Source organism: Modicisalibacter luteus DSM 23508, from assembly GCF_000378505.1.
In the GTDB taxonomy this organism is placed as follows: domain Bacteria; phylum Pseudomonadota; class Gammaproteobacteria; order Pseudomonadales; family Halomonadaceae; genus Modicisalibacter; species Modicisalibacter luteus.
Genome location: NZ_KB899998.1, coordinates 57071 through 114545 on the forward strand (window position 1 = coordinate 57071; position 57475 = coordinate 114545).

Annotated in this window: 54 protein-coding genes (2 of these 54 cut by a window edge); 37 read left to right on the top strand and 17 right to left on the bottom strand. The window is 60.5% G+C overall.

Annotated elements, in window-relative coordinates; all coding sequences use genetic code 11:
* Positions 1–151, top strand: partial view of a permease-like cell division protein FtsX gene (gene ftsX / locus F568_RS0114985; RefSeq protein WP_019019565.1) — the 3' end only. It extends 857 nt beyond the left edge of the window; the window shows 151 of its 1008 coding nt (coding positions 858–1008); its start codon lies beyond the left edge, outside the window; it ends in the stop codon at positions 149–151.
* 159 nt (positions 152–310) lie between these two features.
* Entirely contained in the window at positions 311–1177 is an 867-nt protein-coding gene (gene rpoH, locus F568_RS0114990; RefSeq protein ID WP_019019566.1) for an RNA polymerase sigma factor RpoH, read from the top strand.
* Positions 1178–1270: 93 nt separating this feature from the next.
* Here rpoH and slmA read toward each other — a convergent pair whose 3' ends face one another.
* From slmA to coaBC, 5 genes are all read right to left on the bottom strand, one after another.
* Positions 1271–1888 carry a nucleoid occlusion factor SlmA gene (gene slmA, locus F568_RS0114995; RefSeq protein WP_019019567.1) on the bottom strand — a complete coding sequence of 206 codons (618 nt, stop codon included), beginning with the start codon at positions 1886–1888 and terminating at the stop codon, positions 1271–1273.
* A 125-nt stretch (positions 1889–2013) separates the two neighbouring features.
* Positions 2014–2925 carry an acetylglutamate kinase gene (argB, locus tag F568_RS0115000; RefSeq protein WP_019019568.1) on the bottom strand — a complete coding sequence of 304 codons (912 nt, stop codon included), beginning with the start codon at positions 2923–2925 and terminating at the stop codon, positions 2014–2016.
* Between the two features lie 108 nt (positions 2926–3033).
* Positions 3034–4416, bottom strand: a complete 1383-nt coding sequence (locus tag F568_RS0115005) for a phosphomannomutase/phosphoglucomutase (protein ID WP_019019569.1) — start codon at positions 4414–4416, stop codon at positions 3034–3036.
* Positions 4417–4510: 94 nt separating this feature from the next.
* Entirely contained in the window at positions 4511–4999 is a 489-nt protein-coding gene (gene dut / locus F568_RS0115010; protein ID WP_019019570.1) for a dUTP diphosphatase, read from the bottom strand.
* Complete coding sequence (gene coaBC / locus F568_RS0115015) at positions 4996–6318, bottom strand: bifunctional phosphopantothenoylcysteine decarboxylase/phosphopantothenate--cysteine ligase CoaBC (protein ID WP_019019571.1); 1323 nt, start codon at positions 6316–6318, stop codon at positions 4996–4998. Before coaBC ends, dut begins: the two co-directional genes overlap by 4 nt.
* Positions 6319–6509: 191 nt before the next feature.
* Here coaBC and radC point away from each other — a divergent pair, with 191 nt between their 5' ends.
* From radC to F568_RS0115065, 10 genes are all read left to right on the top strand, one after another.
* Positions 6510–7184: a RadC family protein gene (gene radC, locus F568_RS0115020; protein ID WP_019019572.1), complete on the top strand. Its 675-nt coding sequence runs from the start codon at positions 6510–6512 to the stop codon at positions 7182–7184.
* A 295-nt stretch (positions 7185–7479) separates the two neighbouring features.
* Positions 7480–7716 carry a 50S ribosomal protein L28 gene (gene rpmB / locus F568_RS0115025; protein ID WP_019019573.1) on the top strand — a complete coding sequence of 79 codons (237 nt, stop codon included), beginning with the start codon at positions 7480–7482 and terminating at the stop codon, positions 7714–7716.
* 12 nt (positions 7717–7728) lie between these two features.
* Complete coding sequence (gene rpmG, locus F568_RS0115030) at positions 7729–7884, top strand: 50S ribosomal protein L33 (protein ID WP_019019574.1); 156 nt, start codon at positions 7729–7731, stop codon at positions 7882–7884.
* A gap of 111 nt (positions 7885–7995) precedes the next feature.
* On the top strand, positions 7996–8826 hold the full coding sequence (gene mutM, locus F568_RS0115035; protein ID WP_019019575.1) for a bifunctional DNA-formamidopyrimidine glycosylase/DNA-(apurinic or apyrimidinic site) lyase: 831 nt from the start codon (positions 7996–7998) through the stop codon (positions 8824–8826).
* 130 nt (positions 8827–8956) lie between these two features.
* Positions 8957–10147 carry a class I SAM-dependent rRNA methyltransferase gene (locus F568_RS0115040; protein WP_019019576.1) on the top strand — a complete coding sequence of 397 codons (1191 nt, stop codon included), beginning with the start codon at positions 8957–8959 and terminating at the stop codon, positions 10145–10147.
* A gap of 10 nt (positions 10148–10157) precedes the next feature.
* Positions 10158–10487 (top strand): putative signal transducing protein, encoded by a 330-nt coding sequence (locus F568_RS0115045; RefSeq protein WP_019019577.1) that lies wholly within the window; start codon positions 10158–10160, stop codon positions 10485–10487.
* Between the two features lie 53 nt (positions 10488–10540).
* Positions 10541–10981: an acyl-CoA thioesterase gene (locus F568_RS0115050; RefSeq protein ID WP_019019578.1), complete on the top strand. Its 441-nt coding sequence runs from the start codon at positions 10541–10543 to the stop codon at positions 10979–10981.
* Between the two features lie 165 nt (positions 10982–11146).
* Positions 11147–12262 (top strand): alanine dehydrogenase, encoded by a 1116-nt coding sequence (ald, locus tag F568_RS0115055; protein ID WP_019019579.1) that lies wholly within the window; start codon positions 11147–11149, stop codon positions 12260–12262.
* Between the two features lie 96 nt (positions 12263–12358).
* Entirely contained in the window at positions 12359–13372 is a 1014-nt protein-coding gene (locus tag F568_RS0115060; protein WP_019019580.1) for a tryptophan--tRNA ligase, read from the top strand.
* Between the two features lie 170 nt (positions 13373–13542).
* The gene (locus F568_RS0115065) at positions 13543–14745 is read left to right on the top strand and encodes a YeeE/YedE family protein (RefSeq protein WP_019019581.1); all 1203 of its coding nucleotides are present in this window, start codon (positions 13543–13545) and stop codon (positions 14743–14745) included.
* Positions 14746–14798: 53 nt separating this feature from the next.
* Here F568_RS0115065 and F568_RS0115070 read toward each other — a convergent pair whose 3' ends face one another.
* Complete coding sequence (locus tag F568_RS0115070) at positions 14799–15806, bottom strand: histone deacetylase family protein (protein ID WP_019019582.1); 1008 nt, start codon at positions 15804–15806, stop codon at positions 14799–14801.
* 212 nt (positions 15807–16018) lie between these two features.
* Here F568_RS0115070 and F568_RS0115075 point away from each other — a divergent pair, with 212 nt between their 5' ends.
* Positions 16019–17698: an NAD-dependent malic enzyme gene (locus F568_RS0115075; RefSeq protein WP_019019583.1), complete on the top strand. Its 1680-nt coding sequence runs from the start codon at positions 16019–16021 to the stop codon at positions 17696–17698.
* 228 nt (positions 17699–17926) lie between these two features.
* On the opposite strand, the gene acnA is transcribed toward F568_RS0115075, so the two are convergent.
* The gene (gene acnA / locus F568_RS0115080) at positions 17927–20665 is read right to left on the bottom strand and encodes an aconitate hydratase AcnA (protein ID WP_019019584.1); all 2739 of its coding nucleotides are present in this window, start codon (positions 20663–20665) and stop codon (positions 17927–17929) included.
* A 327-nt stretch (positions 20666–20992) separates the two neighbouring features.
* Between acnA and F568_RS0115085 the strand changes: the two genes are divergently transcribed.
* The 3 genes from F568_RS0115085 to trxB all read left to right on the top strand — a co-directional run bounded on the left by F568_RS0115085 (position 20993) and on the right by trxB (position 23143).
* Complete coding sequence (locus F568_RS0115085; protein ID WP_019019586.1) at positions 20993–21202, top strand: zinc ribbon domain-containing protein; 210 nt, start codon at positions 20993–20995, stop codon at positions 21200–21202.
* A gap of 196 nt (positions 21203–21398) precedes the next feature.
* Complete coding sequence (locus F568_RS0115090) at positions 21399–22001, top strand: peroxiredoxin (protein ID WP_019019587.1); 603 nt, start codon at positions 21399–21401, stop codon at positions 21999–22001.
* 170 nt (positions 22002–22171) lie between these two features.
* Positions 22172–23143, top strand: coding sequence for a thioredoxin-disulfide reductase (trxB, locus tag F568_RS0115095; RefSeq protein WP_019019588.1), 972 nt, complete (start codon positions 22172–22174; stop codon positions 23141–23143).
* A gap of 62 nt (positions 23144–23205) precedes the next feature.
* On the opposite strand, the gene F568_RS0115100 is transcribed toward trxB, so the two are convergent.
* Positions 23206–23496 (bottom strand): SlyX family protein, encoded by a 291-nt coding sequence (locus tag F568_RS0115100; protein ID WP_019019589.1) that lies wholly within the window; start codon positions 23494–23496, stop codon positions 23206–23208.
* An 80-nt stretch (positions 23497–23576) separates the two neighbouring features.
* Here F568_RS0115100 and F568_RS26100 point away from each other — a divergent pair, with 80 nt between their 5' ends.
* Positions 23577–24029: a cold-shock protein gene (locus F568_RS26100; RefSeq protein WP_019019590.1), complete on the top strand. Its 453-nt coding sequence runs from the start codon at positions 23577–23579 to the stop codon at positions 24027–24029.
* Between the two features lie 92 nt (positions 24030–24121).
* On the opposite strand, the gene F568_RS0115110 is transcribed toward F568_RS26100, so the two are convergent.
* From F568_RS0115110 to map, 7 genes are all read right to left on the bottom strand, one after another.
* Positions 24122–24508 (bottom strand): hypothetical protein, encoded by a 387-nt coding sequence (locus F568_RS0115110; RefSeq protein ID WP_019019591.1) that lies wholly within the window; start codon positions 24506–24508, stop codon positions 24122–24124.
* Positions 24509–24510: 2 nt separating this feature from the next.
* Positions 24511–25683: a succinyl-diaminopimelate desuccinylase gene (gene dapE, locus F568_RS22985; RefSeq protein ID WP_019019592.1), complete on the bottom strand. Its 1173-nt coding sequence runs from the start codon at positions 25681–25683 to the stop codon at positions 24511–24513.
* Positions 25684–25732: 49 nt separating this feature from the next.
* Entirely contained in the window at positions 25733–26758 is a 1026-nt protein-coding gene (dapD, locus tag F568_RS0115130; protein WP_019019593.1) for a 2,3,4,5-tetrahydropyridine-2,6-dicarboxylate N-succinyltransferase, read from the bottom strand.
* 37 nt (positions 26759–26795) lie between these two features.
* Positions 26796–27146: an arsenate reductase gene (locus F568_RS0115135; RefSeq protein WP_019019594.1), complete on the bottom strand. Its 351-nt coding sequence runs from the start codon at positions 27144–27146 to the stop codon at positions 26796–26798.
* Between the two features lie 18 nt (positions 27147–27164).
* Entirely contained in the window at positions 27165–28379 is a 1215-nt protein-coding gene (gene dapC / locus F568_RS0115140; RefSeq protein ID WP_019019595.1) for a succinyldiaminopimelate transaminase, read from the bottom strand.
* A gap of 109 nt (positions 28380–28488) precedes the next feature.
* Positions 28489–31164, bottom strand: coding sequence for a [protein-PII] uridylyltransferase (locus F568_RS0115145; protein WP_019019596.1), 2676 nt, complete (start codon positions 31162–31164; stop codon positions 28489–28491).
* Positions 31165–31282: 118 nt separating this feature from the next.
* Positions 31283–32074, bottom strand: a complete 792-nt coding sequence (map, locus tag F568_RS0115150; RefSeq protein ID WP_019019597.1) for a type I methionyl aminopeptidase — start codon at positions 32072–32074, stop codon at positions 31283–31285.
* Between the two features lie 308 nt (positions 32075–32382).
* Here map and rpsB point away from each other — a divergent pair, with 308 nt between their 5' ends.
* The 18 genes from rpsB to tilS all read left to right on the top strand — a co-directional run bounded on the left by rpsB (position 32383) and on the right by tilS (position 52966).
* Positions 32383–33114 carry a 30S ribosomal protein S2 gene (rpsB, locus tag F568_RS0115155; RefSeq protein WP_019019598.1) on the top strand — a complete coding sequence of 244 codons (732 nt, stop codon included), beginning with the start codon at positions 32383–32385 and terminating at the stop codon, positions 33112–33114.
* 169 nt (positions 33115–33283) lie between these two features.
* Entirely contained in the window at positions 33284–34153 is an 870-nt protein-coding gene (tsf, locus tag F568_RS0115165) for a translation elongation factor Ts (protein ID WP_019019600.1), read from the top strand.
* Positions 34154–34259: 106 nt separating this feature from the next.
* The gene (gene pyrH, locus F568_RS0115170; protein WP_019019601.1) at positions 34260–35000 is read left to right on the top strand and encodes a UMP kinase; all 741 of its coding nucleotides are present in this window, start codon (positions 34260–34262) and stop codon (positions 34998–35000) included.
* A 4-nt stretch (positions 35001–35004) separates the two neighbouring features.
* On the top strand, positions 35005–35562 hold the full coding sequence (gene frr, locus F568_RS0115175; RefSeq protein ID WP_019019602.1) for a ribosome recycling factor: 558 nt from the start codon (positions 35005–35007) through the stop codon (positions 35560–35562).
* 55 nt (positions 35563–35617) lie between these two features.
* Positions 35618–36361, top strand: coding sequence for a polyprenyl diphosphate synthase (gene uppS / locus F568_RS0115180; protein ID WP_019019603.1), 744 nt, complete (start codon positions 35618–35620; stop codon positions 36359–36361).
* Positions 36354–37151, top strand: coding sequence for a phosphatidate cytidylyltransferase (locus F568_RS0115185; RefSeq protein WP_019019604.1), 798 nt, complete (start codon positions 36354–36356; stop codon positions 37149–37151). Before uppS ends, F568_RS0115185 begins: the two co-directional genes overlap by 8 nt.
* Positions 37152–37161: 10 nt before the next feature.
* Positions 37162–38361, top strand: a complete 1200-nt coding sequence (gene ispC / locus F568_RS0115190; RefSeq protein WP_019019605.1) for a 1-deoxy-D-xylulose-5-phosphate reductoisomerase — start codon at positions 37162–37164, stop codon at positions 38359–38361.
* Positions 38362–38378: 17 nt separating this feature from the next.
* Positions 38379–39731 carry a sigma E protease regulator RseP gene (rseP, locus tag F568_RS0115195; RefSeq protein WP_019019606.1) on the top strand — a complete coding sequence of 451 codons (1353 nt, stop codon included), beginning with the start codon at positions 38379–38381 and terminating at the stop codon, positions 39729–39731.
* Between the two features lie 158 nt (positions 39732–39889).
* Positions 39890–42223: an outer membrane protein assembly factor BamA gene (bamA, locus tag F568_RS0115200; protein ID WP_019019607.1), complete on the top strand. Its 2334-nt coding sequence runs from the start codon at positions 39890–39892 to the stop codon at positions 42221–42223.
* Between the two features lie 34 nt (positions 42224–42257).
* The gene (locus F568_RS0115205; protein ID WP_019019608.1) at positions 42258–42752 is read left to right on the top strand and encodes an OmpH/Skp family outer membrane protein; all 495 of its coding nucleotides are present in this window, start codon (positions 42258–42260) and stop codon (positions 42750–42752) included.
* Between the two features lie 44 nt (positions 42753–42796).
* Positions 42797–43828: a UDP-3-O-(3-hydroxymyristoyl)glucosamine N-acyltransferase gene (gene lpxD / locus F568_RS0115210; protein ID WP_371827863.1), complete on the top strand. Its 1032-nt coding sequence runs from the start codon at positions 42797–42799 to the stop codon at positions 43826–43828.
* Positions 43829–43945: 117 nt separating this feature from the next.
* Positions 43946–44389 carry a 3-hydroxyacyl-ACP dehydratase FabZ gene (fabZ, locus tag F568_RS0115215; protein WP_040476423.1) on the top strand — a complete coding sequence of 148 codons (444 nt, stop codon included), beginning with the start codon at positions 43946–43948 and terminating at the stop codon, positions 44387–44389.
* Positions 44386–45156 (top strand): acyl-ACP--UDP-N-acetylglucosamine O-acyltransferase, encoded by a 771-nt coding sequence (gene lpxA / locus F568_RS0115220; protein WP_019019611.1) that lies wholly within the window; start codon positions 44386–44388, stop codon positions 45154–45156. Before fabZ ends, lpxA begins: the two co-directional genes overlap by 4 nt.
* A gap of 13 nt (positions 45157–45169) precedes the next feature.
* Complete coding sequence (gene lpxB, locus F568_RS0115225; protein WP_019019612.1) at positions 45170–46348, top strand: lipid-A-disaccharide synthase; 1179 nt, start codon at positions 45170–45172, stop codon at positions 46346–46348.
* Positions 46345–47019 carry a ribonuclease HII gene (gene rnhB, locus F568_RS0115230; protein ID WP_019019613.1) on the top strand — a complete coding sequence of 225 codons (675 nt, stop codon included), beginning with the start codon at positions 46345–46347 and terminating at the stop codon, positions 47017–47019. The genes lpxB and rnhB overlap by 4 nt, the downstream gene beginning before the upstream one ends.
* A gap of 90 nt (positions 47020–47109) precedes the next feature.
* On the top strand, positions 47110–50613 hold the full coding sequence (gene dnaE / locus F568_RS0115235) for a DNA polymerase III subunit alpha (RefSeq protein WP_019019614.1): 3504 nt from the start codon (positions 47110–47112) through the stop codon (positions 50611–50613).
* A gap of 138 nt (positions 50614–50751) precedes the next feature.
* Positions 50752–51705 (top strand): acetyl-CoA carboxylase carboxyl transferase subunit alpha, encoded by a 954-nt coding sequence (gene accA, locus F568_RS0115240; RefSeq protein WP_026300579.1) that lies wholly within the window; start codon positions 50752–50754, stop codon positions 51703–51705.
* On the top strand, positions 51689–52966 hold the full coding sequence (tilS, locus tag F568_RS0115245; protein WP_019019616.1) for a tRNA lysidine(34) synthetase TilS: 1278 nt from the start codon (positions 51689–51691) through the stop codon (positions 52964–52966). The genes accA and tilS overlap by 17 nt, the downstream gene beginning before the upstream one ends.
* A 2-nt stretch (positions 52967–52968) precedes the next feature.
* Here the strand turns inward: tilS and ppx are convergent, their stop codons facing one another.
* Entirely contained in the window at positions 52969–54495 is a 1527-nt protein-coding gene (ppx, locus tag F568_RS0115250; RefSeq protein WP_019019617.1) for an exopolyphosphatase, read from the bottom strand.
* Between the two features lie 107 nt (positions 54496–54602).
* Between ppx and F568_RS0115255 the strand changes: the two genes are divergently transcribed.
* Positions 54603–54929 carry a thioredoxin family protein gene (locus F568_RS0115255; protein WP_019019618.1) on the top strand — a complete coding sequence of 109 codons (327 nt, stop codon included), beginning with the start codon at positions 54603–54605 and terminating at the stop codon, positions 54927–54929.
* A gap of 379 nt (positions 54930–55308) precedes the next feature.
* Complete coding sequence (gene rho / locus F568_RS0115260) at positions 55309–56568, top strand: transcription termination factor Rho (RefSeq protein WP_019019619.1); 1260 nt, start codon at positions 55309–55311, stop codon at positions 56566–56568.
* 119 nt (positions 56569–56687) lie between these two features.
* Here rho and F568_RS0115265 read toward each other — a convergent pair whose 3' ends face one another.
* Positions 56688–57475, bottom strand: partial view of an alkaline phosphatase D family protein gene (locus F568_RS0115265; RefSeq protein ID WP_019019620.1) — the end only. The gene runs 964 nt beyond the window's last position; only the last 788 of its 1752 coding nucleotides appear in the window; the start codon falls outside the window, past its right edge; it ends in the stop codon at positions 56688–56690.

Sequence of the window (57475 nt, forward strand, 5' to 3'; positions counted from 1 at the left end):
GGCGCTGGCACAGAGTTATGGGGCGACCTTTGTCATGCCGTCGCTGGGGCTGGAGGGTTCGGCAATCCTGCTGGTTTCTAGTACACTACTAGGCTGGTTGGGCAGCTGGATGGCGGTGAGTCGTCATCTAAAGGACATACGGCCCCGCTAAGATGAAAAGGCAGAGTGGGTGTTCGCCGGTTTTGGTTTGCGGAACTTCACGCTGTAGTTGCGGTCCTATGGGTCGCGCAGTTATGTTAGGCGTCTAATTATTGTCGGGTCGAGCCGTTGCATGGCTCCCCGCTTCGTGGGCAACATGGAGACATCCTGCATGAGCACCAGTCTTCAGCCTATTGGCCAGCTTTCGCCGGGCCATGATCTGAATGGCTACATTCAGGCAGTCAACAGCATTGCCGTGCTGACTGTCGAGGAAGAGCGCGAACTGGCCTTTCGCCTGCATGATCATAATGATCTGGAGGCTGCACGCCGCTTGGTCATGTCACATTTGCGCTTCGTCGTGCATATAGCACGCAGCTATTCTGGGTATGGGCTGCCACAGGCTGACCTGATCCAGGAGGGCAACGTCGGCCTGATGAAGGCGGTCAAGCGCTTCGACCCGAACCAGGGCGTGCGACTGGTATCCTTCGCCGTGCATTGGATCAAGGCGGAGATTCACGAGTTCGTGTTACGCAACTGGCGCATCGTCAAGATTGCGACCACCAAGGCTCAGCGTAAGCTGTTCTTCAACCTGCGCAGCGCCAAGAAGCGTCTGGCCTGGTTGAACAATGATGAAGTCGACGCCATTGCCAAGGATCTCGACGTTAAACCCGAGGTGGTTCGCGAGATGGAGGGGCGTCTTTCGGCGTTCGATGCCGGCTTTGATGCCTCGCCTTCCGATGATGACGACCAGGCTTATCAGGCCCCGGTGCACTTTCTCGAGGACAGTCGCTACGACCCGGCAGTTCAGCTCGAGGACAGCGACTGGGAGGAAGATTCAACCCGTCGCCTCCAGGATGCCTTGGCCAGCCTCGACGAACGCTCTCGTCACATCCTGCAAAGCCGCTGGCTGGCAGAGAACAAGGCGACACTGCACGAGTTGGCCGATGTCTACGGCGTTTCCGCCGAACGTATCCGGCAGCTCGAAAAGAACGCCATGAAGAAGATTCGCCAGCAATTGGGTGAAGCGATGGCTGCCTGACGGAGAAGCCCAAGTGGCCAGCCCTTCGCCCTGATGAAAGCGCCCGGCAAGAGATTGCCGGGCGCTTTTGCATTTCAGTGCAGCGCTGTCAGGTCAGGCGCGGGCTATGGTAGGAATCGGTGCAAGGAGCTGACTGGACAGCAGTGACCATTGTTCGCTCCAGTAATCCGTTGGTAGCCGCTTGAAGTCGCTGCGGACATACTGACCGATTCGACCCTCGGCGTAAGCCAGCAGCAGGTTGGCTGCCGAAGAGACCGGTAAGGTGGTGCGCAATCCATCGTGCAGCTCGGCCTCGCGCAAGACCTGCTTGAGCTGAGTTTCCAGACGTTCGAAAAGCTGCCCCATGCGTATCCGCAATCGGGCGGTCTCTCCGGTTAACGCGTCGCCGTTGAGCAGCCGGCACAGGCCGGGGTTCTTTTCGGCGAAGCCCAGCAGCAGCATGAGGATATGCTGGCAGCGGGAAGGCGCGTCGGTCGTTTCGTCGAGGATGCGTCGGATACGCTCGAACAGGCTTTCCTCGATGAACTCGATCAACCCTTCGAACATGCGCGCCTTGCTCGGAAAATGGCGATAGAGTGCGGCTTCCGAAACGCCGACCTGACGAGCCAGCGAAGCGGTGGTGATGCGTTTTCCGCTATCTTCTTCGAGCATCAGCGCAAGCGCCTGGAGAATCTGCTCCCGGCGACTCTGCTTGGTAGTAGCCTGCGTCATGGCGTTCTTCTAGTAATATTTTATGGTCTCGCTAATCGTACTTGGGGGGGCGAGCCAGGGCAAACGGCAACATTCAATGGCGAGACAACGCACTGCACCGGCGTGCAGTGCGTGAGTGGGATGGCTCAGTCGGCGTGCTGGGCGGTGTCGGTAATCAGGGTGCCAACACCGGCATTGGTGAAGATTTCCAGCAGGGTGGCGTGCGGGACTCGGCCGTCGATGATGTGCGAGCTGGCCACGCCGCCCTTGACAGCCTCCAGGGCACAGCGAATCTTGGGCAGCATGCCGCCGTGGATTGTGCCGTCGGCGATCAACGCGTCGACCTGTTGGGTCGACAGACCTGTCATGACCTCGCCTTCGGCGTTCATCAGGCCGGCAACATTGGTCAATAGCATGAGCTTCTCGGCGCGCAGTGCCTCGGCGACCTTGCCGGCGACCAGGTCGGCATTGATATTGTAGCTATTGCCCTTGGCGTCGACGCCGATCGGCGCGATCACTGGAATGAAGTCGCGGGCGGTGAGCATTTCGATCAATTCGGTGGAAACATGCTCGACCTCGCCGACGTGGCCGATATCGATAATCTCGGGCACGGTCATCTCGGGGCTCTTGTGTTCCACCTTGAGCTGGCGTGCGCGAATCTGACCGCCATCCTTTCCTGTCAGGCCGATTGCCTTGCCGCCACACTGGTTGATCTGGTTGACGATGCTCTTGTTGACCAGCCCGCCGAGAACCATCTCTACCACGTCCATGGTTTCGGCATCGGTGACCCGCATGCCATTGACGAACCGCGACTCGATCTTGAGCTTGCCGAGCAACTCGCCGATCTGCGGGCCGCCGCCATGCACGACTACCGGATTGATGCCCACTTCCTTCATCAGCACCATGTCGCGGGCGAAGGAGTCGACCAGCGCCTCCTCGGTCATGGCATTGCCGCCGTACTTGACCACCACGGTCTTGCCAGAGAAGCGCTGGATATAGGGCAGGGCTTCGGACAGGACTTCGACTACCAGGCGGGGGTCGCGGGGTTGTTCGCTCATCGGCGATCAGTCTCCTCAGTATCAAACGAGTCGCCGGCCCGCAGGCCGACGACAATACGTTCAGAATATGTCTGAAAGCCGCTCTGTACAGGCGCTTCCAGGCATGGCTTAGAACGGAAGCTCGGCATCCGGTGCTACCTGCTTGAGCGCATCGCGGAAGCAGGCCTGGATGCGGTCGAGTGCCTCTTGGCTCTTGCCCTCGAAGCGCAGCACCAGCACCGGTGTGGTGTTGGAAGCGCGGCACAGGCCCCAGCCGTCGGGATAATCGACGCGGATACCATCCAGTGTCGTTTTCACGCCATCGTTACCGAAGTCGCCTTCCTTGGCCAGTTTCTCGACGATATCGAACTTGTTGTCGTCGGTGACCTTGACGTTGAGTTCGGGCGTGCCGAGATCCTGCGGGAAACGATGGAAGAAGGTGTCGGCATCGTCATCCTGCTTGGAGAGGATTTCGAGCAGGCGCGCAGCACCGTAGATGCCATCATCGAAGCCATACCAGCGCTCCTGGAAGAAGATATGGCCACTCATCTCGCCGGCCAGCTGGGCGCCGGTTTCCTTCATGCGTGCCTTGATCAGGGAATGACCGGTACGCCACATTTCCGGGGTGCCGCCGGCCTTCTCGATGACCTGCGCCAGGTTGCTGGTGCATTTGACGTCGAAGATGACGCGGGCGCCGGGGTTGCGGGTGAGCATGTCCTCGGAGAAGGCCATCATCAGGCGGTCAGGGTAGATCACCTCTCCCTTGGGCGTGACCACGCCCAGGCGGTCGCCGTCGCCGTCGAAGGCCAGGCCGATGTCGGCGCCGGTTTCCTTCACCTTGGTGATGACATCCTTGAGATTCTCGAGCTTGCCGGGATCGGGGTGGTGATTGGGGAAGTTGCCGTCGATGTCGTCGAACAGGGGAATTGTTTCCACGCCCAAGCGCTCGATGAGCTTGGGACCCAGTTCGCCGGTCACGCCATTACCGCAATCGACCACGGCCTTGATCGGGCGGCTCAGCTTGACGTCGCCGAGGATGCGCTCCAGGTAGGCATCGCGAATGTCGTGTTCACGTACCGAACCTTCGCCGCTTTCCAGATCGTCGTTCTTGATCCGCTCATAGAGCGCGGTGATGGCATCGCCGGACAGCGTTTCGCCGCCCAGGACAATCTTGAAGCCATTGTAGTCCGGCGGGTTGTGGCTACCGGTGACCATGACGCCCGAGGCGGTGCCGTCGAGTACGTAAGTGGCAAAATAGAGTACCGGCGTCGGTACCATGCCAATGTCGATGACGTTGCGTCCGGCCGCGTTGAGGCCGCGTGTCAAGGCGTCCTTGAAGCGCATCCCCGACAGGCGCCCGTCCCGGGCAACTACCACGGTGGACTCGCCGCGCTTGGCGGCTTCGCTGCCGATGGCACGTCCGATCAGCTCGACGCTGTCATCGGTCAGGGTATCGTCCACGATGCCGCGGATGTCATAGGCGCGGAAAATGGATGGGGTTATCTGGGGCATGATCCCTCCTTGGTGTCGACGGGTGTCGTTATGTCTCCCGGCACGATGCCGGGTGCTTCCTGAAAAGCCTCGCGCAATGCGGGCATACCTTTTATCAATGCCGGCCGGAGTGGCCAAAACCGCCTTCGCCGCGCAAACTGACGTCGAAATCCTCGACGACGTCGAGTTCGGCCTGCACTACAGGCACGAGTACGTATTGCGCCAGGCGTTCGCCGGGCTCCAGCGTGAACGCCTGCTGGCCCCGGTTCCAGACGGAAATCATCAGTTCGCCCTGGTAATCCGAATCAATTAGGCCGACCAGGTTGCCCAGCACGATGCCATGCTTATGACCCAGGCCCGAGCGTGGCAGGATCAGGCCGGCAAGGCCGGGGTCAGCGATATGCACGGCTAGTCCGGTGCGCACCAGTTCACTGTCGCCGGGAGCGAGTTCCAGTGGTGCGTCGAGTAGCGCGCGCAGATCCATGCCGGCACTGCCTTGCGTCGCATAGTGCGGCAATGGATATTGATGGACCCGCTCGTCGAGGATCTTGACGGAAAGTCGGGCGCCGCCGCGGGCGGCGGCGGGTGTTGTAGCGTTACTCATGGGGTGTCCTGTTGGGGCGTCTGCAGCGCCTCGCGTTGCTTGGCGTGAAAGCGCTCCATGACGGTGGTAATGATCGCATCGGCCAAGGTGGCCTTGCTCTGGGGTGGCAGTTCGAGACGGCCCGACTCGCTGGTGGTGTCGCGCCACAGGAGCAGGGCGGCGTTCTCGTCGGCACCAAAACCCAGGCCGGCCTGACTGACATCGTTGGCGACGATCATGTCGAGATTCTTGCGCACCAGCTTGTCGCGGGCATAGGACTCGACATCGCGCGTCTCGGCAGCGAAACCGACCACGAACGGGCGTGGTTCGGCAACGGCTATTGCGGCAACGATGTCGGGATTCTTGACCAGGCGCAGTTCCAGTGCCTCATCTCCCGATGTCTTCTTGATCTTGTGCTCGCTGAATCGCTCTGCCCGGTAGTCGGCAACGGCGGCACAGCCGATAAAGATGTCGCTGTCGATGGCGGACTGCCGTGCCGCCTCATACATTTCATTGGTCGACTCGACGTCGATACGCTCGACGCCAGCCGGCGTGGGCAGGTTGACCGGGCCGCTGATCAGGCGAACTCGGGCGCCCCGTCGGGCGGCGGCGGCTGCCAGGGCGTAGCCCATCTTCCCCGAGCTGTGGTTGGTCAGGTAACGCACCGGATCCAGCGGCTCGCGTGTCGGCCCGGCGGTCAGCGTAATGGCCAGTCCCAGGGCATCGAGCGAAACAGTATCGTCCGGTGCGGAATCGATAGAGGCACTGGCAGAGGCCGACTCAAGAGGGAGGTTGTCTGCCGGTGCGAACAGCATTGCGACGATGGCTTCGGGCTCCAGCATGCGACCTGGGCCGATGTCTCCACAGGCCTGGTCTCCTGCATCGGGTCCGAGCAGACGCCAGCCATACTCCGTGAGGCGGGTGACGTTGTCCTGAGTGGCCGGGTGGCGCCACATGGCCTGATTCATGGCCGGCGCCATCATGCAGTCGGCTTGCGTGGCTAGGCACAAGGTGGTGAGCAGATCGTCGGCATGGCCATGGGCGAGGCGTGCCATCAGGTCCGCCGTGGCCGGAGCAATCAGTACTATGTCGGCCCAGCGGGCCATCTCGATATGCCCCATGCCGGCTTCCGCCTCCGGGTCGAGCAGTGAGGTGCGCACCGCCTCGCCGGTCAGGGCCTGCAACGTCAACGGCGTAATGAACGCCTGGGCTCCCTCGGTCATCACTACGCGGACCTCGGCCCCGGCCTTCTTCAACAGCCGCGCCAGGTGAGCGCTCTTATAAGCAGCGATGCCGGCGCTGATGCCCAGCAAAATGCGCTTTCCGGCCAGATGCGACATGGCAAGCAATCCTAGTGATCCCGGTGGGTTACCTTACCATTACGTGCACGCTTTTGCGTAGCGCAACCGTTTGCCAGGCGGCGTGGCGCTGTCAGTAATGGCGTACATGAAAAGAGTAGGTTGCCGATTCAGACTAGCTGCGAATGTCGCGTAATGTAAGTCCCGGTGCGTCTATGTAACGAGGAGAGGGGATGGGGATCCGGGACTGGCCCGAGGGCGAGCGACCGCGTGAAAAGCTGTTGTCGTTGGGGGCGGCGGCATTGTCGGATGCGGAACTGCTGGCGATCTTTCTGCGCGTGGGCGTGAAGGGTCGCTCGGCGGTGGATCTGGCGCGGGATCTCTTGAGTGGCTTTGGCGGGCTACGCCAGTTGCTGGAAGCTGACCGTACGCTTTTCTGTGCTGAGCATGGGCTGGGGGAGGCCAAGTTCGTGCAGCTACAGGCGGTGCTGGAACTCTCCCGCCGTCACCTGGCCAGCCAGATCGAACGTGGTGGCGCGCTCACCTCGCCCGCCCTGGTCCGTGCCTTTCTGTCATCGCACCTGCGTCACCTCGGTCACGAGGAGTTCGCTGCGCTGTTTTTGGATACCCAGCATCACGTGATTCGCTTCGAATCGATGTTTCGTGGCACGCTGGACAGTGCCTCGGTCTACCCACGGGAGGTGGCCCGGCGCGCGCTGGAGTTGGGCGCTGGTGCGGTGATCTTCGCTCACAATCATCCATCGGGCGTTGCCGAGCCCAGCGGGGCCGACCGGCGTATCACCGAGCGGCTCAGGGAGGCGCTGGGCCTGTTCGATATTCGGGTGCTGGACCATTTCGTGGTGGGTGATGGTGAAGTGGTGTCGTTTGCGGAACGCGGCTGGCTATAAAGCGCAACTGGATGCACTCAGTCAGGCGGGGGTAAAAATCGAATTGCGATGCGTGTTTGCACCGGCAAACCCCGCTCACGCGTCGATTCAGCCTGGCCTGACTATTGTTCGCTCAGTTCCCTGGCACAGGGTTTGTTGAAGTAGAAAACGTTGCCGTGGCGGCATGTCTCTGGTATAAAGTACGCCCTTTGACTTCCTTGGGTTAATTAAGGGGCGGAAGGCGGTTACCTGCCATTCTCTCTTCCCGGTTTGCCCGACAGGTTTTGAACAACTCGCCCAGCGGTTGGAGGCTCTCATGTCCAAAGTATGTCAGGTTACCGGCAAGCGTCCGGTGACTGGTAATAACGTATCACACTCCCAGCGCAAGACGCGTCGTCGTTTCGTGCCCAATCTGCATACCCATCGGTTCTGGGTAGAGTCCGAGAAGCGCTTCGTCAAGCTGCGCATCTCATCCAAGGGCATGCGCATCATCGATAAGAAGGGCATCGAAGAGGTGCTTGTAGACATCCGCAAGCGCGGCGAGCAGATCTAAGGGAGTTGCATCATGCGTGACAAGATCAAGTTGGTGTCCAGCGCCGGTACCGGCCACTTCTACACCACAGCAAAGAACAAGCGTAATACGCCGGACAAGCTTGAATTCAAGAAGTACGATCCGGTGGTTCGTAAGCACGTGATTTACCGGGAAGCCAAGATCAAGTGATCTGAGAGCCTCCGTGGCAGATCGGGTTTTATAGACCCGGCCCGCCGAGAAAGACCCGGCCAAGGCCGGGTCTTTTTGTATCTGCATCAGACGTTGTAAGTGGAGTTTCTCATGCCCGAGCTACCCGAAGTCGAAACCACACGTCGCGGCATTGCACCGCACATCGTGGGTCGCGAGATTACCGAGGTAGTGGTCCGAGAGCGGCGGCTGCGTACTCCGGTTCCCGAGGACCTGATCGATCGTCTGATTGGTCAACGTATCGGTGAGCTGGGACGACGTGCCAAGTACCTGTTGCTTCCGGTGCAGTCGCCGGAGGGCAATGAGCGTACGCTAGTCTGGCATTTGGGAATGTCGGGGAGCCTGCGTATCGCCCGGGTTGGAGATCTCCCCAAGAAGCATGACCATGTCGATGTAGTCGTCGAGGATGGCAGTGTCCTGCGCTATCACGACCCCCGCCGCTTCGGCTTCGTCGATTGGCTGCAGGGCGACCTCGACAGCGATTCTCGCTTCCGCCGACTGGGGCCAGAGCCGCTGTCACCGGACTTCACCGGGGAGCGGCTGTACACGATGTCACGCGGGAAGCGTCTGGCGGTCAAGCCGTTTCTGATGGATAACGCGATTGTCGTAGGTGTAGGCAATATCTACGCTACCGAAGCCTTGTATATGGCAGGCATTGATCCGCGTCGGGCGGCGGGGAGAATCTCGCGTGAACGTTACCTACGCTTGGCCGAAGCAGTGCGTGACGTGCTAGCCGCCGCCATCACCCAAGGTGGCACCACCCTGCGTGACTTTGTCAGTGGTACCGGCGAGCCGGGCTATTTCGCCCAGCGTCTCAATGTCTATGGTCGGGCTGGTCAGGCTTGCCGGCAGTGTGGCGATGAGCTGCGACTGATTACGTTGGGTCAGAGGGCGAGTGTCTATTGTGCTCACTGCCAAACCTGACACACCACGGGCTGGCCATTGCACGTCGACATCCAGACAAGCCGAACGTCATATATCGATACGCATTTTCCTTCCTGTCATCCTTGCGCGTTAGAATACGCGCAGTCCTTTCATTCTGACGGAGAGTTCCGTGTCCGAACGCCTGCGCCTCAAGAAGAATGCCGACCGTCGTCTCAAGGCGGGGCATCTTTGGCTCTATTCCAACGAGATCGATATCGAGGCGACGCCGCTCAAGGGAGTCGAGCCCGGTGCCCAAGCCATTATCGAGGCTGCCAACGGCAAGCCGCTGGGGGTGGCCTACGTCAATCCGCATTCACTCATCTGTGCTCGGGTGGTCTCGCGTGACGCCAACGTACGCCTCGACCGCTCATTGCTGGTGCATCGCTTCAATCAGGCGCTGGCGCTGCGTCAGCGGTTGTTTGCCAAGCCGTTCTATCGACTGATTCATGGTGAGGGCGACCTGTTGCCTGGCCTGATAGTCGATCGCTTCGACGACGTGCTGGTCGTCCAACTCAACACGTTGGGTATGGAGCATCTGGGCGATGAGATCGTTGCCGCATTGGATAAGGTACTGTCGCCGCGGGCCATCGTGTTCAAGAACGACTCTTCCGGGCGACGCCAGGAGCAGCTTGAGCGTCAGGTCGAGGTGGTCTTTGGCGAATTGCCGGAGCAGGTCCTGCTGGAAGAGAACGGCGTACGCTTCGTCGCACCGGTGATCGATGGCCAGAAAACTGGCTGGTTCTACGATCATCGCGCCAATCGCGCCTGGCTCAATGGACTTGTGGCCGGCAAGCGTGTGCTCGACGTGTTCAGTTACGTTGGCGGTTGGGGCGTACAGGCGGCCGCCCATGGGGCGACGGAAGTACTGTGCATCGATAGTTCCGCCGAGGCGCTGGAGCGTGTCGCCGAGAATGCGGCGCTCAATGGACTTGCCGAGCAGGTAGCCATCGGCGAGGGCGATGCCTTTGAGGCGCTGGCCGCGCTCAAGGCCGAAGGCGAGCAGTTCGACGTGATCGTGCTCGATCCGCCGGCTTTCATCAAGAAGCGCAAGGATATTCCTAACGGCGAGCGAGCCTATTCGCGTCTCAACCGCGAGGCTATGCGCCTTCTGGGGCGCGACGGCCTGCTGCTGAGTGCTTCATGCTCGATGCACTTGGCGCCTGAGCGACTGGTCGAATGCGTGCGTGGCGCGGTACGTCACCAGGACCGGCATGGCCAGATCATCTACCAGGGTGGTCAGGGCTCGGACCATCCGGTGCATCCATCGATTCCCGAGACGGCCTACCTCAAGGCGCTGGGCGTACGCGTCTTCCGCGACTAGGGGAAGTTCCGTGACGGCCTCGGGTGAACTTTGCCTGTTTGCGCATTCCAATGCGCTGTTGGTCAGTCATGTACGGAATGTGCTCCAGGCAGCCGGCGTTGACTGCGAACTGCGCAACATGGCGCTGGGTGGTGGGGCTGGTGAGCTACCACTCAGTGAGTGCGAGCCGGAGATCTGGGTCGCGGCGCGTCATTACGGACAGGCCATGGCCCTGTTGCACGAAGCCCTGCATGGGCCGGATGATGTGCCGTCTTCCTGGTATTGCCGACAATGCGGCGAGACGCTCGATGGCGTGTTTGACGCCTGCTGGCAATGCAGCACGCCCCGTAACAAGGAATGATGAGAAGGGGCAGCGCTGGTCTGCCTTTTCGCAACGCTGTTCAGGGAGTCCGTATGAGCTGGGACCTGCCCGATCCCTTCGTCCTCGAAATTACGGTCGCCGAAGCGGCCATTGACGTCTATGGTCATGCCAATAATGCCGAGTACCTACGCTGGGTAGAGCGAGTGAGCTGGGCGCACTCCCACGATTTGGGCCTGAGTATCGATGACTATCGCCAGCACGACCGAGCCATGGCAGTGCATCGTCACGAACTCGACTATCTGGCCCCGGCGCATGCCGGTGACCGACTGGCGATGGCAACCTGGATCGTCGCCTGTGACGGGCGCATGACCCTGACGCGCCGTTTCCAGCTCCAGCGGCCGGATGATGGCGCGACATTGTTGCGGGCGCGCACCCGCTTTGCGTGCATCGCTCTCTCAACGGGTAGGCCGCGACGCCTACCGGCGGCCTATATCGATATCTACGGCGGGGCGCTGGTCGATGAGGAGAACTAACGTCGAATATTGTTCTGTCATTGCTTGATTGGGTAAATAAATCGGCTTTTCCTTCCTTTGTTTAAAGAATGATGTTTCGTTCTGTGCCGTTGTTTTAACGCAATTGACGCCTTGTGCTGTACTTAGTGAGTAACCTGATTTACTCCATCGTGTGCAGGAGGGGTCATGAAGATCGCTGTTCCCAAGGAAATCAAGAACCATGAATATCGCGTCGCCCTGACACCCACCGGTGTACGCGAATTGGTCGAGTGTGGTCATCAAGTGACCGTGGAGGCTTCGGCTGGCGAGGGATCGGGCTTTCCCGATGGCGACTACCAGGCCGCTGGCGCCGATATCGAACAGGATATCGACACGCTCTGGCGTAGCGCCGAACTGATCGTCAAGGTCAAGGAGCCGCAGCCCGATGAAGTTGCCAGGCTTGGAGAAGGCCAGACCCTATTTACCTATCTGCACTTGGCCGCCGAGGAAAACCTGACTCGTGGGCTCATGGAGTCCGGCGCGACTTGCATCGCTTACGAGACCATCACCGATCGTGACGGCGGCTTGCCGTTACTGGCTCCGATGAGCCGGGTGGCGGGGCGCATGGCCGTGCAGGCTGGTGCACATAGCCTGGAAAAGGCTCAGGGTGGTTCGGGTGTGCTATTACCCGGCGTTCCGGGGGTAGCACCGGCCAGCGTTACCGTCATCGGTGGCGGCGTGGTCGGTGAGAATGCCGCGCGTATGGCATTGGGGCTAGGGGCCGAGGTTTCGGTACTCGACAAGTCACTGGCACGCCTGGAAGTGCTTGACCATCGCTACCAGGGCCGGCTTCGTACCGTGTATTCGACATCAGACGCCCTGGACGAAGCGATCCACCGTTCCGATTTGATTATCGGTGCAGTATTAGTGCCCGGTGCCGCTGCGCCCAAGCTGATCACCCGGGGACAACTTGGCGAGATGCGTCCCGGTAGCGTGCTCGTCGACGTAGCCATCGACCAGGGCGGCTGCTTCGAGACCAGCAAGGCCACGACCCACGCCGAACCCACCTATGTTGTCGATGGCATCGTGCATTACTGCGTGGCCAACATGCCCGGGGCGGTGGCACGCACCTCCACCCAGGCATTGACCAATGCCACCCTGCCGTTTGTCATCGCTCTGGCGCAGAAGGGCTGGAAGCAGGCGCTGGCCGATGATCCTCACTTCCTGGCTGGTCTCAACGTGCACGCCGGTAAGATTGCTCATCCGGCGGTGGCCGAGGCCTTCGGCCTGGAAAATGTTGATCCGCGTAGCGAGATAGAGTGAGCCATTCCGCCGGCCTGTGGCCGGCGGTCGCTTTAAAAAGCGCCAACGTTGTACACTAGGCGTAATTTACCCTCGCTTACGTAGATACGCCTACTCATGGAAAAAACTCGCGTTCTTACCGGTATCACGACTACCGGCACGCCGCACCTCGGCAACTACGTCGGTGCCATCAAACCGGCGATCGACGCCAGCCAGGACCCCAATGTCCAGTCCTACTACTTCCTCGCGGATTTACATGCGCTAATCAAGTGCCAGGATCCCAAGCGCGTTCAGGAGTCACGCCTGGAGATAGCTGCCACCTGGCTGGCGCTGGGTCTGGATACCGACAATGCTATCTTCTATCGCCAGTCGGACATTCCCGAGATTCCCGAGCTGACCTGGATGCTTTCCTGCGTCTGCGCCAAGGGGCTGATGAACCGGGCGCACGCCTATAAGGCCGCTGTGGCCGATAATGAGGCCGCGGGCCAGCAGGATTTGGACAAGGGCGTGACCATGGGCCTGTTCAGCTATCCGGTACTGATGGCCGCCGACATTCTCATGTTCAATGCCAACAAGGTGCCGGTGGGACGCGACCAGATCCAGCACATCGAGATGGCACGTGACATGGGCGGCCGCTTCAACCACCTCTTCAAGGGACAGTACTTTTCGTTGCCCGAGGCGGTGGTCGACGAAAAGGTCGAGGTGTTGGGTGGGCTTGATGGGCGCAAGATGTCCAAGAGTTACAACAACACCATTCCGCTGTTTGTTTCCGAGAAGAAGCTGCTCAAGCTGGTGCGCAAGATCAAGACCAACTCGTTGGAGCCCGGCGAGCCGAAGGATCCCGACTCCTGTACGCTATTCCAGATCTACTCGGCCTTCGCCACGGCGGAAGATACAGAGGCCATGCGTCAGCGCTATCGCGACGGCATTGGTTGGGGCGACGCCAAAAACGAACTCTTCGAGTATCTGAATGCCCATCTGCGCGAGCCGCGCGAGCGCTACCAGGCACTCTTGGAGGACCCCGGCCATATCGAGGATGTGTTGCTCAAGGGCGCTGAGCGTGCCCGTGCCGAAGCAGCGCCGTTCATGGACAAACTGCGCCACGCGGTGGGTCTGGGGCGCTTCATCTAACGATTGTCATGTACTGCCAAAGGCGCCTTCGGGCGCCTTTTTCGTATGAGTGCTACTTATTCATTTTGGGAATCAATACGATTGTTCTTATGCATTTCTCTATGCCTGAGTAAAAAGGTAGGCTTTGGCCAATCTGGCTCAGGCGAGCCAGCTTGCATAGGAGGGTCTGCATGACTGACATGACATTGACGCCTCGCCGTCCAGCATCTGCTGCGTTGCTGGGTGTCGGCGTACTGTTGGTAGGTGTTGTTGCGCTGGGGGCCGCCTTTGGCCCACGACTGGCTGCACTCATGCTGGTAGGCGGGGCTTTCGGTATGGTGCTGTATCATGCCGCGTTCGGCTTTACCGGTGCTTGGCGAGTTTTTATCAGTGAACGTCGAGGGCGAGGGCTGCGTGCACAGATGGTCATGCTGGCTGTCGCTGTCGTGCTGTTTTTCCCTGCATTGGCGGCGGGCACGCTGTTCGGTACTCCGGTGTCGGGCTACGTCGCACCAATTGGTGTGTCGGTAATGGTAGGAGCGTTCCTGTTTGGCCTGGGGATGCAGCTAGGGGGCGGTTGCGCTTCCGGCACGCTGTTTACGGTCGGCGGTGGAAATGCCCGCATGCTCATCACGCTGGCCTTCTTTATCGTCGGATCGTTGGTCGGTACGGCGCACTTTACCTGGTGGCAGAGCCTACCGGCCTTTCAGCCGACATCGCTGGTCGAGGTGTTCGGTGCTGGTGGCGGTATCGCTGTCAGTTTGGTGATATTCGCCTTGATTGCCATCGCCACCGTGATCATGGAACGGCGTCGCCATGGCCAGCTGGAATCGGCACTTAAAGTGGAGAACAACCGCTCACGTTGGCTACGAGGCCCATGGCCGTTGCTGTTCGGGGCGGTCGCGTTGGCGCTGCTCAACTTCATCACTCTGGCGCTGGCCGGTCGCCCGTGGGGTATCACATCGGCTTTCGCCCTCTGGGGAGCCAAGGGCTTCGAGGCGCTGGGCGGTGATGTCAACGGCTGGGGTTACTGGCAGTCACCCGGCAATGCTGCTGCGCTAGAGGCAAGTATCTGGACCGATATCACAACTGTCATGAATGTAGGCATCATTCTGGGCGCGTTGATTGCAGCCTCGCTGGCAGGCAGGTTCGCTCCGAAATTCAACATCCCGCTACGTTCGGCCATTGCTGCGGTCATTGGCGGGTTGTTGCTCGGGTACGGTGCTCGGTTGGCATTCGGCTGCAATATCGGCGCTTACTTCGGAGGTATCGCATCGGGCAGCCTGCATGGCTGGTTGTGGCTGGTGGCGGCCTTTGCCGGAAACATTCTGGGCGTCAAGCTGCGGCCATGGTTCTTCAATCGTCCTGCACAGCCCCTGGCGCGCAGCAATTGAGCATACGTCACTCGGCTCTGGACGCCCTGGCTCTTTGCCGGGGCGTCGTCGCTTCAGGCGAGCAGGCTGCGGAAGAACGCCTGTGCGTTCGTTTCTAGGCTGTCCACCGCGTAGCCACCTTCCTGAATCACCAAGGTCGGTAGCGCAAGCTCGGCGATGATCTGGCCGAGTTGGGCGAAACCTTCCGTAGTGACGCTGACCTTGGCCTGAGGATCATCGGTATAGATATCGAATCCCAGAGCCAGAACCAGAGCGTCCGGGGCATACAGGGCAATGGCGCGGCAGGCCTCATCAAGCCGGGCAAAGAACTCCATTTCCGAGGCGCCATGAGGCATTGGCAGGTTGAGGTTGTAGCCATAGCCGGGCCCTTGGCCGCGCTCGTCCTCGAACCCGCAGACAGCGGGGTAGAAGTTGGTCGGGTCACCGTGAATCGAAACGTAGAGCACATCATCACGGGAGTAGAAAATCTCCTGGATACCCTGGCCGTGGTGCATGTCGGTATCGAGAATCGCGATGCGCGAATGATGATGGCTCAACCGCTGGGCGGCGATGGCTGCGTTGTTGAGGTAGCAGAACCCGCCCGCTGCATCGGCGCGTGCATGGTGGCCCGGCGGACGGCACAGTGCATAGGCCTGTCGCTCGCCTCGGGCCAGAACATCAGCGGCAGCAACGGCGCTCTGTGCCGAAGCGTAAGCGGCCTGCCAGGTATGCTTGCCTAGCGGCGCGCTGCCATCGGCCAGGTAGCGGCCGGCTTCGGCGAGTACGCCGCGTAGAGCGTTGGGCTCGCGTACGAAGACGTTGGACATGACCTCGTCGCCCCAATCCTCGGGCCATCGGCGATGAGCGCTTTCCAGAAAACGCAGGTAGGGCTGGGTATGCACCTCAGCGATGGGGCCCATCCCGGTATCGCCGGGTGTCTCGGCTGAAATGCCCAAGGATGCCACGGCCGCCAGCAACGGATCGATGCGTGCCGGTACCTCTTGCGGTGTACGCATCTTGCCGCGCGAGAAGTAGCTGTGCGGATGATGCAGGGCCTGATCGTTATGGTAGAACGTACGCATGCCGGCTCCTGAAAGGCGGTTGACTCTTCGCTGACCGTAATCGTTAACCATAGCGACCGAGGCCCGAGCTTGGAAGCTGGGTGCACGCTGCGCTCATCATCGGCAAGCATGTTAATCTAGTCGCAGAATACATCGTTCGACGCCTGGAGCGTATCCACGCACCGTTGGTTCGGCAGTCACCCATTCACCTTCGCACCATTACGAGCCGAGACATGAGCGAGCAAGCCAAACGTCCCCTGTATATTCCCTATGCCGGTCCGTCACTGTTGGAAATGCCGCTGCTCAACAAGGGCAGTGCCTTTTCGCTGAAAGAGCGCATTGAATTCAACCTGGTCGGGCTTCTGCCACAGAATGTCGAGACCATCGAAGAGCAGGTCGAGCGGGCCTATCGCCAGTATCGGCAGAACACCACTAACCTCGACAAGCACATCTATCTGCGCTCGATCCAGGATGACAACGAGACGCTATTCTTCCGCTTGATCGAGGAACATCTCGAAGAGATGATGCCGATCATCTACACGCCGACTGTAGGGGAGGCATGCGAGGAATTTTCGAATATTTACCGCAATCACCGCGGTATCTTCGTCTCCTATCCCGACCGTGAACACATGGACGACATTCTGCGTAGTGCGACCAAGGATAAGGTCAAGGTCATTGTCGTGACCGATGGCGAGCGCATCCTGGGGCTGGGCGATCAGGGGATAGGCGGTATGGGAATTCCCATCGGCAAGCTATCGCTATATACCGCCTGTGGTGGGGTCAGCCCAGCCTATACGCTGCCCATCATGCTCGACGTGGGTACCAACAACCAGGCCTTGCTTGACGATCCGATGTACATGGGCTGGCGCCATCCGCGCGTCAGTGACGAAGAGTACGCTGAATTCATCGACATGTTCATGCAAGCAGTGAAGCGTCGCTGGCCGAATGTGCTGCTGCAGTTCGAGGATTTCGCCCAGACTAACGCTATGCCGTTGCTCGAGCGCTATCGCGACGAGTTGTGCTGCTTCAATGACGACATTCAGGGTACCGCGGCGGTTTGTGTGGGCACGTTGCTGGCCGCTTGCAAGGCGCGTGGCGTCAAGGTCAGCGATCAGCGCGTTGCTTTTCTGGGTGCCGGTTCGGCCGGTTGTGGCATTGCCGAACAGATCATTGTGGCCATGACCGAGGAAGGTATCAGCGAAGAAGAGGCGCGTCGTCGAATCTACATGGTCGATCGTCATGGCCTGCTCACCGACGACATGCAGGGGCTCTACGACTTCCAGCAGCGCCTGGCCCATACGCGGAGCGAAGTCGACGACTGGCCGGGAACGACCTTGCTGGATGTGGTGCGTAATGCCCATCCCACTGTGCTGATCGGTGTGTCGGGCCAGCCTGGCCTGTTCACCGAGTCGGTCATCCGGGCCATGCATGAGAACTGTCCTAACCCGGTGGTCATGCCGCTGTCCAACCCGACCTCACGCGTCGAGGCTAAGCCGCAGGACATCCTCGATTGGACCAACGGCGAAGCGCTCGTCGCTACCGGTAGCCCGTTCCCGCCGGCACAGGTTGGCGATCGCAGTATCCCTATTGCCCAGTGTAACAACGCCTATATCTTCCCTGGCATTGGTCTCGGTGTGGTAGCGGCTAACGCCACGCGGGTAACGGATGCCATGCTAATGGCGGCCTCCAATGCACTGGCCAACGGGGCGCCCATTGTCAAAAACGGTGAGGGCGCACTGTTACCGGCGCTGGGAGACATTCGCGAGATCAGCAAGGCCATTGCCTTCGCTGTGGCCAAGCAGGCCCAGGAGGAGGGCGTGGCGCTGCGCTCCAGTGACGAAGTACTGTGGGAGGCGATCGAGCGGAACTTCTGGTATCCGCGGTATCGGGGGTATCGCCGCCGCGCCTTCTAGGGTGTAGGAATCGACTACGTTCGACCATACGGTATTGAAGCCAGACTCGGACTGCTCATTGAATAAAGTAAACTCCGCACCCTCGTCTGGCGTCGCCTTGTCTGGTCATCGCTCGTAACGATTATTCGGCTCTAACGGAAACGAAGACACCCCACCGCAAATTCGCGGTGAGGTGTCTTTTTTAGGATGAGCTGAATGCGCCGGGGGGGATACCCGGCGCTCTCACGCTTACAGCATGCTGCGCAGCACGTAATGCAGAATGCCGCCGTGACGGTAGTATTCCATTTCGTTGACGGTATCGATGCGGCAGGTGGCGTCAATGGCTTTCTCGCCCTTATCGGACTTGATCACCACGCGGACGGTGCCGCCCGGATCGAGCTCGCCAAGCCCTTCGATGGAGAAGGTCTCGTCACCGGTCAGGCCTAACGACTTACGATCCTCGCCTTCGGGAAACTGCAGCGGCAACACACCCATGCCGATCAGGTTGGAGCGGTGGATACGCTCGTAGGATTCGGCGATGACTGCACGCACGCCGAGCAGGCGTGTGCCTTTGGCCGCCCAGTCGCGTGATGAACCGGTGCCATATTCCTTGCCAGCGACTACGACGAGCGGCGTGTTGTCCTCGGCGTATTTCATGGCGGCATCGTAGATAGCCATCTGCTCCCCGGTCACCACGTGGCGGGTGTAGCCGCCCTCGACGCCGTCGAGCATCTCGTTGCGGATACGCACGTTGGCGAAGGTGCCGCGCATCATGACTTCGTGGTTGCCGCGCCGTGAGCCATAGGAGTTGAAGTCCTTTGGCTGCACGCCGTGTTCCTGCAGGTAGCGACCGGCAGGGCTGTCTGGCTTGATCGAGCCGGCCGGCGAGATATGGTCGGTGGTCACCGAATCGCCGAGCATGGCCAGCACGCGGGCATCCTTGATGTCTTCGACCGGTTCCGGCTCCTTGCCCATGCCATCGAAGAATGGCGGGTGCTGGATATAGGTGGAATCCTTGGACCACTCGTAGACCTTGCTTTCCGGCACCTTGATCGATTGCCAGGTCTCGTCGCCATTGAAGACTTCGGCGTACTCCTTGCGGAACATGTCGGTCTTGACCTGTTCCACGGCTTCGGCGATCTCTGCCTGGGATGGCCAGATATCCTTGAGGTAGACCGGGTTGCCATCCTTGCCGTTGCCGAGCGGCTCTTTCGTTAGGTCCAGGCGCACATTGCCGGCCAGCGCATAGGCTACCACCAGCGGCGGCGAGGCCAGCCAGTTGGTCTTGACTAGCGGATGGACACGGCCCTCGAAGTTGCGGTTACCGGACAGTACCGAGGCGACCGTAAGGTCACCCGCATCGATGGCCTTTTCGACCTGCTCGGGCAGCGGACCGGAGTTGCCGATACAGGTTGTACAGCCATAACCCACCAGGTTGAAGCCGAGCTTGTTGAGATCCTCCTGTACGCCGCCTGCGGCCAGGTAATCGGTCACTACCTTGGAGCCAGGCGCCAACGAGGTCTTGACCCACGGCTTGGTGGACAGGCCCTTTTCGGTGGCCTTGCGCGCCAGCAGACCGGCCGCCAGCATCACGCTGGGGTTGGACGTGTTGGTGCAAGACGTGATGGCAGCGATGACCACCGCGCCAGGGTTGAGCTTGAACGATTCGCCGTTCATCTCGCAGACCTGGCTGTCGTTGTTTTCGAAATGGCTGTGCTGATCGTAGTCCGCCGGCTGGCCGCCTTCCGATTGCCAGCGGGCCTGGGCCTGGGCCGAAGCATCAGAAGCTTCACCGTCCATGAGTTTTTCGAAGGTCAGCTTCATATCGGTCAGGGCGACGCGATCCTGAGGACGCTTGGGACCGGCCAGGCTGGCTTCGACCTCGCCCATATCGAGCTGCAGGGTGTCGGTGTAGATCGGCTCGTGGCCGGGTTCGCGCCATAGTCCTTGCGCCTTGGCATAGGCCTCGACCAGCGCGATCTGATCATCATCGCGACCGGTCAGGCGCATGTAATCCAGCGTCTGCTCATCGATCGGGAAGAAACCGCACGTTGCGCCATACTCCGGCGCCATGTTGGCAATGGTCGCTCGATCTGCGACCGGCATGTCCTTGAGGCCATCCCCGTAGAACTCGACGAACTTGCCGACCACTCCCTTCTTGCGCAGCATCTGGGTAACGGTGAGCACCAGGTCGGTGGCGGTAATGCCTTCGCGCAACTTGCCGGTGATCTTGAAACCGATGACTTCGGGAATCAGCATCGATACTGGCTGGCCGAGCATGGCGGCCTCGGCTTCGATACCGCCAACACCCCAGCCCAGGACGCCCAGGCCGTTAATCATCGTGGTGTGAGAATCGGTGCCCACCAATGTATCGGGATAGGCGTAGGACTTACCGTCCTCGTCCTTGGTCCATACGGCCTTGCCCAGATACTCCAGGTTGACCTGATGGCAAATCCCGGTGCCCGGTGGTACAACGCGGAAGTTGTCGAAGGCCTGCTGTCCCCAGCGCAGGAACTCATAGCGCTCGTGGTTACGCTCCATCTCGATGGTCACGTTGTCCTTGAACGATGACGCGTCACCGAAATGATCGACCATGACCGAGTGGTCGATCACCAGGTCTACCGGCGACAGCGGGTTAATGCGTGCCGGGTCTTCGCCCAGGCGCTGCACCGCGTCGCGCATCGAGGCGAGGTCAACCACGCCGGGAACGCCGGTGAAGTCCTGCATCAATACACGAGCCGGACGATAACCGATCTCTCGCGTAGAGCGGGCTTCCTTCTGCCAGTCCACCAAGGCTTGCATGTCTTCACGGTAGACGCTGGGCTCACTGGCGAAACGCAGTTGGTTCTCGAGCAGGACCTTGAGCGTGAAGGGAAGCCGCTTGATATCGCCCAGTGCCTCGGCGGCCTTGGGGAGACTGTAGTAATGGTAGGTTTTGCCCCCGGCATCGAGGGTACTCAAGGTATTCGGCGTGTCTTCGGCGCTCATGGAACTCCTCCTCTTCTGTCCTTGCTGCCGGATCGCGCTCCACCATGGCTAGCCCGCTCCGGCATGTGGGTCGCTAGTCCGCCCGCATGTCAGGTTCCCGGGACGACCACAAGAGTCTGGTCTCGGGCGGTAATTGTCGACATGTCCCTGTCTCTACTCACATGGTCATGATAGGTGCAGTTTTCAAGCATCGGCCAGCGTAATCGCGATCTGCCACCTCGGATGGATGGCGGTTGACCTTGCCTGTCAGAAAAGCTAGAGCAATGTCATTGAAAATGGAGTCGTGCAACCTCATCTTGATGTCATTGGCTGACCCGGGAGCATGCCATGCACGAAGAGTTACTCACGATACGTGAGGTGAACTGTCCCTACTGTAGCACTCCCTTTGATCTGGCGATCGATGTAAGTCAGGGAACACATCGCACTTGGGAGGACTGCCCGCTGTGCTGTGCGCCGATACAGATCGAGATTGCTGTTGCGCCTCACTCGGGGGAACTGACGGATGTCGTGCTCGGGCGTGATGATGACGTACTCTGAGCCGAGGTCAGCGGCTACAGGTTATAGATAGAGCCTAGCCTCAGGGTGGTGGAGATAGGTTTTATTAATGATGCTTGATAGACATTGCCTATATTCGCCATTAGTCTAATCAAATTGGAAAATCCGGAGCCGAGGGGTACTCTCGGTTCCCGTCTTCATTCACCCCCTAGTGAATATCTTAAACAAGGAGATCCGCATGAGTGTATTGGTTGGCCGCCAGGCACCTGATTTCGAAGCCGCCGCTGTACTGGGCGATGGTACTATTGTCGAGAACTTCAAGCTGTCCGACAGCAATGGCAAGCTGCGTGTGCTGTTCTTCTGGCCGCTGGATTTCACGTTCGTCTGCCCGTCAGAGATCATTGCTCACGACAATCGTCTGGCGCAGTTCAAGGAACTCGGTGTCGAAGTCATCGGTGCCTCCATCGATTCCCAGTTCACCCACTATGCATGGCGTAAGACATCTCCCGACGCAGGCGGTATCGGTGAAGTCGGTTTCCCGATCGTAGCCGACGTCAAGCACGAAATTACCCAGGCCTACGGTATCGAGCATCCGGAAGCCGGCGTGGCACTGCGTGCTTCCTTCCTGATCGACGAGGAAGGCGTCGTTCAGCACCAGACCGTCAATAACCTGCCGCTGGGGCGTAACGTCGACGAGATGCTGCGCATGGTCAAGGCGCTCAAGCATCACCAGAAGCACGGCGAAGTCTGCCCGGCTGGCTGGGACGAAGGTAAGGAAGGAATGAAGGACAACGCTGAAGGCGTTGCCAAGTACCTGGGTGAGTACTCGAAGGAACTGTAAGCCTTCGGTCTGACGGGGCGACCCAAGGGTCGCCCTTTATCGTTTAGGCAATCTTGCGGTCATGTGAACTGCGGTCTGATCTTGTACCCGGCGAGTCCAGACCCCAGTTCATAAATCTGTCGTTACTGCTGACGCCGCGGTCGCGGTGTCCATTGCAAGAAGAGGTCTCCATGAGTGAAGTCCGCCACGAACGCCTGATTATTCTCGGTTCCGGTCCTGCCGGATATACCGCTGCCGTTTATGCGTCGCGGGCCAACCTCAAGCCGTTGCTGATTACCGGCATGCAGGCCGGCGGCCAGCTGACCACCACCACCGATGTCGATAATTGGCCGGGTGACGATGCGGGTGTGCAGGGGCCGGAACTGATGGAGCGCATGCGCAAGCATGCCGAGCGCTTCGATACCGAGGTCCAGTTCGATCATATCCACGAAGTCGAGCTGCGCCAGCGCCCATTCACGCTCAAGGGCGATAGCGGCACCTACACCTGCGATGCGTTGATCATTGCTACCGGCGCTAGCGCACGCTATCTGGGGCTGCCTTCCGAACAGCAGTTCATGGGGCAGGGGGTATCCGCTTGTGCGACCTGCGATGGCTTTTTCTATCGCAACCAAGAGGTCGTTGTGGTCGGTGGGGGCAATACGGCCGTTGAAGAAGCACTGTACCTCTCCAACATCGCCTCCAAGGTGACCCTGGTGCATCGGCGAGACAGCCTGCGTGCCGAGAAGATCCTTCAGGACAAGCTGTTCGAGAAGGTCGATAACGGTAACATGGCCGTAGAATGGAACCACACTCTCGAAGAAGTGCTGGGTGATGGCTCGGGCGTCACTGGCGTGCGCCTCAAGTCCACCGAGGACGGCTCGACCAAGGAGCTTTCGGTGCCTGGCGTATTCATCGCCATCGGTCACACGCCGAATACCGGTCTCTTCGAAGGGCAACTGGACATGGCCGAGGGGTACATCAAGGTCAAGTCCGGGCTCGACGGTAACGCCACTGCTACCAGCGTGCCGGGGGTATTCGCCGCTGGTGATGTCATGGACCACGTCTATCGCCAAGCGATTACCTCGGCGGGCAGTGGCTGCATGGCAGCGCTCGATGCGGAGCGATACCTGGATGACCTGCCTGCCGAGCCCCCGATGACCTAACTCCCTCCTGTAAGCCTGGCCCAATGCGTGTCGCCCTGGGGCCGGGCTTACCTTCCAGAACCTCAATAATGCGGAGGTATCTCATCCTCCAGCCGATAGTCTTCCTCGCCGGGCCCACCGCTTTGGGTCTGCAATAGTTGATGCTGCTCGCGTATCCGCAACTGTAACAGTTCACTTAAACGCTCAAGCTGCGTTAACCTGCGTTCCTGTCCCGCCACGGCTTGATCCAGCGTGTCCAGCCAATGCTCCTGATAAGCAAGGCGGCTTTCCAAGGCTTCCAGGCGTTTTTCCAGCCTGTCAAGCGTATTGTCATTGGTCATGGTAGAATCGCTGCGCTGCGTGTTGCCGTTCATCGCGACACCTTTGGTCATTGCCCGGTATGCACAGCACACCGTGGCTTTCGTTTGTATCACAACAAGAGAAATAGAGGTCCATGAATCGCAAGGTCATACTTCGTTGTAGTCTCGTCAGCCTTCTGTTCGCCATCCCCGCTCCGCTTCTGATTGCTCTGTTCGTCATGCTGCTTGGCGGTGATGTTTCCAACATGCTGGCCGGCGTCGGCATGGCACCGGTCTATATCGCGACAGGGCTGGCGGTTTTTCTGCTTTTGCTCACTGCCACTCTCGCCATGCATACGTTCTCACCACGCCTGGCAACGATAGCCGACGTCGAAAACGACGACCGTGAAATCGGCGAGGTCAAATGGTTCAACGTCAACAAGGGATACGGTTTCATCACCCGCGATGGTGGGGAAGACGTCTTCGTGCATTTTCGGGCCATTCGTGGCAAGGGGCACCGCACGCTGGCCGAGGGTCAGAAGGTGCGTTACTACGTGGTGGCCAACGAGAGGGGTCTGCAAGCAGATGATGTCACCGTCATAACCTGAGCGAAGCGGCTGCACCTGCCCGCTCTCGAGATATTACTCTGTTCGAAAACACACCCTGCCCCTGCGGTAGGGTGTGTTCGTTTTGGCGCTGACTACTGTCCCGAATCGGGCCAATTGATGGCGCCTTCGCTGCCGTCGGGCAGAACCTGCCAGAAGCGATCCGGATCATCACCGGGCTGCCAGCCACCGAGGGAACAACGAACCTCGCAGGCCAAGTGCTTCGCGGCGTCACGGGCACAATCCGTATCCCTGGGCCAAGGGGTGGCGTCGCTGTCGAACCATAGGGTGGCGAAGCCGTCGGCAACCGCTTCCACTAGCAATACAGGCACCTCCGCCTGGTTGCATTGGCCTCGGCTCCGCCATTTTCGCTTGCCTGCAGACTTGAACGGGGTGGCATCGAGGGCGTCGCGTAGCCAAGCCTCAATGTGTGGGATATCGGCCTTGGCCAGGTAGATCTCGATGTCGGGATAGCGCTCCATGACTAACCTCGGGTGAACAGTCGCTGCATGATCGCCTCATAGATACGGCTCAGCGTATCAAGGTCGGCGGCGTGCACACGTTCGTTGACCTTGTGAATGGTGGCATTGAGCGGGCCCAGTTCGACCACCTGGCTACCCAGCGTGGCGATGAAACGCCCATCCGAAGTGCCTCCGGCCGTCGACAGCGCCGGACGTTGACCGATGATGTCCTCGACACCGGCCAGCGTGGCATCGACCAGTTCGCCCTCAGCGGTCAAAAACGGCTCACCATTAAGTGTCCAATCCAGGCGGTAATCGAGACTGTGGGCGTCGAGGATTGCCTCGGTACGCTGGCGAAGTTGCTCGTGGGTGACTTCTGTGGAATAGCGAAAGTTGAACACTACCTCGAGTTCGCCAGGGATGACATTGGTTGCACCGGTGCCCGAGCGAATATTGGAGATCTGGAAGCTGGTTGCGGGGAAGAAGTCATTGCCAGCGTCCCAATGTTCACGGCACAGCGCATCCAGCGCTGGGGCTGTCTCATGGATCGGGTTGCGCGCCAGATGTGGATAAGCGACATGGCCCTGCACGCCATGGACATGCAGTACGCCACCCAGTGAGCCACGGCGGCCATTCTTGATCACATCGCCGAGGCGCGCGGTGGATGACGGTTCGCCGACGATGCAGTAGTCGAGACGCTCGTGGGCTTCGCGCAGGTGCTCTACCACTGCACGTGTACCGTCCTGGGCCGGTCCCTCCTCATCGGAGGTGATCAGGAAGGCGAGCCGACCCTCATGGTCCGGATGTGCCGAGACGAAACGCTCCACGGCGGTAATCATCGCCGCCAGGCTGCCCTTCATGTCGGCAGCGCCGCGCCCGCATAGCTCGCCTTCAGCATTGAGTTGCGGCGCGAAGGGTGGCGTATGCCATTGGCTCTCTGGGCCGCTGGGTACCACGTCGGTGTGCCCGGCAAAGGCCAGAACCGGCCCGTGATGACCGCGTACTGCCCAGAAGTTGACTACGTCGCCGAATGGCAGGCGCTGCACGTGGAAGCCGAGGCGTTCCAGACGTTCGATCATCACATCCTGGCAGCCGGCGTCGTCAGGGGTGACCGAAGGCCGGCGCATCAGATCGATGGCCAGTTCGAGCGTCGGTGACAGCGTTGTCGCCGGTTCGGCGGTATCGGGCAAGGGCATGAAAAGTCCTGCTGGCAGTGGATGGCGCCCGGGACACGGGCGCACGGCATCAGTTGTGGGCGTGAAGCGCTTCGTTGAGTGCGATGGCGCTCTTGTTGGTCAGGCACTCGATACGGCCGTTGATCGAGTTGCGGCGCAGCAGCAAATCGTTCTGGCCGGCCAGCTCACGGGCCGCGACGGTTCTGACTTCCTGGCCTTGGTCGTCGAGGACCGCGACCTTGGCACCGGCAGTGATGTACAGGCCGGCTTCCACGGTACAGCGATCGCCCAGCGGAATGCCGATGCCGGCATTGGCACCAATCAGGCAACCTTCGCCAACCTTGATGACGATATTGCCGCCGCCGGAGAGCGTGCCCATGGTCGAGCAGCCGCCGCCGAGGTCCGAGCCTTTGCCGACCATGACGCCAGCCGAGATGCGGCCTTCGATCATGCCCGGCCCTTCGGTGCCGGCATTGAAGTTGACGAAGCCCTCGTGCATCACGGTGGTGCCCTCGCCAAGGTAGGCGCCCAGGCGGACTCGGGCGGTATCGCCGATGCGTACGCCCTTGGGCACCACGTAATCGGTCATCTTGGGGAACTTGTCTACGCAGTCCACTGACAGCGGGCGCCCTTCCAGGCGTGCCTTGAGGCGACGGGCAGGCAGCTCCTCGATGTCGATGGGGCCTTCGCTGGTCCAGGCGACGTTGCGCAACAGGCCGAACATGCCGGTCAGGTCGACGCCATGCGGCTGGACCAGGCGGTGCGAGAGCAAATGTAGCTTGAGATAGACCTCCGGAGCGCTTTCGGGCGGCTGGTCGGTCTCGAGGAAGGTAGCGATCAGCGGCCGCTGGCTGGTGGCGAAAGCCTCGGCAAGTTCGGCCTGCTCTTCGCTGCCGGCGTCCTTGAGAGCCTGGACCAGTTGGGCGCAGTGCTCCGGCAGGAAGCTGACCACAGCATTGCCGGCCGGGGCGTCAAGAGCCTTTCTGGCTGCATCGACCAGAGCGGCGTCGGGTTGGAACAGCGGGGCCGGGTAGTAGACGTCCAGCCAGTCGCCTTGGGTGTTCTGGTTACCGATTCCGAGAGCGAAGCTCAGCATGTGGATCTCCGGATGGATTCTGTTCAGGGTGAATGGTTCAGCCGGCCAGATTGGCGTAAGTATCGGCTGTGAAGCCGACCAGCAGACGCTCGCCCGTATCAAGCAGGGGCCGCTTGAGCAAGGTCGGCTGGGCAAGTATCAATCGGCGGGCGTGGGCAGGATCAGCCTTGGCCGCCTGTTGCTCTTCCACGGCCAGCGCTCGCCAGGTAGTGCTGCGGGTATTGAGCACGGAGGCCAGCTCGGCACGGGCGAGAAACGCCTCGAGCTGCTCGGCGCTCAGACCGTCGCCGCGCAGATCATGAAATTGGTAGGGCGTTCCCTGGGCGTCGAGGGCCTTGCGTGCCTTGCGACAGGTGTCGCAGGTCTTGATGCCGTAAAGCGTAATCATTGGGTGTGTTCTTCTCGATTATGCGCGGGACTCGATGAATCGGCGAATGCGGCTTGCCGCCTCGACCGTGGCGTCGAGCTCAGCGACCAGCGCCAGGCGCACCCGGCCGCTGCCCGGATTGCAAAGCTTGCCGCCCGCTGCGCTGTCGCGCGACATGTAGCGCCCGGGAAGTACTGTGACATGTTGCTCGGCGAACAGGTCTCGCGCAAAGGCTTCGTCGTCCCCACCGGGCACCGCTGGCCACAGGTAGAAGCTCGCCTTCGGTGTCGGAAAATCCATGGCTGGGGCAAGAATCTCGGTGACCGCCGAGAACTTTTCTCGGTAGGCGTCGCGGTTGGCTCGCACATGCTGTTCGTCGTTCCAGGCCACGATGGAGGCGTGTTGGACCTGTAGCGGCATGGCGCAACCGTGATAGGTGCGGTAGCGCTTGAAGGGCTCGATCAGCTCGGCATCACCGGCTACGAAGCCGGAACGCAGGCCGGGTAAGTTGGAGCGCTTGGACAGCGAATGAAACACGATGCAACGACGATAATCGTGTCGGCCGAGTGCGGCGCAGGCTTGCAATAGCCCGGGGGGTGGCGCGCGCTCGTCGAGGTAGAGCTCGGAATAGCATTCGTCTGAGGCAACGATGAAATCGAATTCATCGGCCAGTTCGATCAGGCGTGTGAAATCCTCCAGTGGCGTAACCGCGCCGGTGGGATTGCCCGGCGAGCAGACAAACACGATCTGTGTATCGCGCCAGACATCAGCCGGCACCGCCTCGAGGTTGGGTCGGAAGCCATGATCGGCACGGCAGTCCAGATAGAGCGGTTGACCGCCGGCGAGCAGAGTCGCGCCCTCATAGATCTGGTAGAACGGATTGGGCATGGCAACACGGGCCGGACGGGTGCGATCCAGTGCCGCCTGGACAAAGGCGAAAATCGCCTCGCGTGTGCCGTTGACCGGCAGGACATGACGCTCTGGGTCGAGGCTGCCGGCCGCCAGGCCGAAGCGACGGCCAGTCCAGTCGGCCATGGCCTGACGCAATTCCAGCAGGCCGGCGGTTGCCGGGTAACGAGCAACGTCGCCTTCGTGGCGGCGTAGGGTCTCCAGTACCGCGTTCGGGGGGGCATGGCGCGGCTCGCCGATTGACAGCGGGATATGCTCCATCGTCGCTGGCGGCGTCACGCCGGCCTTGAGCGCGGCGAGCTTCTCGAAAGGGTAGGGCTTGAGAGCAGCTAATTCAGGGTTCATCGGCATTCCAGCGATGTCCGCTGAGCGCGGACAGCAATCGTTTTTATCGGGCGAGCACGAAGCCACCGATTATAGGGAAGCCGGCGGGGCGCCTCAAATCGGTGCGTCGTTAGACATCCAGCACGTCGCACAACCGGTCGCGCAGGCGTGCCTGACGCTCGGGGTCGGTGATCGGGGCGCCGCGCTTGTCAGTGATGAAGAATACGTCCTCGACGCGTTCGCCCAGGGTGGCGATCTTGGCCGCCGACAGCGCAATGTCCTGCTCGACGAAGATACGTCCGACCCTGGCCAGCAGGCCGGGCCGGTCGGGGGCAATCAGCTCGAGTACCGTGCGCTCGTTGGCAGGGTCCTGTTCGATAGTGACTTGGGTGGGCACGCGGAAATGCTTGAGCTGGCGTGGCGTATGTCGACTGACAATCTGCGGATAGTCATCGGGGTCGTCGAGTTCTTCGACCAGATGCTGGCGGATTCGGTCCAGGCGAGCGGGTGCGCGGATAGGCTCGTTATTGTCGTCGAGCACGATGAAGGTATTCAGCGTCCAATCATTGCTCGAGGTGGCGATGCGAGCGTCGTGGATCGATAGGTCCAGCTGATCCATGGCTGCAGCACTGGCGGCGAACAGGTCATCCACAGAGCGGGTATGGATGAAGACCTTAGTGCCACCTTCATTGGTGTCCTCGGCCGGAGCGCTGACCAGCACCAACGGCAAATCCGGTTCGTCGTGAGCGAGAATGCCTTGGGTCTGCCATACGACCTCGCTGGGAGAGTACTGCATGAAATAGTCGTCGCCGAAGGTGTCCCACAGCCGTTCGACGCGTTCTATGTCGGCACCGACCGTACGCAGCAGAGCCATGGCCTCGGCGCGAGTATCATTGATCCAGTCGTCGCGATCGATGGGGTTTTCCAGGCCACGGCGCAGGGCGCGCTTGGTCTCGCCGTGCAACTGACGCAGCAGGGTGGCTCGCCAGCCGTTCCACAGCGATGGGTTGGTTGCGGTGATGTCGGCGACGGTGAGCACGTAGAGATAATCCAGGTGGACCTCGTCGCGGACTTGGGCGGCGAATTCGCGAATGACGTCCGGGTCGGAGATGTCGCGCTTCTGGGCAGTCATCGACATCAACAGGTGATGTTCCACCAGCCACGTGACCAGGCGGGTGTCTCGGGGGGTAAGGCCGTGGCGCTCGCAGAACGCAGCAACGTCCTGAGCGCCAAGTAGCGAATGGTCGCCGCCGCGGCCCTTGCCAATGTCATGATACAGCCCGGCGATCCAGAGTAGCTCGAGCTTGGGCAGCTGATGAACCAGGGCAGCCGCCACCGGGAACGACTCGCGCCCAGCGGGCTCGCGAATACGCTGGATCAATTTGAGCAAGCGCAGGGTATGGGCGTCGACGGTATAAATATGGAACAGGTCGTGCTGCATGAGCCCTACGGCCTGGCCGAACTCGGGCAGGTACTTGCCGAGTACACCGTAACGGTTCATGCGACGCAGCTGGCGCGGCACGTTGCCGCCGCTGCGCAGCAGTTCCATGAACAGACTCTGGTGGCGCAGGTCCTCACGGAAGGCATCGTCGATCTGGTGACGGTGATCGCGGATCAGGCGGATAGTGTCGGCGCGCACGCCCTCGACCTCAGGGTGCTGGGCCATCAGCAGGAACAGCTCGAGCAGGGCAGCGGGGCGACGCTTGAAGATGCGCCGATCGCGCGCTTGGATATAGCCGCCCTTGATTTCGAAGCGGGCATTGAGCGGCCGCGTCTCGAGTTCCTCGTCGGCGCGCAGGATCACCTCGTCGAAATGCTGCAATAGCATATCGTTGAGCCCCGCCAGGGCGGTAACGTGGCGATAGTAGCGTTTCATGAACTGTTCGACGCCCAGGCGCTCACGGGTATCGCGATAGCCGAACATCTCGGCAATGGTGCGCTGATGATCGAAAAGAAGCCGATCCTCGGCGCGCCCGGTGAGCATGTGCAGGGCATAGCGAACCTGCCAGAGGAAGGCCTGACCCTGGCTGAGGATACGTAGCTCGGCGTCGTTCATGAACCCCTGGGCGACCACGTCCTCATATCGCAGCGGGCCGAAATGACGCTTGGCTACCCAGCCGATCATCTGAATGTCGCGCAGACCACCTGGCGAACTCTTGATATTGGGCTCGAGGTGGTACTCGGAGTTGTTGTGCTTGTAGTGACGGCTGATCTGTTCCTGCCACTTGGCTTCGAAGAAGCGGTCCGACGGCCACATGTGTTGAGTTGACAGGCGCTCACGCATGGCCCCGCGCAGCCTTTCGGGGCCGGCCAGCGTGCGCGTCTCCAGCAGGTTGGTGATAACCGTGACGTCAGCACGGGCCTCGCGTTCGCAGTCGGTCAGCGAGCGCACACTTTGGCCGATCTCCAGGCCGATGTCCCATAGGAACGTGATGAACTCGGAAAGCGGCTCGCGGTAGGGCGTGTCATCGTCATGCTCGAGCAGCATCATCAGGTCGATGTCGGAATGGGGGTGCAATTCCCCGCGTCCATAGCCGCCTACCGCGAGCAGGGCAATGCCGTCATCCGGCCAGTCGTGTCGGGCCCAGGCGCATTCCAGCAATCGATCCAGGCACCAGGCGCGGCCATGCACCAGGTCACGAATGTCGGCGCCGGCACGGAAGCGTGCATCGAGGCTGGCCTGGATCTCGCGCAGCGCTTGCTTGAACAGCACCACCGGCGAGCGACCGGTATCGAGCTCGGAGCGGAACGCCGCGATGTCGAATAGCGTCTCGTCGGGAGCAAAATGGTAGTGGTGCAGAAGCATGCGGCGTGATTCTCCCTGCAGGCACTCAGGCATCGGTACGCTGGTGCCGATCCGTCCGGCGAAGACGATTCATGGGTCGGGCGGGACCGGACAGGTGCCAGCCAGTCCCGGAGTGCGATTAGCTGGTGAGAAACGAGAAATCTTCGTCGCCGCGTGCCGTCAATACCTCGACGCCATCGTCAGTGACCAGCAGTGTATGCTCCCATTGTGCGGACAGACTCTTGTCACGTGTAACAGCCGTCCAGCCGTCACGCAGCACCTTGGTGCGATAACCGCCGGCATTGAGCATCGGCTCGATGGTGAAGCACATGCCTGCAGCAAGCTCGATGTCGGCCTCGGGAGCATAGCCGTCATAATGCAGGATTTGCGGGTCTTCATGGAACCCCGCACCAATACCGTGGCCGCAGAAATCGCGCACTACCGAGTAGCCGTTGGCGTCGGCGTGCTGCTCGATGACCTTGGCGAGCTCGGACAAGCGTACGCCGGGTCGCACCAGGGCGATGCTCTTGTACAAGCATTCCTGAGTGACACGTGACAGGCGTGCGCCCTGGATGGTCTCGTCGATCACGAACATCATGCTCGTGTCACCGTGATAACCATCAGCAGTCTTCACGGTAATGTCGATGTTCATGATATCGCCTTTCTTCAACTTCTTGTCGAAGTCGGGAATGCCATGACACACCACGTGGTTGAGCGAAGTGCAGATTGACTTGGGGAAGCCGTGATAATTGAGCGGCGCTGGTTGTGAGCCCAGCTCGTGAACGATGTATTCGTGACAGAGGCGGTCGAGTTCTCCGGTGGAGACGCCGGCCTGGACATGGGGGATCAACATCTCCAGCACGGAGGCGGCCTGACGACCGGCCTCGCGCATTTTGGCGATCTCTTCGGGCGTTTTGATGGGAACGTTCATGGAGTCTCGTATCAAGGTGTGGGAAGCGCCGCCAGCCGAGGTGCTGTATGCTTAAAACGGGGCTGGCGACTTCATCTTGGCATCGTTCTATGGTATAAAGCCGCGCGCTTTCCTGCAATCCGCGTTGCTGGCTACCCGAAGTTCAGTCCATGCACCATTGTCGAAAGCGCAAATGAGCGTAATGCCTTGAAAACACACATGCACCGGCACATGGTCCCGGGTGCCGCGAACGAGACCGCTTTGCGGGCGCGTCGTGGTCGGATCCATGGGGTGCATGGAGGCCTAACCCGATATACCTGGAGTCATCCATGGCACAAGTCAATATGCGTGACCTGCTGAAGGCAGGCGCCCACTTCGGTCACCAGACCAAGTACTGGAACCCGAAGATGAGCAAGTACATCTTCGGCGCCCGCAACAAGATTCACATCATCAACCTCGAGCACACTCTGCCGGCGCTGAACGACGCCGTCTCCGTGGTCGAGAAAATGGCGGCTTCCAACAACAAGATCATGTTTGTCGGCACCAAGCGTTCCGCCAGCAAGATCATCAAGGAAGAAGCCAGTCGTGCGGGTCAGCCGTTCGTCAACCATCGCTGGTTGGGCGGCATGCTGACCAACTACAAGACCATTCGTCAGTCAATCAAGCGTCTGCGCGATCTCGAGACCATGCGTGAAGATGGCACCTTCGAGAAGCTGACCAAGAAAGAAGTCCTGATGGCGACCCGCGAGCAAGAGAAGCTCGAGCGCTCCATCGGCGGTATCAAGGACATGGGCGGCCTGCCCGATGCGCTGTTCGTGATCGACGTCGATCATGAGCGTATCGCCATCAATGAGGCCAACAAGCTGGGTATCCCGGTCATTGGCGTGGTCGATACCAACTCCGACCCGGATGGCGTCGATTACGTCATTCCCGGCAACGACGACTCGATTCGTGCCATCCAGATCTATGTCGCTGCGATTGCCGATGCCTGCGCCAAGGCGAAGGAAGGGCGCCCCGACGAATTCGTCGAAGTGACCGAGAGCAACGAAGTCGCCGAGTGATTCCGGCATGCCTATCCTGGCTGTCATGTTCTTCGCCCAGAGTGGCGGAGGTGACGGTCGGGAGGCGGGCGAAGGGGGCCGAGGCCCCCTTTGTCGCGCTGTGACGGTCACGCAGGAAGATATCGTTTTCCGTATATCCGACGTCGAAAATATCTAGAGGTTAACTATCATGGCAGCTATCAGCGCATCTTTGGTCAAGGAACTGCGCGAGCGCACCGGGCTCGGCATGATGGAGTGCAAAAAGGCACTCACCGAAGCCGATGGCGACATCGAGAAGGCCATTGAGGACCTGCGCAAGAACTCTGGTCTCAAGGCCGCCAAGAAGGCTGGTCGTACCGCAGCCGAAGGCGCCGTCGTGACCCGCGTTGCCGAGGACGGCAGCTACGGCGTCATGCTCGAGATCAATTCCGAGACCGATTTCGTGGCCCGTGACGACAACTTCAAGGCGTTCGCCGAGAAGGTCCTGGCTAAGGTCTTCGAGGCCAAGTCCGAAGATATCGCCGCCATCATGGAAGGCGAGATGGAAGAAACCCGCCAGCAGCTGGTCCAGAAGATCGGTGAAAACATCTCCGTGCGTCGCGCCGTGGTCGTCGATGCGCAGGAAGGTGGTGTGGTCGGCGAGTATGTCCACGGCGGTCGTATCGGTGTGTTGACCCTGCTCAAGGGTGGTAACGCCGACGTTGCCAAGGATGTCGCCATGCACGTTGCCGCGATCAATCCGGCCGTGGCGCATCCCGAAGACATGCCGCAGGAGCAGCTCGACAAGGAGAAGGGCATCATCCTGGCGCAGCCGGACATGGCCGGCAAGCCGGCGGAGATCGCCGAGAAGATGGTTCAGGGCCGCCTCAAGAAGTACCTGGCCGAGAACAGCCTGACCGAGCAGCCTTTCGTCAAGGACCCCAACACGTCAGTGGCCAGCTACGTCAAGGCCAATGGTGGTGAGGTGGTCAGCTTCACCCGCTTCGAAGTGGGTGAAGGCATCGAGAAGGAAGAAGTCGATTTCGCCAAGGAAGTGATGGAACAGGCTCGTCGTAGCTGAGGTCCTAGCTTCTGGTCTTCGAGATGGCGTGCGCGAGAGCGCACGCCATCGTGTATCTGGCCGTCGGCCATTCGTCGTCAATTCCGCCGCCATCAGGAGATTACGCATGTCTGCCAATCCCGACCGTAACGCCAAGTCGAAGTACAAGCGCATCCTGCTCAAGCTTTCGGGTGAAGCGCTGATGGGAGACGGGGACTTCGGTATCGACCCCAAGGTGCTGGACCGCATGGCGCTGGAAATCGGCCAGCTGGTCGGTATCGGTGTCCAGGTAGGTATCGTCATCGGTGGCGGTAATCTGTTCCGTGGCGCCGCCCTGCACGCCGCCGGTATGGAGCGTGTGACCGGCGATCACATGGGAATGCTGGCCACCGTAATGAACGCCCTGGCGATGCGCGATGCGCTGGAGCGCTCCAATATACGCTCCCGCGTCATGTCGGCGATCCCAATGAGTGGAGTAGTCGAGCATTACGATCGTCGCACGGCGATTCGCTACCTCACCTCCGGTGACGTGGTAATCTTCTCGGCTGGTACCGGCAATCCGTTCTTCACCACCGACTCGGCAGCCTGTCTGCGCGGTATCGAGATCGATGCTGACGTGATCATCAAGGCTACCAAGGTGGATGGGGTCTATGACAAGGATCCCGTTAAGTTTTCCGAAGCTGTCAAGTACGATCGCCTGGGCTATGACGAGGTACTCGACCAAAAACTGGGCGTAATGGATTTGACCGCTATCTGTCTGGTACGGGACCATGACATGCCGGTACGCGTATTTGACATGACCAAGCCGGGCGCACTGCTCAACTTGGTCGTGGGCGGAAAGGAAGGCACGCTGATAGACAGAGGGTAAAATCGTGATCAACGATATCAAGAAAGACGCCGAAACGCGCATGAAGAAAAGCCTGGAGTCGCTTCAGGCGAACTTCCACAAGATCCGTACCGGACGTGCCCATCCCAGCATCCTGGATTCGGTGACCGTGGATTACTACGGTGCTCAGATGCCGCTCAATCAGGTCGCCAGCATCAATGTCGAAGACGCCCGTACCTTGGCTGTGGTGCCCTGGGAAAGGCCCATGGTGCCCAAGATCGAGAAGGCGATAATGACCTCTGATCTGGGGCTCAACCCGTCGACCGCAGGTAACGTCATTCGTGTGCCAATGCCAGCGCTGACTGAAGAGACGCGCAAGAACTATATCAAGCAAGCTCGCGGTGAAGCAGAAAATGCGCGCGTTGCTGTGCGTAACGTACGCCGCGATGCCAACAGTGATATCAAGGCCTTGCTCAAGGATAAAGAAATTTCCGAAGACGAAGAGCACCGCGCCGAGGACGATATCCAGAAGCTGACCGACAAGCATATTGCTGAGATCGATAAGTTGCTGGAGTCCAAGGAGCATGACCTGATGCAGGTCTGAGCTGGAAACGGGCGGCACATAGGCCGCCCGAATTGACTCACACTCGCGAGTTAACATGACGTCACCGCAGTCTTTTCAAGTGCCGCGTCACGTGGCCATCATCATGGACGGCAACAACCGCTGGGCCCGGGCGCATGGGTTGTCCGGCATTCGCGGTCACCACGCTGGTGTCGAGTCTGTCCGTGCCGTCATCCGCCGTGCTGTGGAGCGCGGTGTCGAAACCCTCACGCTGTTCGCTTTCTCCAGTGAGAACTGGAAACGCCCGGCCGGCGAAGTTAGAGCGCTCATGGAGCTTTTCCTGATGGCGCTCAAGCGGGAGGTAAAGAAGCTGCATGAGCATGATATTCGGCTCACCATCGTCGGCGAGCGCGAGGCGTTCTCAAAGTCGATTCAGCAGCACATCCAGCGAGCCGAGGCGCTGACACGCAACAATCGAGGGCTGCACTTGATCGTCGCCGCCAATTATGGCGGGCAATGGGACATCACCATGGCGGCCAGGCGATTGGCAGCTCGGGTTGGAAGCGGCGAACTGCAGGCCGACGACATCGACGAAACGGTCCTGGACCGGGAAATTGCCATGAACAGTGCTCCGCCCGTGGATCTTTGCATCCGCACCAGTGGCGAGCAGCGCATTTCCAATTTCCTGCTCTGGCAGTTGGCCTATTCGGAGCTTTTCTTTTCGCCCCGGTTGTGGCCGGATTTTGATGCCGACGCGTTCGATGAGGCCATCGAGGCCTTTGCCGGCCGTCAGCGGCGTTTCGGCATGACACAGGAACAGATCGAGGCCCAGGGTGCTTAAACAACGCATATTGACGGCGTTGGTGCTTGCGCCGCTGGCGCTGGTGGGCCTGTTTGGCCTCACCGAAGGTGGTTTTGCCCTTTTTACCGGGGCAGTGGTGCTATGGGGAGGCTGGGAATGGGCCAACCTGTCGGGGGTGGAGCATCCGACACAACGCCTGGCCTATGTTGCCAGCCTGGTAACAGTGATGATCCTGGCCTGGCTGGGGGGCGTCGTACAGGCAGCGTGGCCGCTGTGGTTGGGGGCGATCGGCTGGTTGATCAGCGGTTACTGGGTGGTGCGCTATCCACGGTCGAGTGATCAGTGGCGGGCTCCGGCAGTCCGTTTGACCATGGGAGTGTGGGTGCTGTTGCCATGCTGGATAGGGTTCAACCAGCTGCGTGCCATCGGTAGCGAGTGGCTGCTTTACGTACTGCTGCTGGTCTGGGTGGCCGATATCGGTGCCTACTTTGCCGGACGCCGGTTTGGGCGTCGCAAATTGGCCCCCCGCGTCAGCCCGGGCAAGTCCTGGGAGGGTGTGTATGGGGGCATGGTCGCGACCGCCTTGCTGGCCTTGCTGTTCGCCTCGTGGCTGGATATGGGCACGGCGCAGGGTGTTTGGCTTGTCGTTGCCACGCTGATCGTGACGCTGATGTCGGTGCTAGGTGACCTGCTGGAAAGCATGCTCAAGCGACTGCGCGGTATCAAGGATTCCGGCTGCCTTCTGCCCGGCCATGGCGGCATCCTTGACCGCATCGACAGCCTGACAGCCGCCATTCCGCTGTTCGCCCTGTTCAGGCTATGGGGCTGAGGAGCGCTTGATGTTCGATATTGCCACACCGAACGACCGTAAGTCGGTCACGGTTCTGGGAGCCACTGGCTCGATTGGGACCAGCACGCTGGATGTCCTGGCTCGCCATCCCGAACGCTACCGCGTCCATGCCCTGACGGCCTGTACTCGCCGCGAGGCGCTTCGCGATCAATGCCTGATTCATCACCCCGCGGTGGCCGTGTTGGCGCATGAGCAGGACGCAGCCTGGTTGCGCGATGAGCTGGGGCGTGTCGGCGTTACCACCGAAGTGCGGTCTGGCGAGCACGCCTTGCAAGAGGTTGCCGAGTCGAGTGATGTGGATGTCGTCATGGCAGCTATCGTCGGTGCGGCCGGCCTGTTGCCAACGTTGGCAGCGGTGCGTGCGGGCAAGCGTGTCCTGCTGGCCAATAAGGAAGCGCTGGTCATGTCCGGAGCGCTGTTCATGGACGAAGTGGCACGCCATGACGCCATATTATTACCCATCGATTCTGAACATAATGCCATTTACCAGTGTCTACCTCCCGGGCATCGAGGGCGCCTCGCCGAGATCGGCGTAACCCAGCTACTATTAACCGCTTCCGGGGGGCCCTTTCGAGGCTGGGACGCTGCGCGACTGACTACGGTGACTCCTGAGCAGGCCTGTGCGCACCCCAACTGGGCGATGGGGCGCAAGATATCGGTGGATAGTGCAACCCTAATGAACAAGGGGCTGGAACTGATTGAGGCGTGCTGGCTGTTCGATGCTCGACCCGAGCAGATCCAGGTCGTCGTGCATCCCCAGAGTGTGATTCATTCGATGGCGTCCTATAGCGACGGCTCGGTGCTCGCCCAGTTGGGTAATCCCGACATGCGCACGCCGATCGCCTATGGTCTGGCCTGGCCCGAACGGATTGCCGCCGGGGTCGAACGCCTTGACCTGTTCAGTGTGGCCAGGCTCGACTTCGAAGCGCCTGATGAAGTGGCTTTTCCCTGTCTGCGTCTGGCGCGGGAAGCCATGGCAGCGGGCGGCACGGCTCCGGCGCTAATGAATGCAGCCAACGAGGTCGCCGTGAAAGCTTTTCTAACCGGTGGAGTGGGTTTCACCCGGATTCCCGAGATCATCGAGTCTGTGCTGGACGCCTGTGACGTCAAGGCCGCCGATGAGTTGGACGTCATTCTTGCCGAGGACGCGCGCGCCCGCCGCGTTGCCGAGCGGCAACTGGCACGCTAAGCGGGGAGGATAGCGCTATGGGTGCGATACAAAATATTTTGGCGGTCATCCTCGTTCTTGGCCTACTGATCACGTTTCACGAATTCGGCCACTTCTGGGTGGCGCGGCGTTGCGGCGTAAAGGTGCTACGTTTCTCTGTCGGCTTCGGCAAGCCACTGTGGTCACGCTTCGACCGTCACGGTACCGAATTCGCTGTGGCGGCCATCCCCTTGGGGGGATATGTCAAAATGCTTGACGAGCGCGAAGGACCGGTCGCTCCCGATGAGCAGCATCGTGCGTTTAACCGCAAGAGCGTGTGGGCACGGATAGCCATTGTCATTGCCGGTCCGCTGGCCAACTTTCTGTTGGCTCTGGTCGCCTACTGGCTGCTTTTTGTCGCCGGCACGTCGACGGTGGCGCCTGTCATCGGTAGTGTGGCTCCCGATTCTCCCGCGGCGCAGGCCGGCTTGACGCCTGGGCAGGAAATCGTTGCTGTTCAGGGCGACAGGACCCGCTCGTGGGAAGACGTCAATCTTGAGTTGATCTCGCGTATCGGCCTCAGCGGCAACCTGGACGTCAGTGTGCTTGGAGAGAAAAGTACCGAAGCCCAGGTGCATAATGTCAATGTAAACAACTGGCTTGCTCAGCAGGATCCTCCTCGGCCTTTGCAGACGCTGGGTATCACGCCATGGCGCCCCGAGACTCCGGCCGTGCTTGGCCAGGTGCTCGAAGGTGAAGCGGCTGCCCAGGCCGGACTTGAGGCGGGAGATCGTATCGTGGCGGTCGACGGTGCACCGGTCGAGGACTGGCTGGGTTTCGTCGACCGGGTTCGTCACCGTCCCGGCGAAACCTTGGCGTTACGCGTGGAGCGTGACGGTGAGTACCTTGATATGAGTCTGACGCCGGGCAGCCGAGAGGTAAAAGGCGAGACGATCGGTTATATCGGCGCCGGTGTTGAACCTGTCAGTTGGCCCGAAGAGTATCGGCGCGAGATTCGTTACGGCCCCCTGGCCGCGGTCGGGCAATCGGTGTCACGTACTGCCGAGATGACAGTGCTGACCCTTGACTCGATTCGCAAGATGCTGGTCGGGTTGATTGCGCCATCCAACCTGTCGGGGCCGATTACCATCGCACGGATTGCCGGCGATACGGCACGTAGCGGCCTTGAAAGCTTCATCAGCTTCATGGCGTATTTGTCCATTAGCCTGGGCGTTCTCAATCTACTGCCGATTCCGGTACTTGATGGCGGTCATTTGGCGTACTACCTCATCGAGGCAGTTCGAGGGCGTCCCGTGTCCGAGGCGGTCCAGGCGGTGGGGCTGCGGATTGGTCTGGCGCTGGTCGGGACGCTGATGATGATGGCACTGTATTTTGACCTGATGCGGCTGTAATGGACTGATGCCGCAATGAATTTTACCGGCGCCTCAGGCGCCCCTCGGCCCAGGGCGGCCTGTCGTCAAGCAGTACGCTTGGCCTTGTCAGTTACCCTGGGAAATGTATAAGGTGCCTGTTCAGCGAGCGAGCAGAACAGATCGGGCGAAACGACTGCATGAAACTCAAGACCCTCGGATTGGTGGTAGTGCTGGCAACCAGCACCCAAGCGGCCATGGCGGCCAATTTCACGGTGTCCGATATTCGCGTAGAAGGCCTGCAGCGCGTTTCGGCCGCATCAGTATTCAATGCCTTCCCGGTGAGTGCTAACGAAAGTGTAGACGATCGGGAGTTGGCGCAAGCCGCCAAGCAGCTCTTCGCTACGGGCCTGTTCGAAGACGTCCGCCTGGCCCGGGACGGTGGCGTTCTGGTGATCCATGTGGTCGAGCGTCCGTCCATTTCTCGCATCGAGATCGAGGGCAACTCGCAAGTCGCCGAAGAGGATCTGCTCAAGGGCATGGCCGAGACCGGCCTGGCCGAGGGGCAGGTGCTGCAGCGTGCCTCGCTTGAGGAAGTGGAGCGTCAGCTTGAGCAGCTCTACCATTCTCAAGGGCGATATAGCGCCAGTATCGAGACCTCAGTCGAGCCGGTCGACCGCAACCGCGTGCAGGTCAATATCGATGTCAACGAAGGGGCCGTTGCCAAGATCCGCCAGATCAACGTTGTCGGTAACGAGGCATTTGACGACGAGACCCTGCGCGATCTTATTCAGCTCGAGGATCGGCCGGGCTGGCTCTTCGGCTGGTTCTCCGACGACGAGTATTCTCGGGAGAAGCTCGCCGGTGATCTCGAGACCCTGCGTTCATACTATCTCGACCGTGGCTACGTGAACTTCGCGATCACTTCCACCCAAGTCGCCATCAGTCCCGATAAGTCAAAGATCTATGTCACGATCAACGTTGACGAAGGTCGCCGTTATCGCATCGACGAAATTCGTTTCGCGGGAGACCTGATCCTGCCCGAGAGCCAGGCACGCTCGCTGGTGACGGCCAAGTCAGGTGACATCTACTCACGCAGCTCGTTGACCGAATCTGCCGAGGCTCTGCGCCAGGCACTGGGCGCGGAAGGATTCGCCTTCGCCAACGTCGATAGCGTGCCGGAGGTCGATGAGGTGGGTGATACCGTCGACGTGACTTTCCGTGTCGACCCCGGCCGGCGTGCTTATGTGCGTCGCATCAACTTCGAGGGTAACACCACTACCCAGGACGAGGTGCTGCGCCGCGAGATGATCCAAATGGAAGGGGCGCCAGCCTCTACCGACAAGATCAGCCAGTCCAAGCAGCGTCTGGAGCGCCTGGGCTTCTTCCGCCAGGTTGATGTCGAGACCCGGCCCGTGGCCGGCGAGCCCGATCAGGTGGATGTTACCTACAATGTCGAGGAACAGCCGTCCGGCTCGATCTCGGCCAGCGTCGGCTATTCGCAGTCCGCCGGGATCATCTATGGCGCTGCTCTTGCTCAGAAGAATTTCCTGGGTACAGGCAATCAGGTCAATGTCGGTGCGCAGCGGAGCGACACCTACACCAATCTGAATTTTGGCTATACCGACCCCTACTGGACGCTCGACGGGATCTCGCGTGGTTACAACCTCTTCTATCGCGAAACCGATTACGAAGACTCTGATATTTCCACGTATTCCACCGACTCATACGGTGGCAGTATCGATTTTGGCTACCCGATCAATGACCTCAGTCGTTTGAATTTCGGGGTAGGGCTCGAGGATCTGTCCATCGAGACCTACAATGACACGCCGGCCGAGATCGTCGAATACGTCGATACCCAGGGCAACGATGCAATGAGCTACAAGCTCACCGCCAGCTGGACACGTAACAATCTCAACCGGGGTATCATGCCTACTGATGGCAGCTATCAGCGCGTGGCGCTGGAAACCGCCGTGCCCGGTTCCGATGCTGAATATTACAAGCTGCGCTACAACGGCAGGAAACTGTTCGAAGTCAGCCCTGACTGGTCGCTCAAGTTCAGCACATCGCTGGGTTATGCCGACACCATCGGCAACGATCCTTACCCGTTCTATGAAAACTTCTATTCCGGTGGACTGGGCTCGGTGCGTGGTTTCTCCGGTAACACGCTGGGGCCGGCTACCACCGAGCGAAACAACGGCGACGATGACACCTTAGGTGGTAACGTGCTGGTGGAAGGCTCTGTCGAGCTGATCTATCCCTTCCCCTGGGTTGAGGATCGCCGTTCCTTGCAGACGTCAGTTTTCATGGATGCCGGCAATACCTACCTTACCGATTGCTATGCCGTTCCCGATGGTTATGAGTCGAACTGCGAAAGTGGTGTCGATCTCGGTGAGCTTCGCTACAGTGTGGGCCTTGGACTGTCCTGGCTGACCCCGGTGGGGCCGCTGACGTTTAGTGTGGCCAAGCCGCTCAACGAGCAGGAAGGCGACGATACCCAGACCTTCCAGTTCTCCCTTGGTCAGACATTCTGATGCCGATGCCAGTAGACGCGACAAGGAGACTTTCATGCGCAAGTTGACAGGGGCTCTGTGCTTGCTGGGTATGTTGTCCGTGCCCGCCCATGCAACGGAAGTGGCGGTACTTGACTGGCGTGAGGCGCTGATGAGCTCCGAGGCAGCGCAGCACTCCATGAACGAGCTGCGTAACCAGACCAGTGGTCAGCGCCAGCGTGCTGAAAGCTTGGGGCAGGAGTTACAGCAGTTACAGCAACGGTTGCAGCAGGATAGCGACGTCATGTCCGAATCCGAGCGCAGCCGTGTGCACCAGGAGCTGAGCCAGAAAGGGAGCGAGTTCCAGCAGTTGCGCGCCCAAATCCAGCAGGCCCAGCAGCAGGCAGAGCAGAAGTTTCTGCAATCCGCCAAGCCGCAGTTGGATCGAGCCATCGAGCAGGTCGTCAGCAAGTATGACGTACAGTTGCTGGTCGATCGCGACTCGGTGGTTCATATGGCCGATGGACTCGACCTGACTCAGGAAGTTACCGACATTCTCAACGATAAGTGATTGTTCGGCGCGTCCCCGGACGCCCGCTCGCCGATGCCATGACAATGACGACACCTTTTACCTGCTCTCTCGCCGAGCTGGCCCAGCGGCTGGGGGCAACCCTCGTCGGCGACGGTGAACGCCGCGTGAGCGGGCTGGCTACGCTCAGCGATGCCGGCCCTCAGGACATCAGCTTTTTGGCCAACAAGGCCTATCTCAAGTACCTGGCCGAGACACGCGCCGCCGCGGTACTGATTCATCCAGCTCATGCCGCTGATTGTCCCACGGCTCGTCTTGAGCTCGACAACCCCTACCTGGCGTATGCCCAACTGTCACGACTGTTCGATCCCTTCAATGCCCAGATAGCAAGCGGCGTACATGAGACGGCATGGGTTGCTGAGGGCGTATCGCTGGGCAGCAACGTGAGTATTGGGCCCCAGGCTGTGGTCGAGGCGGGAGCGGTGATCGGTGACGATGTCGTCATCGGGGCGGGCTGCGTTATCGGGTGTGATTCGGTGATTGGCGAAGGCTCCCTGCTGCATGCCAATGTCAGCGTATATCACGGGGTCGTCATCGGTGCACGAGCCATTCTCCATAGTGGTTGTGTCATTGGAGCCGATGGCTTCGGTTTCGCTCACGATGGTGGCGGCTGGCACAAGATCGCCCAGCTCGGTGGGGTAATTCTGGGAGATGATGTCGAGATCGGCAGTTGTTCGAGCATCGATCGTGGCGCGTTGGGTGACACCATGATCGGTAACGACGTCAAGATCGACAGTCAGGTGCAGATCGCGCACAACGTACAGATTGGCGATCACACGGCGCTGGCAGGGTGTGTGGGGATCGCCGGGTCTACCAAAGTGGGCCGTCACTGCATGCTGGGCGGCGGCGTAGGACTGGCCGGACACCTGACGATCTGTGACGGGGTGCAGGTCACCGGCATGAGCTTGGTAACCAATTCCATCACCAAGCCGGGCGTGTATTCGTCGGGAACCGGAGCTATGAGCAACGCACTGTGGCGCAAGAACGCCGTACGCTTCAAGCAGCTCGACGATATTGCCAAGCGTTTGGCGCGACTTGAGCGTGACAATCGTACGTGAACGGCTGTCAGGGCCGTAGCGTGACGCTATAATCCACCGCCTAGTCAATCAGCGGGTATCCGCTCAAGAATGCCCACCCTGTCCGGTGGGCATTACGCACTTTCAGAGGTTGCATCGATGGTAATGGACATCAACGAGATTCGTGAATATCTGCCACACCGCTATCCATTCCTACTGGTGGATCGCGTGGTAGATATCACGCTGGGGGAGCGCATCGTCGCCTACAAGAACGTCAGCATCAATGAGCCGTTCTTCAATGGCCACTTTCCGCATCACCCCATCATGCCGGGTGTCCTGGTCGTCGAAGCAATGGCGCAGGTCTGCGGTATCCTGGGATTCAAGACGGTCAACAAGTTACCGCGTGACGGTTATGTCTATTATCTTGTCGGCAGCGACAACGTACGCTTCAAGCGTCCCGTCATGCCGGGTGATCAGCTGCACCTGGAGGCGCAAGTGATACGTGAAAAGCGGGGCATCTGGAAGTTCGCCTGCCGCGCCACCGTCGATAATGAACTGGCCTGCGAGGCCGAAATCATCTGTGCTGAGAGGAAGGTCGCTTGATACATCCTACCGCCATCGTCGACTCTTCCGCCCGCCTGGCCGATGACGTCGAGGTCGGCCCGTTCAGCGTGATAGGCCCGGATGTCGAGATCGGGGCCGGTAGCGTGTTGGGACCGCATGTGGTGGTCAAGGGCCCGACGCGGCTGGGTGAGCGCAACCGAGTATTTCAGTTCGCCTCAGTGGGTGAGGATTGCCAGGACAAGAAGTATGCCGGTGAGCCGACGCGTCTCGAGGTTGGCGACGACAACGTCATTCGCGAGGGGGTCACGCTGCATCGAGGTACCGTGCAGGATCGTGGAGTGACCTCGATCGGCAGTCGTAACCTGTTCATGGCCTATGCCCATGTCGGGCACGATTGCGTGATCGGGAACGACTGTATCCTTGCCAATCAGGCTACGCTGGGCGGTCATGTCACCCTCGGAGATCATGTTATCCTCGGCGGGCTCTCGGCCTTGCATCAATTCTGCCATGTTGGGGCCCATGCCATGTGTGGTGGGGGTTCCATCGTCACCAAGGACATCCCCGCCTACCTGATGGTCAATGGCAACCCGGCTCAGGCGCATGGCCTGAACCTGGTTGGCCTGAAGCGGCGCGGCTTCTCCCGCGAGGCGCTCAAGGCGCTTTCCGAAGCATACAAGGTCGTATACCGGCAAGGGCAGACGCTTGATCAGGCGTTGCAGACCTTGATGTCTCGCTATGCCGACATTCCTGAAGTCGAAGTCTTCATCGACTCATTGAAGCACTCGACCCGGGGCATCACCCGTTAGAAGGTGGCAGGGCATGCGTATCTACCTGGTTGCCGGTGAACTGTCTGGCGATATTCTCGGGGCCGGGCTGATGCGCGCCATCAAGGCGCGCCACCCCGAAGCTGAATTTCGTGGTATCGGTGGCCCGCGCATGATCGCCGAAGGTTTCGATAGCCTTTATCCGCTGGAAACGCTTTCGGTGATGGGGCTCGTCGAAGTGATCAAGCACTTGCCTGAGTTGGTTCGCGTGCGTCGCCACTTGCGACGCGATGCCTTGGCTTGGCAACCCGACGTAATGGTCGGCATCGATGCACCGGACTTCACTCTGGGGCTGGAGCGCCAACTGCGCGAGACCGGTATCCCGACTGCACATTACGTGAGCCCCTCGGTGTGGGCCTGGCGGCAAGGGCGGGTCAAAGGCATTGCCCGTGCGGTGGATGTCATGATGACCTTCCTGCCCTTCGAGGCGGCATTCTACGAGCGGCATCATGTGCCGGTGGCCTTCGTTGGCCACCCCTTGGCCGACGAGCTGCCTCTGGTCAACGATCGTCTCGCGGCACGCCACGAGCTCGGCCTGGCTGCCGAGGCTCCGGTGCTGGCGATGCTACCCGGCTCGCGAGCCAACGAGATACGCTTTCTAGGCCGTACTTTCCTCGACTCTGCCGCCCGACTCATCGGGCGTGTCGAGGGGCTTCAGGTCGTGATTCCGGCAGCGACACCGCAGCGTCACGAAGAACTCGCTGCGCTGCTGGTCGATTACCCCACCCTCAGGGGCAGGATCTGTCTGGTGGAAGGGCAGTCCCGAGACGCCATGGTTGCCTGTGATGCCGTCCTGCTTGCCTCTGGTACGGCCGCACTCGAAGCGATGCTCTGCCATCGGCCAATGGTGGTGGCCTACCGGATGGCCCCGGCAACGCACTGGCTGGCGCAGCGCCTGGTCAAGACCGATTGGATCTCGCTGCCCAACCTTATCGCCCGCGAAACGCTGGTGCCCGAGCTGATCCAGGACGCCGCCACACCTGAGGCGATCGCTGAGCATTTAATGATTTGGCTCGGTGACGAGCGTGCACGCCAGTCGCTGGAGGCGCGTTTTGCAGCGATGCATGCGCAACTACAGCGTGGCGCCAGCGAGCGTGCCGCCGAAACAGTGCTTGCCTTGGCAGAGCGGCGTGCGCTGCCGCAGGCGGCGGATGTGTTGGAGAAAGACTCATGACCCTGGCCATGCTTGACAAACAGGTTGCTGTTAAGAAGAAGAGGAAAGTCCCTCTCGATGATTTTCCTGAGCTGATCGTCGAATATACCGGCGAGCGGCTGGCCGGCGTCGATGAGGTCGGGCGCGGCCCACTGGCAGGGGCTGTGGTCGCGGCAGCGGTAATTCTCGACCCCTGTCGTCCCATCGATGGCCTGGGCGACTCCAAGGCATTGACCGAAAAGCGCCGCCTCGAACTCGATGCCTTGATTCGTGACCGCGCCTTGGCCTTCGCTGTAGCGGAGGCATCGCCGGCGGAGATCGATGAGCTGAATATTTACCATGCCACCCACTTGGCGATGCGTCGCGCCATTGATGCGCTCAAGGTCGCAGCCGAATACCTGCTAGTGGACGGCAACTGCCTGCCAAGGCATCATCTTCCCGGTCAGGCGGTGGTGAAAGGCGACGCCCGTCACCCGGCGATCGGGGCGGCATCAATCCTGGCCAAAGTCGCGCGCGACGCGCAGATGGTCGCGCTCGATGCCCGCTTCCCCGAGTATGGTTTCGCCCGCCACAAGGGCTATCCCACGCCAGAGCATCTGGCGGCATTGTCCCGGCTCGGGCCATTGGCCGAGCACCGACGATCTTTTGCGCCGGTAAAAAAACAGCTCGAGCTTTTTTCGTCCGCCGGATAGCGCGGATCCGACCGTATTCCACCGCGCTCTGATACGCTGCGAGAGGCGACTCCACGCAGCTACCATTGCCCGAACAACCGCGAGTCCGATATGACCACGCCCTTCGTTCACCTTCGCGTGCATAGCGAATATTCTCTCGTCGACGGCCTGGTGCGCCTCAAGCCCCTGGTTCAGGCGACTGCCGAGGCTGGCATGCCAGCCATGTCGCTCACCGACGAAGCCAACCTGTTCGGTCTGGTCAAGGCCTACAAGAATGCGCAAGGCGCCGGACTCAAGCCAATCATCGGCGCTGACCTGTGGCTGGAAAACCCGTTCGACGAAGGGCATCCGTACCGCCTGACGTTGCTGGCCATGGACAACGACGGCTATCGCAACCTGACCGAGCTGATCTCACGGGGATGGGTCGAGGGCCAACGCCAAGGGCTAGCGATCCTCAAGAAAGAATGGGTATTCGCGCAAAGCGATGGGTTGATTGCGCTGTCTGGCGGCCGCGAGGGCGAGATTGGGCGTTTCCTGCTCGCTGAGCATAACGATGAGGCCCGCGAACTGCTGGCCGAATGGCAGCGCCATTTCCCCGAGCGATTCTATCTGGAGCTGACACGCACCGGCCGTCAGCATGAGGAAGAGTGCGTCCACCTATCGGTTCAGCTAGCCGCCGAAACCGGCACACCCGTCGTGGCCACAAACGATGTGCGCTTTCTGACACGTGAAGATTTCTGGGCCCACGAGACGCGGGTATCCATCGGCGAGGGCAAGGCACTCGACGATCCGCGTCGTGAACGTCGCTATAGCGAGGAGCAATACCTCAAGAGCCCCGAGGAAATGGCCGAGCTATTCGCCGATATTCCCGAGGCGCTAGAAAACAGCGTGATGATCGCCGCGCGCTGCAACGTCGACGTGCGTCTCGGCGAATACTTTCTTCCCGAATTCCCGATTCCAGAGGGCATGACCCTCGACGAGTATTTCCGCAAGGTCTCCCACGATGGGCTGACCGAGCGCCTCGAGCAGCTCTTTGATGCACCCAACGCCATCTATGCGGGGCGTTCGCGTGCCGAGCACGAGCCGGCCTACCGGCAGCGCCTGGATTTTGAGCTCGATATCATTACTCAGATGGGGTTTCCGGGCTACTTCCTGATCGTCATGGACTTCATCCAGTGGGCCAAGGACAACGACATCCCGGTGGGACCGGGGCGTGGGTCCGGGGCCGGGTCGCTGGTTGCCTATGCGCAGAAGATCACCGACCTCGATCCATTGGAATACGACTTGCTGTTCGAGCGTTTCCTCAACCCCGAGCGTGTGTCGATGCCCGACTTCGACGTCGACTTCTGCATGGAGAAGCGCGACCGGGTGATCGATTACGTCGCCGAACGCTATGGGCGTAACGCTGTATCGCAGATCGTGACCTTTGGCACCATGGCCGCCAAGGCGGTGGTGCGAGACGTGGCGCGTGCCCAGGGCAAGCCCTATTCACTGGGTGACAAGCTCTCCAAGCTGATTCCGTTCGAGGTTGGCATGACGCTGGCCAAGGCCATCGAACAGGAGCCAGCCCTGAAGGAGTTTCTCGAGAACGACGAGGAAGCCCAGGAAATCTGGGACATGGCGATCAAGCTCGAAGGCATAACCCGCGGCACCGGCAAGCATGCGGGTGGCGTGGTCATTGCGCCGACCAAGCTCACCGATTTTTCGCCGCTGCTCTGCGACGAGGACGGCAGCGGTCTGGTGGTACAGTTCGACAAGAACGACGTCGAGGAAGCCGGGCTGGTCAAGTTCGACTTCCTCGGCCTACGTACGCTGACCATCATCGACTGGGCGCTGGAGATGGTCGATACGGTGCGCGCGCGCAGCGGCGAGGGCCCGCTGGATATCTCGAGCATTCCGCTCAATGACGTGCCGACCTTCGACATGCTCAAGAAAGCCGAGACTACTGCGGTTTTCCAGCTCGAATCGCGCGGCATGAAGGAGCTCATCAAGCGCCTGCAGCCCGACTCGCTGGAAGACATGATTGCCCTGGTAGCCCTTTTCCGCCCGGGACCGCTGCAGTCGGGCATGGTCGATGACTTCATCAACCGCAAGCACGGGCGTGCGGAGATTTCCTATCCGCACCCCGATTATCAGCACGAACTGCTCAAGCCTGTACTTGAGCCCACCTACGGCATCATCCTCTACCAGGAGCAGGTGATGCAGATTGCCCAGGTGCTGGCGGGCTACACGCTCGGCCAGGCCGACATGCTGCGTCGCGCGATGGGCAAGAAGAAGCCCGAGGAGATGGCCAAGCAGCGTGCCGGCTTCATGGAGGGTTGTGCGGCCAACGGTATCGACAAGGACCTGGCCGGAAATATCTTCGACCTAGTGGAAAAGTTCGCCGGCTACGGCTTCAACAAGTCGCATTCGGCCGCCTATGGCCTGGTGTCCTATCAGACTGCCTGGCTCAAGACCCACTACCCGGGCCCGTTCATGGCCGCGGTGCTGTCCACCGACATGGACAACCTCGACAAGGTCGTGCCGCTGATCGAGGAGTGCCGCAACCTTGGCCTGACGGTGACCCCGCCAGACGTCAACGTCGGCGACTACAAGTTCACCGTCGATGAGCAGGGCCGCGTGGTCTATGGCCTGGGCGCGATCCGGGGCGTTGGCGAAGGGCCGATCGGGGCGATCGTCGAGGCCCGCCGTGCCGACGGACCATTCAGCGACCTGTTCGATTTCTGCCGCCGGGTCGATGCCAAGCGTATGAACAAGCGCACCCTCGAGGCGCTGATCCGCGCCGGAGCGCTGGATAGCCTGGGGCCGTCGCGGGCAGTGCTGGCCGCTGCGCTCGACGATGCCATCAAGGCTGCGCAACAGAGTACGACCAATGCCAACCTGGGCATTATCGACATGTTCGGTGAGGCATTTGCCGAGCCCGAGACCGGCGACGCCTATGCGGAATATCGTCAGGTGCGCGACTGGAGCGATAAGGAGCGCCTCGCTGGCGAAAAGGACACGCTCGGACTCTACCTGACCGGCCATCCCATCGACGAGTACGAGAAGGAATTGGCGCGTTTTGTCTCGACGCGCATCAGCTCGCTCAAGCCATCCCGCGAACCGCAGCGGGTCGCGGGTCTCGTGGTGGCGATGCGCACCATGAAGTCCAAGCGCGGCGACACCATGGCCTTCGTGACCCTCGATGATCGCACTGGCCGCATTGAGGCCTCGCTGTTCGGTGAACTATTCGACCAGGTACGCGCCAAGCTCGGCCAGGATCAGGTATTGATCGTCGAGGGTGAAGTGCAGAGCGATGATTTCTCCGGTGGCTTGCGTCTACGTGGCAAGGAGATCACGATGATGGTCGATGCCCGCCTGCGCTATGGCGAGGCGGTAGAGCTCTCCGTGGATGGCAACCGCCTGAATGGCCGCTTTATTTCCAGCCTGCGTGGCAGTCTCGATCCATGGCGCAGTGACGATGGACTGCCGGTGCGCCTGAAATATCGCAACGCCCAGGCTAGTGGTTGGCTCGAGTTGGGCGACGACTGGAAAGTATCGCCTGCCGATGAGTTGATGGTCGCGCTGCACGAGGTAGAAGGGCAGGACGGCGTCAGGCTCCGCTATCGCGGCTGAATCGACGCATGACCACTCACCGAGACGTGCCTTGCGTGTGCAAGCCAAGGTGCGATAATGCGCAATCATCGTTATCGATTGCGCATTAACGCGCTCAGCCGTGGCCTTCAGGCTGTCTATTTCAAAAAGCGAAGCCCTATGAATCCCAACTATCTGGACTTTGAACAGCCCATCGCCGAACTACAGGCAAAGATCGAGGAACTGCGCCTGGTCGGCAACGACAGCAAGATCAACATCAGTGACGAGATCGGGCGTCTCGAGGAAAAAAGCCAGAAGCTCACCGAGTCGATCTTCCGCGATCTGACGGCCTGGCAGGTGTCACAGCTGTCTCGCCATCCGCAGCGCCCTTATACCCTCGATTATTTGAAGCACGTATTCACTGACTTCGATGAACTGCATGGCGACCGCCATTTTGCCGATGACGCGGCCATCGTTGGCGGCATTGCGCGTCTCGATGACAAGCCGGTAATGGTGATCGGTCACCAGAAGGGGCGCGACGTCAAGGAGAAGGTGCGTCGCAATTTCGGCATGCCGCGCCCTGAAGGGTATCGCAAGGCCTGCCGGCTGATGGAAATGGCCGAGCGCTTCAAGATGCCGATTCTGACCTTCATCGATACGCCTGGCGCTTACCCGGGCATCGATGCCGAGGAGCGTGGCCAGTCCGAGGCCATAGCCTATAATCTGGCGGTCATGTCGCGACTGAAGACGCCGATCGTTTCCACGGTCATCGGCGAGGGTGGCTCCGGCGGGGCCTTGGCCATCGGCGTTTGCGATGAGCTGGCCATGCTGCAGTATTCCACCTACTCGGTCATTTCGCCGGAGGGCTGCGCCTCGATCCTGTGGAAGAGCGCCGAGAAGGCCTCCGAGGCCGCTCACGCCATGGGTATCACGGCTGAGCGTTTGAAGGAGCTGGGCTTCGTCGACACCCTGATCGAAGAACCTCTAGGTGGGGCGCATCGTCATTCAGTCGTTACTGCCGAGCGGGTCAAGGAAGCGCTGCTTGCCAGCCTTGACCGACTGCAGGCCATGGAGACCGACGCGTTGCTGGAGCGTCGGTATGCGCGGCTGATGAGTTATGGAGCACCGGCATAACACGGTGTCGCTGCACTCCGCGATCGATGACGCCCTGGTGGCTATACCGCCGGGGCGTCCTGTCTGGGTCGCGCTGTCGGGTGGTCTCGACTCCTGCCTATTGCTGACGCTTGCCGTTCAGGCGGCGCGGCGTCATCCCCATCCGATCTATGCCCTTCATGTAAACCATGGTCTGCAAGCGGCTGCGGCGGACTTCGAGCGCCGTTGCCGTGTGTTGTGCGATCGGTTGGGCGTGCCCCTGTACGTCGAGCGGGTGCGGGTCGACAGGCAAGGGCGGGGGATGGAAGCGGCAGCGCGCGAGGCCCGATACGCGGCCTTTGCGCAGCGGGTAGGCGTCGGCGACACGCTGTGGCTGGCGCAGCACGCCGATGATCAGGCCGAAACCCTGCTCTTGGCGGCATTGCGCGGTAGCGGTGTGCGTGGCTTGGCCGGCATGCCGGCGCAGCGCGCCTGGGCGGGGCGATATCTGGTAAGGCCGCTACTCGCCTTTACCCGTGCCGAGCTGGAGCGCGAGGCGAAGGCGCTTGGGGTTGTCTGGGCGGACGACCCGAGCAATGAAGATGTTGCGATCAGTCGCAACTACCTACGGCACGACATCATTCCTCGTCTTGCAGCGCGCTGGCCTGAGGCGCCCTTGTCGCTGGCGCGCAGCGCCACACTGGCCAGCGAAGCCGATGCCTTGCTCGACGATCTGGCGGCGCTCGATCTTGAGATGGCGGGTGGCAACGCCGACCGCCTGGCGCTCGACCATATTGTATCGCTGTCCCCATCACGCCAACGGCTACTGATTCGCTATGCTTGCCAGCGGCTGGGACTGCCGACACCGCCCGCCAGCCGTCTGGCGACGCTGCTTGAGCAGCTTAGTGCCCGCGAAGATGCTCGAGTAAACGTCGATTGGGTTGGGGGCGAAGCGCGGCGGTGGCGCGGCGCACTCTATCTTCAGGCGCCGAGAGTGGCCTTGCCGGCGAACTGGCATGCCGACTGGACTGGGCAACCCGGACTGCAAACCCCGGCAGGTCCGGTCGAGGTGAGTCTCGTGCCCAGCGACGCACGACCATGCCGGCTGCGCCTGACCTGGCGGAAGGGAGGCGAGGCATTACGCGTCGCCGGGCGTGGCCGGCGCGACGTCAAGCGATTGCTTCAGGAGGCCGGTATTCCCCCATGGCAGCGCGATCGCCAGCTCCTGGCCTGGGACGGCGACACGCTGGTCGCCGTGCTAGGGGTGGCCGTTGCCGAGGGCTGGGAGATGGTTGCTGGGTAGTTTCAGGCGTCGGCCGGTTCCGGCTCGAGTTCGAAAGTGAAGCCTGCGGCTTGCTGCAATGCCATTTCCTGCTGCAGGTCGTTGATGAGCAGGGCATGTTCGGCGAGTGCTTCAGGTAGAACTAGGCGCAGTGCATCGCCGGTAGCGATGACATGGAAATCGACCACGGCGTGCTCGGGACGGGAGTGATTGAGGATCACGGCAAGACGCAGCAGGCGTGCCAGACGGGCGTAGCGCTCTCGCAGCGACTCAGGCAGGGCCTCGAGTTCCTTGCTGGGGAACTTGCGCCGATGGGCGCGCACCAGAAAGGCCAGCGACTTTTGCTCTGGTCGGGAGAACCCCGGCAGGTCGGAGTGCTCGAGCAGATAGGCACCGTGACGATGGAACTGGCTGTGTGACACGGCCTGCCCCAGTTCATGGATCTGGGCCGCCCAGGTCAGAAACTGCTTCTGCTCATCGTCGAGCTGCCAGGCGTCGCGTACCTGTTCGAATGCATGGCAGGCACTGGCTGCCACGTTATCGGCTTGGCGCGTATCAATGCTGTAGCGGCGCTGCAAGGCGACTAGCGTCTGCAAGCGGGAATCCTCGGGTGTGTTGCGGCCGACCAGGTCGTAAAGCACACCCTCGCGCAGGGCGCCATCAGAGTAACGCATGTAGGCCAGATCGAATGCCTCGAAGATGGCGCACAGGATCGCCACCCCGGCCGGGAAAACCCGGGCGCGGTCGGCCTTGAGCCCCTCCATGGCCACCTTGTCGAGCCGCTTGGTCTTGATCAACTGCTTACGCAGCTTCGCCAGGCCTTCTCGGTGGATTAGCCCGTCGGGGCTGTCGCCACAAGCCGCGAGCACGGCGGCGACGGCTTTGATGGTACCGCTTGAGCCAACCGGGTCGGACCAGCCCATTTCTAGATAAGGGCGGCGAATGTTGGCTAATTCCGATAGCGCCGCCAGCTCGGCCTGGTGAAAGCTCTTTTCGGTGATTTCGCCATCTCCAAAGAAGCGGCGGGTATAAGCCACACAGCCCATGTGCAGGCTTTCCAGGGCCAGCGGTTCGAAGCGTTCACCGATAATGAACTCGGTGGATCCGCCCCCGATGTCGACGATAAGCCGCTTTCCGTGTACGTCGGCGAGGGCATGGGCGGCCCCCAGATAGATCAGGCGTGCTTCCTCGCGTCCGGCAATGATCTCTATCTCGTGGCCGAGCAATGCTTCGGCACGATGAATCAATGCGTCACTGTTGGCCGCATTGCGCAGGGCGTTGGTACCAACGACGCGCAAGTGGCGCGGCGATACGTCCGCGATGAAGGGGGCGAACCGGGCCAGGCAATCGAGCGCGCGCTGAATAGCGTCCTCGCTCAAGCAATCATTCTCGTCGAGACCGGCAGCCAACTGCACTTTTTCGCCCTGCTTGGCGACGACCTGCAGCTGCTCCTCATGATAGTTGGCCACCAACAGGTGGAAGCTGTTCGACCCCAGATCGATGGCCGCCAGGCGGCGAGGAGTCCGTGTTTCAGCAGGCGTCCTGCTCATGCGCTATCCCTATGCTGTTCTGCGTTAAGGTTGTAGGGCGTCAAGAAGCTTGTCAATCGCGTTCTGACAGCGTCCAATGTGAGCGGACATGGCAAATGGAGTAAACGATGGCCGACACGTCCATGGAATGGCTGACGGACGAGGGACTGGAAGAGTTGTTGACCCAGCCGGGCACGATCCTGATCGTGTTCATGGCGCAATGGTGTTCGCCCTGCCAAGCATTGGCGCCGCGTCTCGACAGGCTGGCTAGTCGCTACCCGACACAGCTGGGCTGCTACCTTATCGATGCCGACCGGCATCCCGCTTCGGCGCAGAAGTATGGCGTACGCGGCCTGCCTACGCTGGTACTTTTCGTGGACGGCGATCTCGAGGCGACGCGTGTCGGGGCGCTGGAGGATGACCAGCTTGACGCCTTTATTAGTACAGCGCTGTAATGGCGTCCTGATTCAGGTACAATTCCAATGTGTGGCGTGAAACGCTGACACGCAGGGGGCTTGCGTTTACCGTCCGGCTTAACTACCATCCAGACGTTCGCCTGTTCCAAAAGCTTTCCGGGCCGCCACGCGGTCAGATTCCAAGCCGTCAGTAAGCCCGCTGTTTCACATCTGCATGTGAATGTCAGGCGACAAGGAACAGCGCCTCCCTCGATTCCGATAATGCTTCTGACCTCCCCATGGGAGTCGTCGTCCAACGGCTATCTTCGGCGAGAGGAAATCCCAGGGCTCTGAACGCACCGCGCGGCGCATCGTCACCGCCTCCTGTCCTATTCCAGCTCACGCTGCCACTCTGACAAGAGCAATTTCTGACAAACCGATGAATCTTACCGAACTCAAGCAAAAATCCGTGCCGGAACTGCTGGTAATCGCCCAGGAAATGGGGATCGATAACCTAGCGCGTTCTCGCAAGCAGGACATTATCTTCGCCATCCTCAAGAAGCATGCCAAGAGTGGCGAAGACATCTACGGTGATGGCGTGCTGGAAATCCTCCAGGATGGCTTCGGCTTCCTGCGCAGTGCCGATAGTTCATACCTGGCCGGCCCGGACGATATCTACGTCTCGCCTTCCCAGATTCGCCGCTTCAACCTGCGCAAGGGCGATTCGATTTCCGGCAAGATCCGCCCCCCCAAGGAAGGCGAACGTTATTTCGCGCTGTTGAAGGTCAACCAGATCAACCTCGACAAGCCCGAAAACGCCAAGCATAAGATTCTCTTCGAGAACCTTACGCCGCTGTTTCCCCAGGAGCGCCTGGTCATGGAGCTGGGTAACGGGTCTACCGAGGATCTCACTTCTCGCGTCATCGACCTTACTGCGCCCATCGGCAAAGGCCAGCGTGGCCTGATCGTCTCGCCGCCCAAGGCTGGCAAGACACTGATGCTCCAGAACATCGCCACGTCGATTACTCGCAACAATCCCGAGTGCCACCTGATCGTGCTGCTGATCGACGAGCGCCCGGAGGAAGTGACCGAGATGTCGCGCACCGTGCGTGGCGAAGTGGTCGCCTCTACCTTCGATGAACCGCCGGCACGCCACGTGCAGGTTGCCGAGATGGTCATCGAAAAGGCCAAGCGCCTGGTCGAGCACAAAAAGGACGTGGTTATCCTGCTCGACTCGATTACCCGTCTGGCGCGCGCCTATAACACCGTAGTGCCTTCCTCTGGCAAGGTGCTTACCGGTGGTGTCGATGCGCATGCCCTGGAAAAGCCCAAACGCTTCTTCGGTGCGGCGCGCAATATCGAGGAGGGCGGCAGTCTGACCATTCTCGCCACCGCATTGGTCGATACCGGCTCCAAGATGGACGAGGTGATCTTCGAGGAGTTCAAGGGCACCGGTAACATGGAAGCCCATCTCGACCGCAAGCTGGCCGAAAAGCGTGTCTACCCGGCGCTTAACATTCGCCGCTCCGGCACCCGTCGTGAAGACCTCATCGCCTCCGAGGACGAGATGCAGCGCATGTGGATCCTGCGCAAACTGCTCAACCCGATGGATGACGTGGCGGCGACTGAATTCCTGATCGATCGATTGAAAGATACGAAGACGAATATTGAGTTCTTCGAGGCCATGAAACGGCGTTGATTCTGGCCGGCTGCCTCCCTCCGTGAGGAGTTTAGGCTGGCATCTATCTGGGATCAGAAAGCAAAGGGCGGCATAAGACCGCCCTTTGTGCGTTCAGCGGGATGAGAGGACGCCCGCTATCACACCGCCTCGAGACTTACGCTACCGGCTGGGGTTCGCCAGACCGGGCCTTCAATGAGGCTATAGTCTCGAGACTTGACGGTGTCTATAAAGTACCAGGCGGCGCGTGCCTCGGCGTGAGTGAAATCGACGATCATGAAGCCCCGCTGCGAGAGGTTGGCGTAACGCAAGTCGTCGATCAGCACCGTCAACGCCTGAGCTAGCGTATCGCTATCGAGATCGCCGAGATAACTTTCCAGTCCGGGCGAGCTGACCGAGCTCACAGCGAACTCCACGCCGACCGCCGTGCCGTCCTGGCGAGTGAGGAGTGACGCCCATGCATTGTGGGTATCGCCAGCGAGCACCACGAGGTTGCTGCCGGCCTGCTGAAAGATCGCCAGTGTTCGCTCCCGTGCGGCGGAATAACCGTCCCAGGCATCCAGGTTGTAGGGCAGCACGGTATCGAGGCGTGACTGCTCGCTGGCACTGAGCGTGTCGCCTTGTGCCTGTCGCTGCTTGAGTTCGATGTATTCGCTGATCAACGATTGCAGCGTACTGGCATCGGCCTTGCCGGCGTAGACCTCCTGCAGCTGCAGCAGCAATTCCGCGGGTAATGCCATGCGGGCCATCAGCACCTGTTGACCGAGTACTTGCCAGCGCAGTGAGAGGCTTTCAGTGACTGCGGACTGCAGCCACAATTGCTGTGCATCACCGAGTAGTTCGCGTGTTGGATCGGTCAGGTCGCTGACAAGCGAAGAGGTGTCAAGATGGCCGTCGCTAACAACATAGTTGGCGTAGTCGAGCTGTT

Bases quoted from the DNA above. Each gene is read 5' to 3' on its own strand.
- rpmG (WP_019019574.1), top strand. From the start codon at position 7,729: ATGCGTGACAAGATCAAGTTGGTGTCCAGCGCCGGTACCGGCCACTTC.
- map (WP_019019597.1), bottom strand. From the start codon at position 32,074: ATGAACGTTCCCATCAAAACGCCCGAAGAGATCGCCAAAATGCGCGAG.
- tsf (WP_019019600.1), top strand. From the start codon at position 33,284: ATGGCAGCTATCAGCGCATCTTTGGTCAAGGAACTGCGCGAGCGCACC.
- lpxB (WP_019019612.1), top strand. From the start codon at position 45,170: ATGCGTATCTACCTGGTTGCCGGTGAACTGTCTGGCGATATTCTCGGG.
- F568_RS0115085 (WP_019019586.1), top strand. From the start codon at position 20,993: ATGCACGAAGAGTTACTCACGATACGTGAGGTGAACTGTCCCTACTGT.
- tilS (WP_019019616.1), top strand. From the start codon at position 51,689: ATGGAGCACCGGCATAACACGGTGTCGCTGCACTCCGCGATCGATGAC.
- F568_RS0115070 (WP_019019582.1), bottom strand. From the start codon at position 15,806: ATGCGTACGTTCTACCATAACGATCAGGCCCTGCATCATCCGCACAGC.
- slmA (WP_019019567.1), bottom strand. From the start codon at position 1,888: ATGACGCAGGCTACTACCAAGCAGAGTCGCCGGGAGCAGATTCTCCAG.
- F568_RS0115255 (WP_019019618.1), top strand. From the start codon at position 54,603: ATGGCCGACACGTCCATGGAATGGCTGACGGACGAGGGACTGGAAGAG.
- ispC (WP_019019605.1), top strand. From the start codon at position 37,162: ATGTTCGATATTGCCACACCGAACGACCGTAAGTCGGTCACGGTTCTG.
- F568_RS0115145 (WP_019019596.1), bottom strand. From the start codon at position 31,164: ATGCTTCTGCACCACTACCATTTTGCTCCCGACGAGACGCTATTCGAC.
- rpsB (WP_019019598.1), top strand. From the start codon at position 32,383: ATGGCACAAGTCAATATGCGTGACCTGCTGAAGGCAGGCGCCCACTTC.
- bamA (WP_019019607.1), top strand. From the start codon at position 39,890: ATGAAACTCAAGACCCTCGGATTGGTGGTAGTGCTGGCAACCAGCACC.
- rpoH (WP_019019566.1), top strand. From the start codon at position 311: ATGAGCACCAGTCTTCAGCCTATTGGCCAGCTTTCGCCGGGCCATGAT.
- accA (WP_026300579.1), top strand. From the start codon at position 50,752: ATGAATCCCAACTATCTGGACTTTGAACAGCCCATCGCCGAACTACAG.
- coaBC (WP_019019571.1), bottom strand. From the start codon at position 6,318: ATGTCGCATCTGGCCGGAAAGCGCATTTTGCTGGGCATCAGCGCCGGC.
- F568_RS0115110 (WP_019019591.1), bottom strand. From the start codon at position 24,508: ATGGAGCGCTATCCCGACATCGAGATCTACCTGGCCAAGGCCGATATC.
- pyrH (WP_019019601.1), top strand. From the start codon at position 34,260: ATGTCTGCCAATCCCGACCGTAACGCCAAGTCGAAGTACAAGCGCATC.
- F568_RS0115205 (WP_019019608.1), top strand. From the start codon at position 42,258: ATGCGCAAGTTGACAGGGGCTCTGTGCTTGCTGGGTATGTTGTCCGTG.
- dut (WP_019019570.1), bottom strand. From the start codon at position 4,999: ATGAGTAACGCTACAACACCCGCCGCCGCCCGCGGCGGCGCCCGACTT.
- F568_RS0115100 (WP_019019589.1), bottom strand. From the start codon at position 23,496: ATGAACGGCAACACGCAGCGCAGCGATTCTACCATGACCAATGACAAT.
- dapE (WP_019019592.1), bottom strand. From the start codon at position 25,683: ATGCCCTTGCCCGATACCGCCGAACCGGCGACAACGCTGTCACCGACG.
- acnA (WP_019019584.1), bottom strand. From the start codon at position 20,665: ATGAGCGCCGAAGACACGCCGAATACCTTGAGTACCCTCGATGCCGGG.
- mutM (WP_019019575.1), top strand. From the start codon at position 7,996: ATGCCCGAGCTACCCGAAGTCGAAACCACACGTCGCGGCATTGCACCG.
- dapD (WP_019019593.1), bottom strand. From the start codon at position 26,758: ATGCTGAGCTTCGCTCTCGGAATCGGTAACCAGAACACCCAAGGCGAC.
- argB (WP_019019568.1), bottom strand. From the start codon at position 2,925: ATGAGCGAACAACCCCGCGACCCCCGCCTGGTAGTCGAAGTCCTGTCC.
- trxB (WP_019019588.1), top strand. From the start codon at position 22,172: ATGAGTGAAGTCCGCCACGAACGCCTGATTATTCTCGGTTCCGGTCCT.
- F568_RS0115050 (WP_019019578.1), top strand. From the start codon at position 10,541: ATGAGCTGGGACCTGCCCGATCCCTTCGTCCTCGAAATTACGGTCGCC.
- F568_RS0115135 (WP_019019594.1), bottom strand. From the start codon at position 27,146: ATGATTACGCTTTACGGCATCAAGACCTGCGACACCTGTCGCAAGGCA.
- F568_RS0115090 (WP_019019587.1), top strand. From the start codon at position 21,399: ATGAGTGTATTGGTTGGCCGCCAGGCACCTGATTTCGAAGCCGCCGCT.
- radC (WP_019019572.1), top strand. From the start codon at position 6,510: ATGGGGATCCGGGACTGGCCCGAGGGCGAGCGACCGCGTGAAAAGCTG.
- F568_RS0115075 (WP_019019583.1), top strand. From the start codon at position 16,019: ATGAGCGAGCAAGCCAAACGTCCCCTGTATATTCCCTATGCCGGTCCG.
- lpxD (WP_371827863.1), top strand. From the start codon at position 42,797: ATGACGACACCTTTTACCTGCTCTCTCGCCGAGCTGGCCCAGCGGCTG.
- uppS (WP_019019603.1), top strand. From the start codon at position 35,618: ATGACGTCACCGCAGTCTTTTCAAGTGCCGCGTCACGTGGCCATCATC.
- dapC (WP_019019595.1), bottom strand. From the start codon at position 28,379: ATGAACCCTGAATTAGCTGCTCTCAAGCCCTACCCTTTCGAGAAGCTC.
- F568_RS0115060 (WP_019019580.1), top strand. From the start codon at position 12,359: ATGGAAAAAACTCGCGTTCTTACCGGTATCACGACTACCGGCACGCCG.
- rnhB (WP_019019613.1), top strand. From the start codon at position 46,345: ATGACCCTGGCCATGCTTGACAAACAGGTTGCTGTTAAGAAGAAGAGG.
- F568_RS0115065 (WP_019019581.1), top strand. From the start codon at position 13,543: ATGACTGACATGACATTGACGCCTCGCCGTCCAGCATCTGCTGCGTTG.
- F568_RS26100 (WP_019019590.1), top strand. From the start codon at position 23,577: ATGAATCGCAAGGTCATACTTCGTTGTAGTCTCGTCAGCCTTCTGTTC.
- dnaE (WP_019019614.1), top strand. From the start codon at position 47,110: ATGACCACGCCCTTCGTTCACCTTCGCGTGCATAGCGAATATTCTCTC.
- ppx (WP_019019617.1), bottom strand. From the start codon at position 54,495: ATGAGCAGGACGCCTGCTGAAACACGGACTCCTCGCCGCCTGGCGGCC.
- rho (WP_019019619.1), top strand. From the start codon at position 55,309: ATGAATCTTACCGAACTCAAGCAAAAATCCGTGCCGGAACTGCTGGTA.
- rseP (WP_019019606.1), top strand. From the start codon at position 38,379: ATGGGTGCGATACAAAATATTTTGGCGGTCATCCTCGTTCTTGGCCTA.
- fabZ (WP_040476423.1), top strand. From the start codon at position 43,946: ATGGTAATGGACATCAACGAGATTCGTGAATATCTGCCACACCGCTAT.
- rpmB (WP_019019573.1), top strand. From the start codon at position 7,480: ATGTCCAAAGTATGTCAGGTTACCGGCAAGCGTCCGGTGACTGGTAAT.
- ald (WP_019019579.1), top strand. From the start codon at position 11,147: ATGAAGATCGCTGTTCCCAAGGAAATCAAGAACCATGAATATCGCGTC.
- F568_RS0115005 (WP_019019569.1), bottom strand. From the start codon at position 4,416: ATGCCCCAGATAACCCCATCCATTTTCCGCGCCTATGACATCCGCGGC.